Raw genomic sequence first — 54836 nt, 5'->3', positions numbered from 1 at the left:
GCACTTCATCCACCCGTGCGCGCCATGCCGGCAGGACCGGATCGCTCCAGTCATCCTGGCACACCCGCTCGAACGCCGGATACAGGCGCTGCCAGCGGCTTTGCCAGTGCTCCGGGCCGCTGTCGTGCAGGCCCGGCGCCACCAGCACGCGGAATCGCGAAAGATTGCCCGGCATGCGCTCCCCCTGCTTACTTCTGGTAGATCTGGTCGAACACGCCGCCATCGGCGAAGTGCGTTTTCTGCGCCTTGGCCCAGTCGCCGGCCACGTCGCCGATCGTGAACAGTTTCACGGCCGGGAATTGCGCGGCATATTTCTTGGCTTCCTTTTCCACCGTCGGGCGGTAGTAATTCTTGGCGATCAGCTCCTGCGCCGCATCGGTGTACAGGAAGTTCAGGTAGGCCTCGGCCACCTTGCGGGTACCGCGCTTGTCGACGACCTTGTCGACCACGGCGACCGGCGGCTCGGCCAGGATCGAGACGGAAGGCGCGACGATCTGGAACTTGTCCGGGCCCAGTTCCTTGATCGCCAGCAGCGCTTCGTTTTCCCACGCCAGCAGCACGTCGCCGATACCGCGCTCGACGAAGGTGGTGGTGGCGCCGCGTGCGCCGGAATCCAGCACCGGCACGTTCTTGTACAGTTTTTTCAGGTAGTCGCGCGCGGTGGCGTCGGTGCCACCCGGCTGGCGCAGCGCGTAGCCGTAGGCGGCCAGGTGATTCCAGCGCGCGCCACCGGAAGTTTTCGGGTTCGGCGTGATCACCGCCACGCCCGGCTTGACGAGGTCGGCCCAGTCCTTGATGCCTTTCGGATTGCCCTTGCGGACCAGGAACACGATGGTCGAGCTGTACGGCGTGGCATTCTTGGCCAGGCGCTTCTGCCAGTTCGGGGCGACGATGCCTTTCTCGGCGATCGCATCGATATCGTAGGCCAGTGCCAGCGTGACGACGTCCGCCTGCAGGCCGTCGATGACGGAGCGGCCCTGCTTGCCCGAGCCGCCGTGCGATTGCTTGACCTTCACGTCGTCGCCCGTCTTGGCCTTCCACTCCTTGGCGAAGGCGGCGTTCACGTCCTGGTACAGCTCCCGCGTCGGGTCATACGAAACATTGAGCAGGGTAACTTCGGCCGCGTGTGCGGTCAGCGATACGGCGAGGGTCGTAACAACTGCGGCGGCCAGCGTGGAAAGTTTTTTGGACAGCATCTGATTCCCCTTTTTGTTGGAGGTTGCAGATTAGCTGCTGAGCTTATGAAAGAGAACGAAGTTTTCGTCCCTTCCTTATTCCAAAAACTTCTAAGGGCCTTCACCAGAAACGGTTGAACAGCACCACGCTCCAAGTCGCCGCCGCTAACAGGCAGGCCAGCAGCACGGCCGCGCTGCCCAGGTCCTTGGCGTTCTTCGACAAGGCATGGCGTTCCAGCGAGATACGATCGACCACGGCTTCGATCGCCGAGTTGATCAGCTCCACGATCAATACCAGGACCATCACGCCGATCAGGGCCAATTTCTGGAAAGCGGAGATGGGCAGCAACAGCGCGGCGATGCCGGCGACGATGAAGATCGTCAGCTCTTGCCGGAAGGCGTGTTCATGGCGCCACGCCGTCTTCAAACCGTCGAGCGAGTAAAAGAACGCCGACTGGATGCGCTTCAGGCCGCTCCGGCTCTTGAATTCGCTGGCAGGCTGGGTCATGGGGATAGGGGTCAAAAAAGGTGCGTCATTATAGCGACCCCTGGCACCGATGAACCCTTGCAATTCCCATTATTTTCACATCATGGTATAAAGAAGCGCATACATACTGCACCGCACCAACCACATCATGAAAATTGAATCCGTTCCAGAACAAAAAACGACCATCCAGGTCATCGAACGCATGGTGGGCCTGCTCGACGCACTGGCCAAGTACCCGGACCCGGTAAGCCTCAAGGAATTGTCGAAGGTCTCGGGGCTGCACCCCTCGACGGCACACCGGATCCTGAACGACCTGGTACTGACGCGCTTCGTCGACCGCATCGAACCGGGCACCTATCGCCTCGGCATGCGCCTGCTGGAATTGGGCAATGTCGTGAAGAGCCGGCTGTCGGTCCGCGAGGCCGCGCTGGATTTCATGCGCGCACTGCACAAGAAAACCCAGCAGACGATCAACCTGTCGGTCCGCCAGGGCGACGAGATCGTTTACATCGACCGCGCCTTCTCCGAGCGTTCCGGCATGCAGGTGGTGCGCGCGATCGGCGGGCGCGGGCCGCTGCACCTGACATCGACGGGCAAGCTGTTCCTGTCGGTGGATGAGCCGAAGGCGATCCGTGCCTACGCCACCCGCACCGGGCTGGCGGGCCACAACAAGAATTCGATCACGGACCTGGGGAAGCTGGAGCGCGAGCTGTCACTGGTGCGCTCGCGCGGCTATGCGCGCGACAACGAGGAACTGGAGCTGGGGGTGCGCTGCATGGCCGCCGGCATTCGCGACGACAGCGGCAAGCTGGTGGCCGGCCTGTCGATCTCGGCGCCGGCCGACCGCCTGCAGGACGATTGGCTGGAAGACCTGGTCACTACCGCCAACCAGATTTCCGCCACGCTGGGTTACATGCCGGCTGCGGAGTGAGTCATCGCGGCGGCGCCGGCGCTGAGTGCGCTGCCGGCGCCGCCGGAGCCGATGGTTTCCGCGAACGGCGCCGGTTTCAGCGCCGTCAGCCATTTCTTCATGCGCATCGCATCGGCGACGCGTGCCGCGGTGCCCTTCGCATCCAGCAACACCATGATGACCGAACGGCCTTCGATGACCGCCTGCATCATCACGCAGCGGCCCGCTTCGTTGATGAAGCCGGTCTTCTGCAGGCCGATCTGCCAGCCGGACGTCGGTACGACGAGACCGTTGGTGGTGCCGAATTGCACCGGGCGGCCATTACGCTCGATCACTGCCTTCGCGTCGGTGGAAAACTCGCGCAGGATCGGATGCTCGTAGGCGGCCATCGCCAGCTTGGCCAGGTCGCGCGCGCTGGCCACGTTCTGCTTGGACAGGCCGGTGGAATCGGCATAGCGCGTGTCCGTCATGCCCAGCGCCTGCGCCTTGGCATTCATCGCCGCCACGAAGGCCGCCAAGCCGCCCGGGTAGTTGCGGCCCAGCGCGGAAGCTGCGCGGTTTTCCGAGCTCATCAGGGCGATATGCAGCATGTTACGGCGCGTCAGCCGGTCGCCGACCCTCAGGCGCGAGCTGGAAAACTTGGCGCGGTCGACGTCGTCGTCGGTCACGGTCAGCATTTCATCCATGTCCTGGTTCGCTTCGACGACCACCAGGCCCGTCATCATCTTGGTGATGGATGCGATCGGCAACGCCACGCCGGCATTTTTCTCGAACAGCACTTCGGCATTGGCCTGGTCGACGACCAGCGCCACGTTCGATTTCAGGTCCAGCGGATCGCGTGTGAGGTTCAGGCCGGCCATGTCGCCCATGGTCGGACGTGCCGCCACGGCTGCGGGCACGGCGGCGGCAGCCACCAGCGCGCGCTGGTACACCACGCGCTTCTTGCCGCGCACGGTCACCACGCGGCGCACCACCTTGCCGCGCGGTTCGGCGGCAGCCTGGCGCCGCACGCCGGCACGCTTGACGAATTTCTTCTTGGCGGAGGTTTTCTTCACCACTGTCTTCTTGACGCCATTCGCCGCTTGCACCGTGGTGACCGGCACCGCGATGCACAGGGCAGAAATCAGGGCGGCAACGATTACTTTGTACATGAAATATCCCCGAATCCAGCAAATGAACGGTACATGGAAGATCCAATGACCGGGTCAATGAACGATACGTTGCAGTGTAGCAAAACACTGATCTCGCACAACAGAATTTCACATTGTCGAGCACAAAAAACAGGCGCTTAGATAGCGCAACCACCGAACTTGATGCGGCTAAGCAACGAAACCCGGTGAAACATTATTCTTTGAATAATCAAGCAGATGCGTCAGTTGATGCGTTAGTGGATACATCAATTGAACCATCAGTTGATGCATCGGTTGAGGCATCGGTTGAGGCATCGGTTGACGTCAGTATGCGTCATTCACGATACCTGGTGCATCGTCGACAAAGGTGGCAAACCGTTCCACCGGTTCACGCTCGGTCACCAGCGCGTTCTCGATCCTTGCCGGATCGGCAACGCCCAGCGCCATGCCGCACACCACCATTTCATTGTCGGGCAATGACAGCTGTTCCGCAATGATTGCATGGAATTGTGTGAAGGCCGCCTGCGGGCAGGTATCGAGGCCGCGCGCCCGCGCCGCGATCATGATGCCCTGCAAGAACATCCCATAGTCGAGCCACGATCCCTGCTCCATGACGCGGTCGATCGTGAAGATCATGCCGACCGGGGCATCGAAGAAGTTGAAGTTGCGGGCATGCTGGGCGGCCATCCCCTCCTTGTTGTCGCGTGTCAGCCCCAGCAGCGCATACAGGTCCCAGCCCACCTTGCGGCGCCGGTCGATATACGGCGACTTCCATTCCCTCGGATAGTACGCGTATTCCTCCTGGTGCCGGCGGTTCTGCTCCGGATCCCGATAGGCTTCGGTGATGCGGGCGCACAACGCATCGCGCGCGGCGCCCGTCAGTACATATACTTTCCACGGCTGCGTATTGGTACCGGATGGCGCCCGGCTGGCCACTTCGAGGATCGCCGCGATGTCCGCACGCTCGACCGGCGTGGAGAGAAAGGCGCGGATCGACCGGCGCGACGTGATGGCGGCATCCACCGCCTGCTGTTCGGGACTGGAAATCATGCCTGCTCCTCCACCTTGTTGGTCATTTGCGCACCACGAAGAACACCCCGGTGACCGCCAGCGCCATACCGGCCACGCCGAGGGGGCTGAACGCCTCGCCGAACATCAGCCATGCCATCAGCGCGGTGGTCGGCGGGGTCAGGTACAGCAGGCTGGTGACCCGGGTCGCATCGCTCCGGCGGATCAGGGCGAACAGCAGGAAGATCGCGCCGATCGACAAGCCAAATACCGACCACAGCAGTGCGGCGACGAAACGCGGCGTCCATTCGACCGCCGGCAACGCCGGGGTCAATCCTTCGAACATGAGGGCAAATGGCAGCGTTGCAACGAAGCACGCCGAAAACTGGATGGCCGTTCCCGTACGCAAATCGAATTGGGGGCACCAGTGCTTCTGGTAAAGCGTGCCCGCCGTGATCGACACCAGCGCGCCCAGGCACAGTGCGATGGCTTGCCACGACAGGCCTGTCAGGGTGATTTTCGCATACACCACGAGGGCTACGCCGCCCAGTCCGAAAAGCAGGCCCAGCCATTGCCGTGGCGTGACGCGCTCACCGATCAGTGGCGCCGCGAAAGCGGTCAGGATCGGCTGCATGCCGACGATCAGCGCGGACAGCCCGGCCGGCATGCCCAGCTTGATGGCGCACCATACGCCCGCCAGGTATCCGCCATGCAGCAGGAGGCCGGAGACGGCAATATGCCTGGCCTTGCCTGTCGGCCACGGCGCCTTCAGCAGCCAGACCAGTGGCGCGAGCACTGCCACCGCGCAGGCATAACGCATCAGCAAAAAGGTCAGCGGCGGGGCATAGGGCAGGCCGAACTTGGCCACGATGAACCCTGTACTCCACAGGAAAACAAAGAACAGGGGAACCGGCGAAAGGAACGGGGACATCGTTTCAGTCTAACACGGTCGAGTTGGCGGGACCGTATTGCTATAAGTGATGGATTGGTACTTTTGTGCAAGGCACCAAATATGCTTCACGCTAGCGTTATGAACTGTAACGAATCCGTTCTTCAGTGCAATACATGAATCCGCTTTACTCTGGTGTTGACTGAAGCAATCGGTCAGGATTCGGTGTAATGCACAAAGTCGCTTTACTCTGGTGTTTTGGGGAGCAAGCTATCACGCTTTGGTGCCATGCACAAAATTCGCTTCACTCTAGTGTTTTGGGGAGCAACCTCTCGTGCTTTGGTGCAATGCACAAAATTCGCTTCGCTCTAGCGGTTTGGGGAGCAATCTATCGTGCCTTGGTGCAATGCACAAATTTCGCTTGACTTAATCTTGCGCAACCGTAGAATTGAGCATGTTGCGTTGCACAATAGCTGTCCTAGACCACAGCAAGCTTTCATCAACGATATTTATTTCTGGAGAACTACATGTTTTCGATTCCTGAGCAATTTTCCAATGCGACCAAGGCGAATTTCGAAAGCCAATTCGCGATTTTCTCCTCCCTGACGAACAAGACGTTCGAAGGCGTTGAAAAGCTCGTCGACCTGAACCTGACCGCCGCCAAGGCTTCGCTGGAAGATACCTCCGCCGCCGCGAAGCAGCTGCTGGCCGCCAAGGATCCGCAGGAGTTCTTCTCGCTGAGCGCTGCCCAGGCTCAGCCGAGCGCCGAGAAAGCCATCGCGTACAGCCGCCACCTGGCATCGATCGCCCAGAGCACCGCTTCCGAGTTCTCGAAAGCCGTGGAAGCGCAAATCCTGGAAACGAACCGCAAGATCATCTCGCTGGTCGACGAAGTCAGCAAGAACGCACCGGCCGGCAGCGAAAACGCCGTGGCCCTGTTCAAATCCGCCCTGGGCAGCGCCAACGCCGGCTATGAACAGTTCACCCGCACCGCCAAGCAAGCTGCCGAAGCTTACGAAGCGAACGTGAACGCCGCCGTGAACCAGTTCACCGCCGCCGTCAAGTCCGCACCAGCCGCCGCCAACTCGGCCGCCGCTGCCGCGTAATACCCGCGCCGGCCGCGCCGGCGCACTGAAAGCATCGCTGTACCAGGTCTCCTCGGCATCCGTGGATCCTCTCAGCGGATGTCCTTCGCACGCCCCGACTTGTTCGGGGCTTTTTTTGTTCTGCCGAACGTGTTCCGGGATTTTTCTTCTGGATTTTCCCGGGGCTTTTTTTCGCCTTCATCTATACACTTTATCCAATATCAGATAATCTGTTTACACCCTGATTTGAAAGGACAGACGATGACAGAACCGAAGCTTCCAACCTATGACGACGTGGTGGCCGCCGCCGGCCGCATCGCGGGGCAGGCGCACCGCACGCCCGTGCTGACATCGCGCACGGTCGATGAACAGCTGGGCGCCCGGCTGTACTTCAAGGCCGAGAACTTGCAGCGCACCGGCGCCTTCAAGTTCCGCGGCGCCTTCAATGCCCTGTCGCAGTTCGACAGCGCGCAGCGCGAGGCGGGCGTGGTGGCCTTCTCTTCCGGCAATCATGCGCAGGCGGTCGCGCTGTCCGCCCAGCTGCTGGGCATTCCCGCCACGATCGTGATGCCCCTCGATGCCCCGGCAGCCAAGGTCGCTGCAACGCGCGGCTATGGCGCCACCGTCGTCACCTATGACCGCTATACCGAAGACCGCGAACAGATCGGCCGCGACCTGGCGGCCAGGCATGGCCTGACGCTGATTCCGCCTTACGACCATCCGCACGTGATCGCCGGACAAGGCACGGTGGCCAAGGAACTGTTCGAGGAAGTGGGCGAGCTGGACTACCTGTTCGTGCCGCTGGGCGGTGGCGGCCTGCTGTCCGGCACGGCGCTGGCGACCCGGGCGCTGTCGCCGAAGACCAGGCTGTATGGCGTCGAACCCGAAGCGGGCAATGACGGCCAGCAATCGTTCCGGAGTGGCGCCATCGTCCACATCGATACGCCGAAGACGATCGCCGACGGCGCCCAGACCCAGCACCTGGGAAAGCTGACCTTTCCGATCCTGCAGCGCGACGTGGACGACATCCTCACGGTGCCGGATGCCCGGCTGGTCGACGAAATGCGTTTCTTCGCCAGCCGCATGAAGATGATCACCGAACCCACCGGCTGCCTTGGCCTCGCCGCCGCCCGCGCGCTGGGCGACAGCCTGCATGGCAAGAAGGTCGGCATCATCGTCAGCGGCGGCAACGTCGACCTGCCCCGCTTCGCCGAACTGGCCGGCTGAACGTCGCCGGGAAACGGCGATAAAAGATGGGGAGACGAAAAATGGGGACGTACCCCATTTTCCAGGCAATGTTTCCCGAAAAACGGTGACAGGCTCCATTTTCCGGGCAATGTTTCCCTAAAAATGGTGACTGTGAACTGAACCCTAAAAGTTGGACACCAACTTTTGGGGTTTTTCATGGCGAAATACAGTGTGCAGTTCAAGCAAGAGGTGGTCGATCGATATCGGGCCGGCCCGTTAGGATGCGTTCGTCTGGGCAACGAGATGGGCGTGGATCCTAGCCTGGTCTATTTGTGGGTCAGGCTATACGACGCTCATGGCGTGGGGGGCCTGGAGAAGAAGCAACATAGGCACAGCGCTGAGGGCAAGCTGTCGATATTGCAGCACATGTGGAAACATGAGTTGTCATGTTTCGAGACGGCCGTGATTTTCAACGTGCGCCACACCGGCAGCATCGGCCAGTGGGAGCGCTGCTATCATAGCGGCGGTATAGATGCGCTCAGTCCCCGACCGCGCCAGAGACCGAAGAAAATGCCCACATCCCAGCCGCCCGCGCCGCAAACGCCTCTCGATGAAGAGGCCAAGACCCTTGAAGAGCTTCTCAAAGAAGTGAACTACTTGCGGATGGAGAACGCCTACCTAAAAAAGCTGGATGCCTTGGTTCAGGAAGAGAAGCAGCAGCGTGCGATAGCGCGCAAAAAGCGAAAGTAATCACTGAACTGAGGCAGCGTTTCCCTTTGGATGGCTTGCTGGAAGTAGCAGGCCTGGCGCGCAGCACTTACTACTATCAGCAGCAAGTGGCCAAGCTAGGCGATCGTGACGAGGCCTTAAAAAATCGTGTTCAGGGCGTCTTCGACGGCAACCACGGGCGCTATGGCTATCGCCGTGTGGCCGCTGAGATCCGCAAGGACGGGCATAAGGTTAACCACAAACGTGTACAGCGTTTGATGAGCGAGCTCGGCTTGAAATCGCTGGTGCGGCCGAAGAAGTATCGTTCTTACAAAGGCGAAGTGGGCGAAGCTGCAGATAACCTCTTGGACCGCGATTTTGAAGCTGCGGCCATGCACGAGAAGTGGGTAACTGATGTCACGGAGTTCAATGTCGCTGGCAAAAAACTGTATCTCTCGCCGGTGATGGATCTGTGCAACGGCGAGATCATCGCCTTCGAGACGAACACCCGGCCAGTGCTGAGCTTGGTTACCAACATGGTTAAAAAAGCCCTGCGAAAGCTCGGCAAAGACGACAAGCCAATCCTTCACTCAGACCAGGGATGGCACTATCGGAAGCCCGCTTACCGGAAGGCGCTGGAGGATAAAAATGTCGTGCAGAGCATGTCTCGCAAAGGAAATTGCCTCGATAACGCTGCCATGGAGAGCTTCTTCGCCGTACTCAAGACTGAGTACTTCCATCTGCAGAAATTTGCCAGTATCGAGGAGCTGAAGAAAGGCCTGGTGAAGTACATCCGCTACTACAATCACAAGCGCATCAAGCTTAGGTTGAACGGGCTGAGTCCTGTGCAGTACAGAACTCAGCTCCAAGTAGCATAGCTAACAAACCGTCCAACTTCCTGGGGTCACTTCACTGTCACCGATTTTCTGGTGAATCCGTGAGCTGAGCCAGCGGGAGCCATGCCGCACCGGTGTTGAGACCGGTAGGAAAATGGCGACTGTCACCGATTTCCTATAAATGGTGACTGTCACCGATTTTCCGGAAATCCGGGTGTCGAGCCTGCGGGAGCGCCGTGCCGCACCGGTGGATGGAATCGATATGCCGGCGCTTATTCGCCCAGGTAGGCGGCTTTCACGCGCGGGTCGTCCAGCATGGCGTCCGCATTGCCGGTCATCGTGATCGCGCCGGAATCCATCACGTAGCCGCGGTCGGCCGCCTGCAGCGCCAGCTTGGCGTTCTGCTCGACCAGCAGGATCGTGATGCCCTGCTTCGACACGTCGCGGATCACCTCGAAGATCTTCTCGACCATGATCGGCGACAGCCCCATCGATGGCTCGTCCAGCAGCAGCAGGTGCGGGTGGCACATCAGCGCGCGCGCCATCGCCAGCATCTGCTGCTCGCCGCCGGACAGCGTTCCGGCCAGCTGCCCGGCGCGTTCCTTCAGGCGCGGGAAGATGTCGAACCACTTGGCGATATCGGCGTCGATGCCTGCCTTGTCGTTGCGCGTATAGGCGCCCATCATCAGGTTTTCCAGGATCGTCATCCGCGTGAAGACGCCCCGCCCTTCCGGCACCATCGCCAGCTTTTTTTCCACCAGGTGGAAGCTCTGCACACCCTTCAGCGGCGCGCCCAGGTAGGAGATCGTGCCTTCCACCTTGCAGGCCGGCAGCGTGCCGGTGATGGCCTTCAGCGTGGTGGTCTTGCCGGCACCGTTGGCGCCGATCAGCGTGACCAGTTCACCCTCGTTTACTTCCAGGTCGATGCCCTTGACGGCCTTGATGCCGCCGTAGGCGACGTGCAGGCCGTCGATCTTCAGCACGTTCTTTTCAGTTGCCGCCATCAATGCGCCCCTCCCAGATAGGCGTCGATGACAGCCTGGTTGCTTTGGATTTCATGCGGCAAGCCTTCGGCGATCAGCTTGCCGTATTCGAGCACGCTGATGCGGTCGCACAGGCCCATCATCAATTTCACGTCGTGTTCGATCAGGAGCACGGTCTTGCCTTCCGCCTTGATCTTCACCAGCAGCTCGCGCAACGCCAGTTTTTCTGTGGCGTTCATGCCGGCGGCCGGTTCGTCCAGCGCCAGCAGTTGCGGATCGGTGGCCAGCGCGCGGGCGATTTCCAGCCGGCGCTGGTCGCCGTACGACAGGAACTTCGAGGTGCGGCTGGCGAACTGCCCGATGCCGACGAAATCCAGCAATTCCTGGGCCCGTGCGCGGATCGCCTTTTCCTCGTCGCGCGCGGCCTTGTGGCGGAAGATCGCGCCGAGCACGCCCTGGTGCGTGCGCACATGGCGCCCCACCATCACGTTTTCCAGCGCTGTCATTTCCCCGAACAGGCGGATGTTCTGGAACGTGCGCGCGATGCCCGCCTTCGCCACCGCATGGGGCGCCGACGGCGAATACGGCTTGCCGGCCAGTTCGAAGGTGCCGGTATCGGGCTGGTACAGGCCGGTGATCACGTTGAAGAACGTGGTCTTGCCGGCACCGTTCGGGCCGATCAGGCCATAGATCTGGCCGCGCTTGATGTTGATACGGACGTCGGTCAGCGCCTGCAGCCCGCCGAACCGTTTATTGACGCCCTGGATATTCAGGATGACTTCTTCGCTCATCTGTTTTCCTTACGCTGCCACGACGCCGGTCGCCTTGCCCTTGGTGTCGGAATCGCCGTCCGGGCGATCCTCGTGCTTCGGTGAAGGCCACAATCCCGCCGGCCGCACCAGCATGATCAGCACCAGCGCCAGGCCATACAGCAGCTGGCGCAGCACTTCGGCCTCGATCAGTACCTTGCCGAACAGCTGCATCTGCACCGGTTCGACCACGTGGCGCAGCACTTCCGGCAGCGCCGCCAGCAGCAGGCCGCCCAGCACGACGCCGGGAATGTGCCCGATACCGCCCAGCACCACCATGGCCAGCACGGCGATCGATTCGGTCAGCGAGAACGATTCCGGCGATACAAAGCCCTGGAACGCGGCAAACATGGCACCGGCCACGCCGCCGAACGAGGCGCCCATCGAGAACGCCAGCAGTTTCACGTTGCGGGTGTTGATGCCCATGGCCTTCGCGGCGATTTCATCTTCGCGGATCGCCACCCAGGCGCGGCCCAGGCGCGAATGCTGCAGGCGCGCGGTGATGAAGATCGTGGCAATGCACAGGAACAGGAACAGGAAATAGTAGGCATTGACGGAAGGGATCTGCCAGGCGCCGATCGACACCATCGCGCCGGAACCCTGTTCGCCGGCCAGGTCCACGCCGAACACCCGGATCGGATCGATCAGGTTGATGCCCTGCGGACCGTTGGTGAAGTTGATCGGATCGTTCAGGTTGTTCATGAAGATCCGGATGATCTCGCCGAAACCCAGCGTGACGATGGCCAGGTAGTCGCCGCGCAGCTTCAGCGTGGGCGCACCGAGGATGGCGCCGAACAGGCCGGCCAATGCCGCCGCGAACGGCACGATGAACCATACCGACAGGTGGATGCCGTTGGTGCGGATATCCTCGCCGAGGATCGCCACCAGCGTTTCACCGAACGCCGGGTGCAGCATGATGATCGATTCGAGCAGCGTGGCGAACTGGGGCGAAGCGAGCAGGCCCGTCAGGTAGGCGCCTACCGCGTAGAACGCGATATAGCCCAGGTCCAGCAGGCCGGCAAAGCCGACCACGATGTTCAGGCCCAGCGCCAGCATGATGTACAGCAGCGCCAGGTCGGCGATGCGCACCCACGAATTGCCATAGTGTTGCGCGAAGAACGGGAAGGCCACCATCACCGCCAGCAGCAACGCCATGCTGAGGTAGGCCTTTTTCGGATCGCGCGAAGTGTCGAAATTGAGCAGTGCCATGTCGGTCTCCTCAGGCGCGGTCGGCGACGCGTTCACCCATAATGCCGGACGGACGCACCGTCAGCACCAGGATCAGCACGATGAAGGCAAAGATGTCCTGGTAGTGGCTGCCGAGGAAGCCCCCGGTCAGGTCGCCGATGTAGCCGGCGCCCAGGCTTTCGATGATGCCCAGCACGATCCCGCCGATCATCGCGCCATAGATATTGCCGATACCGCCCAGCACCGCGGCGCAGAACGCCTTCAGGCCGGGGATCGTGCCCATGGCGAACTGGATCGACGCATAGTTCGCGCCCCACATCACGCCGGCCACGGCGGCCAGAGCGGCGCCGATCGCGAACGTGTAGACGATCACGCGGTTCGAATCGACCCCCATCAGGCCTGCCACGCGGGGGTTTTCCGCCACGGCGCGCATCGCCCGGCCCATCTTGGTTTTCTCGACGAGCAGCACCAGCGCGCACATCGACAGCGCGGCCAGGGCCAGCAGCAATACCTGCGTCACGCTGATCACGGCGCCGCCAATGGCGATCGGATCGGCCGGGAGCAGTTGCGGGAACGGCAGCGGGTTGCGGCCCCAGATCATCATGGCGAAGGTTTGCAGCAGGATCGACATGCCGATCGCCGTGATCAGCGGCGCCAGGCGCGGCGCGTTGCGCAGCCGACGGTAGGCGATGCGTTCGATCAGCACGTTGACGATGATGCAGCCGGGAATGGCGCCCAGGATCGCGATGCCCAGTTGCAGCCAGCCATTCATTTCAGGGAAATGGGCGCCGAGGATATTCATGATCGTCAGGCCGATCATGGCGCCGATCATCAGCACGTCGCCGTGGGCGAAGTTGATCAGGTTCAACACGCCGTACACCATCGTGTAGCCGAGCGCCACCAGCGCATACATGCTGCCCAGCACGAGGCCATTGATAATTTGTTGGATGAAGGTATCCATCGCTCCCCTTGTTCGACCTTGTTCGACCGTGTTATCGGCTCGATCTCATGCGCCGGCCGGCTGTGTATCGCCGGCCAACGCGTAACAAAAACGGCACCCGGAGGATAGCCCCGCAGTGCCGCCGCATGATGCTTGCCAGCATCGCTGTTCATTGCCGCTGTTTCATCCCGTGCAACCGGCTCGCATCCTACTACTTTCGCAGGGGTTCTGGAAGCCGGTGAAAAGAAGTCTGATCGGCAATAGTACTGATTTGCCCGCCATCATAGCGATTCCGGCTGAAAACTACGCGTGGAAAAATCGCTGCAATGGTGAACAATATTCAGTCTATAACATTTGTATCAGAGAAGGCCTTTCGGCAGCGGGAACGTGACGTTTTCCTCGACGCCTTCGAGAGGACGGACGCTCCTGGCGCCCAGTTCCTTGAGCCGGTCGATAACGGCCTGTACCAGCACCTCGGGCGCCGAGGCGCCGGCCGTGACGCCGATGCGCTGGTGGCCTTCGAGCCAGACGGGGTCGATCTGGTCGGCGCGGTCCACCATGTAGGCCGGCGTGCCCATCTTGCGGGCCACTTCGCGCAGCCGGTTCGAGTTCGAGCTGTTCGGGCTGCCCACGACGATGACCACTTCCACCTGCGGCGCCATGAACTTCACCGCTTCCTGGCGGTTCGTGGTGGCATAGCAGATGTCGCCCTTCTTCGGTTCCTGGATGGCCGGGAAACGCGCCTTCAGCGCTTCGATGATCTCGGCCGTGTCATCCACGGAGAGCGTGGTCTGGGAAACGTAGGCGAGATTGTTGGGGTTGCCGACCTGCAGCGTTGCCACGTCGTCGATGGTTTCCACCAGGTGCATGCCCTCTTCGGCCTGGCCCATGGTGCCTTCCACTTCCGGGTGGCCATCGTGGCCGATCATGATGATTTCGCAGCCGGACTTGCGCATCTTGGCCACTTCCACGTGCACCTTGGTCACCAGCGGGCAGGTGGCGTCGAAGATCGACAGGCCGCGCGCTTCCGCTTCGGCGCGCACCGCCTTCGATACGCCGTGGGCGGAAAATACCAGGGTATTGCCGGCCGGAACATCGTCCAGTTTTTCGATGAAGATCGCGCCCTTCGCGCGCAGGTCGGCCACCACATAGGCGTTGTGCACGATTTCGTGGCGCACATAGATCGGCGCGCCGAACTGCTGCAGCGCGCGCTCGACGATCTCGATCGCGCGGTCGACACCCGCGCAAAAGCCGCGCGGCTGGGCCAGGAGGATTTCTTTATTGGTTTGCATCGCGGTGTTCATCTGTTTTACAACACGGAAATCAGGTTCACTTCAAAGCGCACCGGCTGGCCTGCCAGCGGGTGGTTGAAGTCGAAGATGGCGGCATCGTCGTGCAGCTCGCGCAGGATGCCGGAAAAACGGCCGCCGCCCGGTGCCGCGAAATCGACCAGGTCGCCCACGCGGTATTCCGCGCCGGGTACCGAGTTCTCGTCCAGCGTGGCGCGCGTGACGGGCCGGATCAGCTCCGGATTGCGCGGGCCGAAGGCCACGCCCGGCTCCAGGTCGAAGGTTCGATGGGTACCTTCCGGCAAGCCGAGCAGCAACTCTTCCAGCACCGGTGCCAGCTGGCCGGAACCCAGCATCAGCGTGGCCGGATTGCCGTCGAAGGTGGAGACGATATCGGTACCGTCCAGCTTGGCCAGACGGTAATGCAGGGTGAGATACGCGGAAGGAGTGACGACGTTCGACATGATATGACCCGGGTTGAGGGCGATTGGCTGGGCAAACCGGTATTGTAAGCCAGCTTGGCGCCAGCCGGCGGATCGCGCTGCCCGGGCGCCGCCGGCGCCACGAGTCTTGCGCCTGTCTTCGCCATATCAGTATGGCCCGGCTCGCCCCCTCCGATAATGGCCTTCCGATCAAGGAGGCACACATGAGCATCTCGAACTGGCCGGCGCACCAGCGCCCGCGTGAACGGTTGATCCGCGAAGGCGCGCAAGCCCTGTCGGACGCGGAATTGCTGGCCGTGTTCCTGCGCGTGGGCATGCGCGGCAAGAACGCTGTCGAACTGGCCGGCGACATGGTCCGGCACTTCGGCTCGCTGCAAGCGCTGTTGCGCGCGAGCCTGAAGGATTTTACCGCGGTACCCGGCCTGGGTCCGGCCAAGTATGCCCAGCTCAACGCCGTCATCGAGCTGGCGCGCCGGGCCATCAGCGACGAAATGCTGTCCGGCGAATCGATCTGCTCGCCCCAGGCCGCCAAGCAGTACCTGCGCCTGGCAATGGCTGGCCGTCCCTACGAATCGTTCCACGTGCTGTTCCTGGATGTGCGCAACCGCCTGATCGCGGCGCGCGAACTGTTCCGGGGCACGCTCACCCATACCAGCGTCTATCCCAGGGAAGTCGTGCGCGAGGCACTGACACGCAACGCCGCCAGCGTGATGCTGGCGCATAACCATCCTTCCGGCACGCCGGAACCCAGCGAGGCCGACATGCTGCTCACGCGCGCGCTCGTACAGGCACTGGCGCTGGTCGATATCCGCATCCTCGACCATTTCGTTGTGGCGGGACATCGCGTGCATTCCTTCGCGGAAAACGGCCAGATGTAACAATTCTCTCCCTGCCCGCGTGGCGTTTACCGTTAGATATCAATGACTTCGGACAACCGGGCGGACTTGGCCGTTCACAGATCCGCTAAATGTTAAATTTTTCCTCGCGATCGTGACACAATTGTTTTTCACAAGTGATTGAAAAACCTCAGCTTTTTGGATAAACTCCTGTTTTTCCAATTTTGGAAGTTATCTAAGGAGTGCAACATGGCACGTGTTTGCCAAGTCACTGGGAAGAAGCCGATGGTCGGCAACAACGTTTCCCATGCAAACAACAAGACCAAGCGTCGTTTCCTGCCGAACCTGCAGAACCGCCGCATCTTCGTTGAATCTGAAAACCGCTGGGTCTCCCTGCGTCTGTCCAACGCCGGTCTGCGCGTGATCGACAAGGTCGGCATCGACGCCGTCCTGGCCGACATGCGCGCTCGCGGCGAAAAAGTCTAATAGGGAGCTATCATGGCAAAAACTGGCCGCGACAAAATCAAGCTGGAATCGACCGCTGGCACGGGTCACTTCTACACCACGACCAAGAACAAGCGCACGATGCCTGGCAAGATGGAGATCATGAAGTTCGATCCCAAAGCCCGCAAGCACGTGACGTACAAGGAAACCAAGATCAAGTAATCGATCTTGTTCCACGAAAAAAGCCGCTCTCGAGCGGCTTTTTTGCATCTGGAGTGTTGTAAAAAATCGGGGACAGCCGAAACGCCGAACCGCCCCGCTCTCAGAAACATTTCTTGGAACCGGGGTTAGACCCAAATGCCGCTAAGTTAAGCGTTACCCGATATGTCGGAAGCGCATGCATTCACCCCAACAGCGAAGGGCTGGGGTCAGACCCGCCGGGTCTGACCCCGGAATTTGCACTTGGGGTGGGCTTATCTAAGCGGCATTAAGGTCAGACCCCATTTTTAGGAAACATTTCCTGGAACCGGGGTCAGACCCCAGTTTTAGGAAATGTTTTACAAGGGCAAACAAAAACGGCCCCGAAGGGCCGTTGGTTAATGTGCTGCCAGGGATTACGCGTAGCTGCGCAGCCGCAGCGAGAAGTCTTGCAGTGCCTTGATGCCGGAGGCCTCGGCGCGCTGGCACCAGTCCTGAAGCTTGTGCACCAGTTCTTCGCGGGTGAAGTGCGAACGCTCCCAGATCACGCCCAGTTCGACGCGCATGGTGTGCATGGTTTCCAGCGCCTTGCTGTGCTGGAACAGCTCCGTCAGATGCGCCTTTTGCACCGCTTCCAGCTTCGCCGGTTCGCGCTGCATGGCCTTGCGGGCAGATTTCAGCACGCCCGATTCCAGCTGCGCCTTGTGCTTCAGGTGCTCCACTTCCTCGTCCCACGCATGCTTGACCGACTTGGCGTACTTGGCCATCACGTCGTAGCGGTTGGCGATCACGGCTTGCAGCGTTTCGATGTCGGCATGCAGTTTGGCAGCAGCGAACTTCGGCTTGGGCGGCAGCTTTTTCACCTTGGCCAGGCCGACCATTTCCATCATGCGGATATAGCCCCAGCCGATGTCGAACTCATACCACTTGGACGACAGCTTGGCCGACGTGGCATAGGTATGGTGATTGTTGTGCAGCTCTTCGCCGCCGATGATGATGCCCCAGGGAATGATGTTGGTGGCCGCATCCGAGCAATCGAAGTTGCGATAACCCCAGTAGTGGCCGATGCCGTTGATGATGCCGGCGGCCGTGATCGGGATCCACAGCATCTGTACGGCCCACACTGTCAGGCCCTTGGCACCGAACAGCATGACGTTCAGGATCAGCAGCAGCGCCACGCCCTGCCAGCTGTACTTGGTGTACAGGTTGCGCTCCATCCAGTCGTCCGGCGTGCCGTGGCCGTACTTGTCGAGCGTTTCCTTGTTTTTCGTTTCAGCGCGGTACAGCTCGGCGCCTTCCCAAAATACTTTCTTGATGCCGCGGGTCACGGGGCTGTGCGGATCTTCCTCGGTATCGCATTTGGCGTGGTGCTTGCGGTGGACCGCTGCCCATTCCTTCGTGACCTGGCCCGTGGTCAGCCACAGCCAGAAGCGGAAGAAGTGGCTCGGGATCGCGTGCAGTTCCAGCGCGCGGTGTGCCTGGTGGCGGTGCAGATAGATCGTGACGGCCGCGATCGTGATGTGCGTAACGATCAGCGTATAGATGACGGTTTGCCAGTTCGACAGACCGGTGATGCCATGCGTCAGGAAGTCCAAGACAGCGTTCAAACTAGTTCCATCCATTCAAATGATTTCCAGTCGCGCGGAAATCTTGCGCATCGCCAGCAGACGTTACCATCCATTGTACGCGTATTCGTCCGGGACAGGCAGGACGATTGGCCCGCGTCACACCGTTTCCTGTGGTATTTCCGGATCCTGCACGGCGGCCGTTGCCGCTCCGATAATGCGCATCTCGCGCGCCGGATACGGCACCATGACCTCATGCTCCTTCAACGCTTTCCAGATGGCACGGTTGACGTCGGAAGTGACGCCGCCACGGCCGTTCTCGGGGTCGCCGATCCAGAAGCCCACCTGCAATTCCAGGCCATCGGCGGCGAAACCCAGCAGCGTGGCGCCGGGCGGGCGCGATTGCAGCACCCGCGGCACCGTCGCCGCCGCCTTTTCCAGCAGCTTCAGCGCAAAATCCAGGTCGGTATCGTAGGAAACAAACACCTTGGTGCTCAGCCATACTTCCTTGTTCGTCAACGTGGTGTTCTGCACCGCGCTGGACACGAACATTTCGTTCGGCACGATCGATTCCACGCCATCGAGCCCCTGCAATACCGTGTAGCGCGTATTGATCCGCGCTACACGGCCGCTGTACTTGTCGACGGTGATCATGTCGCCGATCTGCAGGCTGCGGTCCAGCAGGATGATGAAGCCGGACACGTAATTGCTGGCGATCTTTTGCAGGCCCAGGCCGAGGCCGACGCCCAGCGCGCCGCCGAACACGGACAGCACGGTCAGGTCGATGCCCACCAGGTTCAGGCTGAACAGCACGGCAACCACGATCAGCAGCGCCCGGCCGACCCGTGCCAGCACCACCCGGACATTGGAATTGAGCGTATCCACGCCCATCAGCCGCTCTTCCAGCGCCGTGCCGGCCCACATCGCCAGCACCAGCGTGACGACGACGGAGACGATGCCTTGCAGGATTTCCGCCACCGTCACCCTGCTCTTGCCGAGGTGCAGCTCGCTGCGATCCAGGTAACGGTAGATATCGTCCCAGTACCCGGTGATGTACAGCGCGAACGCCACCCACACCAGCAGCTGGAAGATCTTCTCGAATGTCAGCATTGCCGCGCCGATTTCGCCACGGCGCGCGAACACCCGCCGCAGCAGGTAGAACGTGAGACGGATCACCGCCAGCGAGCCCCAGATCGGCAGCGCCACCTTCAGCAGGTTGACGTGATACCAGCGCCCCAGCACGATCTGCGACAGCCACAGCAACAGCACGATCGCCAGCGGCGCGATCACGCGCGCAAAGCTTTCCACGCCAAATCGCGCCATGGCGGTACGATCGTCGCGCTGGCCGAGGCGGGCCAGCACCAGCCGCGACAACATCCATCCCAGCCCGACCGACAGGACCAGCGCTCCCAGCTGCCACATCAGGCCCGCATCGCGCAGGTCGCCCAGCAGGTCGTTCCACAATGCCGACAGCGGGATCTGTTTCATCAGTCAGCGGTCTCCGGTGCGGCCTCGTCGCCGGATTCGTCGGCCGGCACCGCCTTGGCCATCGGCTTGCGCTCGAACACGGCGGCAAAGAAGCCGTCGGTCTGGTGCTTGTGCGGCAGCAGCTTCAGGTAATCGCCCATGTCCAGGTCGATCTTTTGTTCCGCCAGCACCTGGCTCATCGGCACGAGGTGGAAGTCCGGGTGGGCCGCGATGAACTGTTCGGCCACCGCGTCGTTCTCCTCCTTCAGCAGGCTGCAGGTCGCATACACGAGCCGGCCACCGGCCTTGACCAGGCGGGCGGCGCCATCCAGGATCGATACCTGCTTCGCGTGCATCTCGGCGATCGCCTCGACCGGCTGGCGCCATTTCACGTCCGGGTTGCGGCGCAGCGTGCCCATACCGGAGCATGGCGCGTCGACCAGCACGCGGTCGATCTTGCCGGCCAGCCGCTTGATCTTCGCATCGCGTTCATGCGCGATGGCCACCGGATGCACGTTCGACAGGCCCGAGCGCGCCAGCCGCGGCTTCAGCTTGGCCAGGCGCTTTTCCGACACGTCGAATGCATACAGGCGACCGGTATTGCGCATCTGCGCGCCCAGCGCCAGCGTCTTGCCGCCGGCACCGGCGCAAAAGTCGACCACCATCTCGCCGCGGCGCGCGCCGAGGATCTGCGCCAGCACCTGGCTGCCCTCGTCCTGCACTTCGATCGCGCCTTCCTTGAACAGTGGCAGGTTCTGCAGCTGCGGCTTCTTCAGCACGCGCAGGCCCAGCGGCGCGAACGGCGTGGCCGTCGCGGCGATCGGCGCCTGGGCCAGCTGCTCGATGACCTTGTCGCGGTCCGCCTTCAGCGCGTTGACGCGCAAGTCCAGCGGCGCCGGCGTGTTCAGCGCATCGGCCAGCTGCAGCGCTTCGTCTTCGCCATATTGCTCGGCCAGCTTTTCCCACAGCCATTTCGGCATATTGGTACGCAGCGACTTGTGCAGCAGCGAGCGGTCGATGTCCCGCATCCGCTTCAGCCACTCCACTTCCTCGTCCGTCAGGCCGGGCAGCGCCTCGATGCCGACGGCGTCGGCCATGCCCAGCAACGTCAGCCGGCGCATCGTGGCACCGCCATTGGGCTCGGAAAACTCGGTGAAGAAGTTCTTGTTGCGCAGCACCGCATACACGCATTCGGCAATCGCGCCGCGTTCGCGGCCGCCGAGGCGGGGGTGGTCCTTGAAGTAGCGGGACAAGGTGGTGTCCGCCGGCGCGGTAAAGCGCAAGATCTCGCGCAGCACTTCTTCAGCGCTGGCGAGCACGACTGGAGGCAATCTCATGGGAATCCTGGTGATGAATTAATTCGCGGCCGGGGCCGGCGATGGGGGCGACGACATGGCCGACGGGGTGGCCGACGACAGGGCGCTGTCGTGCGGTCGATGCGGTCCGTAAACCTGGCCGTTCTCGACGGTCAGTTTATCTTCGATGAACCAGCGGATGGCGCGCGGATACAGGATGTGTTCCTGCACAAGCAGGCGCTGCGCCAGTGTTTCCGGGGTATCGCCGGGCAATACCGCCACGCGCGCCTGGTCCACCATCGGGCCATGATCCAGCTCCGCGGTCACGAAATGCACGGTGGCGCCATGCTCGGCATGGCCGGCGGCCAGCGCCGCCTCGTGCGTATGCAGGCCGGGGAACAGCGGCAGCAGCGACGGATGGATGTTCAGCATCCGGCCCGCGTAATGCTCGACGAAGCCGGGCGTGAGGATCCGCATGAAGCCCGCCAGCACGACGAGATCCGGCGCGAAACCGTCGATCACGGCCTGCAGCGCGGCATCGAATGCTTCGCGGGTCGGGTATTCCTTGTTCGGCACGACGGCGGTGGGAATGCCGCGCGCCGCGGCGAATTCCAGGCCTTTCGCATCGGCGCGGTTGCTGATGACGGCGGCGATCCGGGCCGGCCACTGCTCCGCTTCGGCGGCGCGGACCACGGCTTCCATATTGCTGCCGCGGCCCGAAATGAGGATGACGATGTTTTTCATGGCCGACATTGTACCCGCTGCGGAAGGGCAGACCAACGGCGGACCAGCGGCGGACCGCCGCCTGGCGCAGGTACGACAACGGCGGAGGAAGCTTCAGCCGGCCGCCCCGGCGCTATTCGAAGGAGTAGAAAACGCGGAAAGGCACCTTCTTCTCGGCCCACCAGTCGGCCGCGTCGCGGAACACGTCGAGCAGCGTTTCACGCGCTTCACGGTCGAATTTCTGGGTATTGGGCAGTTGTTCGAGCACGATCACGAAGCCGGGCTGGGCTCCGGCCTGGAACAGCGTTTCCGTCAACGTGGTACGCAGTGCATCGAAATTCTTGCCGCAGGGCTTGGGGAACCTGAAGGATTCGGCAATGATGCCCAGTACTTGCTGCTTGGTCAGGCCGGCATGGCAATACGCATATAAAAAATGCTGGCCCAGGCGGCCGGCCTCCTCTTGCAGTTCAGCGATCCTGAATGCCCTGATGGACTGAACGAGGTTGGGCGGCACGGTTAAGAACAAACTCATTTTTCCCTCAAAATCGACCTGTTGTACGGTATGTGTTTTATATTGAAGGCACCTATACAAGGCACGCTGCGGCACACTGCGAGGTAGGTGCATGTCAGCAAATGCGCAACAACGCGCAACAACGCGCAACAACGCACATCAATGCACATCAATGCGCCACACTGCGCAATATTGCCCAGCATCGCGCGACACTGCTTCCCCGTGGTGCGCGGCATGCCGCTGCACCGGCAGCGCTAGTCGCGTTTCTCTCCGTCAATTCGATCCCTAGAGTGTAAGGGTAACGTGTTGTACAGCATGAATCAACTTTAAAGTGGCAGCACGCGCAAGATTTGTTAAAAACCGGTCATTTTCAGCGCCATTTAAGATGCCCTGCCGACAATCATCCTCCCGCTTCATTTGCCACGGGCAAATGCGCTGCAAGCCGGAGGAACAGGGGTTACATTTTGTTGCCATGACCCCGGATTGGCCCGATACGCCGGCGTTACCATTGCACCGCGTAATACACACTTCCCTGTATTTCCACAATCGTCACTGACAATAAGACAATCACCAATAGAGGTACTTCAAATGAAACTGAAAACTCAGTTGCCATTGAAATGGATGTTGTCGGCCGTGCTGCTTGGCTCGCTGCCGGCCGTGCAGGCCGCCGATTTCGAGGATTACGGCCGCGTCGTGCGGGTCACGCCGCAGGTCGAGCGGGTCAACCGTCCACAGCAGGAATGCCGCACGGAGTATGTGCAGGTCCAGCAGCCGCAGCAGCGCAGCGTGGGTGGCTCCATCGTCGGCGGCATCGCCGGCGCGCTGCTGGGCAGCCAGGTCGGCAGCGGCAGCGGCCGCACGGCAGCGGCGGCGGCCGGTGCGATCGCCGGCGCGGTGGTCGGCGACCGCGTCGACAACCAGAACGCGGCGCCCGCGGGCGTGCAGGAACAGGCGGTGAAACAATGCCGTACCGTCGACAGCTGGGAATCGCGTACCACCGGCTACGAAGTCGTGTATGACTACCGCGGCCGCAACTACACCAGTTACATGTCGCAAGATCCGGGCGAACGCGTGCGCCTGCGGGTCTCGGTCGAACCGGTCCAGTAGCCGCCATGAAGTAGCTCCATGAAGCAGCTCCGTGACGGCATGGCCAGGCGGGCATGCCATCACGACACTGCCGGCCCGCGCGCCGGCAGTTTGCATTGGCGCACGCATCGGCACCCTTATCGGCACCCTTATCGGCACAGTCATCGGCGTATCAATGACACCATCGAGGCGCCCTCGCATCGGCACGCTTGCCATTGAAAGCTTGATCCAGGGCAAAGCGACGCGGGATAATGAAGGCCCCACCGGAATCCCTCCCATGCTGATCAAACGTAAATCCATCGAAAAAGAAGAATCGTCCCGTCCCGCGAAGCCGGCGGCGAAAACCGCCGCACGCAAGCTGGCGCCGTATAAACCGAAATTCGCGCCGGTCACGCTGTCCGAACAGGATGGCGTGCGCTACCTGCACTTCGGCACCGAATGGGTACAGGGCGCCATGCGTATCCGCAAGCCCGACTGGCCCGAACTGGAGTACGCCCAGCAGATGATGGCATGGATGCTGTGGATCGATACGCCGCGCAGCGTCGCCCAACTGGGCCTGGGTACCGCCACGCTGACGAAGTTCTGCTACCGCACCTTCCCCGAGGCGCAGGTGACGGCGGTGGAACTGAACCCGCACGTGATCGCCATCTGCCAGTCGATGTTCAAGCTGCCGCCGGACGATGCGCGGCTGCGCGTGCTGGAGATGGATGCGCTGGATTTCGTCAGCGATCCCGCCAACCACAACAGCCTCGATGCGCTGCAGGTGGACCTGTACGACGCCACCGCGCGCGGCCCGGTATTGGACTCGGCGGAATTCTATGCCGCCTGCGCCGCCTGCCTGCGCGAGGATGGCATCATGACCGTGAACCTGTTCGGCGACCATCCCAGCTATGCGAAGAACCTGAAGGCGATGAAGTACGCGTTCCCGCAAGTGGTCAGCCTGCCCGAAGTCCACGAGGGCAACGTGGTCGCGCTGGCATTCCGGCGCGCCCGCCCGCTCGACATCCCTGCCCTGGAAGAGCGTGCCAAGGCGATCCACGCGCAGACCAGGCTGCCGGCGAAATTATGGGTGAAGGGCCTCGCTTCGGCCGGGGCATAGCCATGACCAGGACACTCGACCTGCAACAGATCTTCACGTGGCTGCTGGCCGACGGCATGGTCGAGAAAGCCGGCGTCAAGGCCCATTACGCGCAGGCCCAGGGCATCCTCCGCAACACCGCCGGCTCGATGCATCCGCTGTGCGCGGTGGCGCATTGCAAGATCCTGTCCGCCCAGCCGCCGCACCGGCAACTGACGCTGGATGTGCTGACCGAATGGCTGGCCGGGCGCGCCCGGCTGCCGCTGTACCGCATCGATCCGCTGAAGGTCGACTTCACCCGCGTGGCGGACGTGATGTCGGCCAGCTATGCGGCGCGCTTCAACATCCTGCCGGTGGAAATCACGGCCGACACGCTGACCGTCGCCACCGCCGACCCGTTCGCGCTCGAATGGGAACCGGAGATCGCCAAGATCTCGCGCCGCTCGATCCGCCGCGTGATCGCCAATCCGCTCGACATCGCCCAGTACACCTCGCAATTCTTTTCCCTGGCCAAGTCGATCAGGGATGCCAACAAGTCCAACGGCCAGGACCTCGCCCTGCGCAACAACTTCGAGCAGCTGGTCGAGATGGGCAAGAGCAACCGGCAGGTCGACGCCAACGACCAGCATGTGATTAACATCGTCGACTGGCTGTGGCAATACGCGTTCGAGCAGCGCGCTTCCGACATCCACCTGGAACCGAAGCGCGACATCGGCAATATCCGCTTCCGCATCGACGGCATGCTGCACCAGGTATACCAGGTGCCCGCAGTGGTGATGATCGCGATGACCGCGCGCATCAAGCTGCTGGGGCGGATGGACGTGATCGAGAAGCGCCGCCCGCAGGATGGCCGGATCAAGACGCGGACCGCCGGCGGCCAGGAAATCGAGCTACGGCTGTCCACGCTGCCGACCGCGTTCGGCGAGAAGCTGGTGATGCGGATCTTCGACCCGGAAGTCGTCGTCAAGACGCTGCCCGAACTGGGCTTCCCGCCCGAGGATGCGGCACGCTGGGATGCGCTGACGAAGCGGCCGCACGGCATCATCCTCGTGACCGGCCCCACCGGTTCGGGCAAGACCACCACCCTGTACACCACGCTGAAGGCGCTGGCCACTTCCGAAGTGAACGTGTGTACCGTGGAAGACCCGATCGAGATGGTGGAAGCATCGTTCAACCAGATGCAGGTGCAGCCGGGCATCGACCTGTCCTTCGCGGACGGCGTGCGCGCGCTGATGCGGCAAGACCCGGACATCATCATGGTCGGCGAGATCCGCGACCTGGCCACGGCCGAAATGGCGATCCAGGCCGCGCTGACCGGCCACCTGGTGCTGTCGACGCTGCACACCAACGACGCGCCATCGGCCGTGATGCGGCTGCTGGAACTCGGCGTGCCGTATTACCTGCTGGAGGCAACCATCATCGGCATCATGGCGCAGCGCCTGGTGCGCACCCTGTGCGCCGACTGCAAGGCGCCGGACGGCACGCTGCCGGACGACATCTGGCAAGGCATCGGCGGGTCCTGGAACCTGCCGAAACCGCAGCAGGTTTACCGCCCGGTGGGCTGCCCCGAGTGCCGGCAAACGGGCTTTCGCGGCCGCACCGGCATCTATGAGCTGCTGACCGTCAGCGCCGCATTCAATGCCCTCGTCAAGGAAGACACCGATATCGCCGCGCTGCGCCGGCAAGCGATCGCCGACGGCATGAAACCGCTGCGCATCGCCGGCGCCGGAAAGATCAGCGAAGGCGCGACCACCGCCGAGGAAGTGCTGAAGGCCACGGCATCGCTTGCCTGACCTCGTTGGGCCAGGCGCAGTGTCGCGCCGAAGCGTATTTCCTGAAGATTCGCAGAGGCCGCATGCGTATCAACAGGAAATGCGCTTGGCAGAGCGCAACGACACGTATATAATACGGCCTCTTTCGGGTCGTTAGCTCAGCTGGTAGAGCAGCGGACTTTTAATCCGTTGGTCGCAGGTTCGAATCCCGCACGGCCTACCACGAATAGATCAGAGAAGCCAACCGTCCGCGGTTGGCTTTTTTGTTTGGTCTTCTTGTTGGCGATCCTGTCTTGCTTTTCCGCCGGCCCGTTCAGGTACAGGCACTTCGCCGCCCGCCGTCATATTTCCGCCCTTGCGATGTCATACATTCATGACAATTTCGCTTAACAATCCATTAGAAATAAAACAACGAGCTCGGCTACGATAGCGCTCGTTCGATTTCGCGGGATGCACTCCATGTCGCGCGAGCTGGCCCGGCGCCTGCGGCGCAAGCAGGAAGGAGCATCCGCGCGAGCGCGCTACGAAGCAGGCTTAACTAAGCAGGCTTAACTAAGCAGGCACAACTAAGCAGGCACAAGCAAGTAGGCGCACGGCAGTAAACACTGAGCAGCAAAGCATTACCCTCCCCCATTTCGGCCAACCTGCGCGGTTGGCCTTTTTTTTTGGCGCAGGCCACCTCACGAGCGCAGCGTTGCCTGCTCCCCTTCCACGCAGGCGCGGCAACCCGCGTGGCAGCGGAGCGCACCATGCGGCCGAGCGGCATCTCGACCCACCGGTAAAACGCGGCGCCGGCCGCCAGGCTCGCACCCCACGCGCCCAGCATGCCGAGCAGCTGCCATGCCGGCTCGGCCGGCACAAACCGCGTGAACGCCGCGTTGACCACCAGGCAGACGGGAAAGTGCACGAGGAAGATGGCGTAGGAAATGCGCCCGAGCCAGCTGGCAGCGGACGCCGCGGGCCCATTCGGCAGCGCGCGCAGGCGGCCGAACAGGAACAGCAGGCCGGCCACCGCCAGCGCCAGCGCGATCCGGTCGCGGAAGTCGAGCACCAGCGCGGCAAGCACCGGCAACACGGCAAGCGCCGCGAGCAACGCGACGGCGCCGCCCTTGCGGCTGCGGTCGCCTGCCCACCACGCCATGACGCCCAGGCCATAGCTGCCGAAGAAATAGGGAGCCCAGTCGTCCCAGCCGGCATCGAGGTTGAAATAGAACAGCGACGCGGCGATGCCCAGCGCGACAGCGCACGGCATCAACCACGGCAGCGGCCGCGTGCCGGCCACGCGGCCGCCCAGCCACAGCATCAGGGCCAGCGCCGCATACAGCTGGAAATCGATGGCGACATACCAGGCGCCCGCCGACAGCGATTCATACCCCAGCACGCCGTGCAGCAATACCGCGTGGGCGCACAGCTGCGCGAACGTGGCGGGTGCGGAAATCGAATCATGTGTCATCCACGCGGCGGCCCAGGCTGATGCCAGCGCGGCCAGCAGCGTCGCGGCCAGGAATGGCGGCGCCAGCTTGACGTAGCGCCGCCATAGCGCCGCGCGCGGACGGACCAGCCCGGCGCGGCCCTCGGGACTCAGCGACTTCGCGGCCAGGAACCCGCCGATCACCAGGAACACCTGCACGGCGAAGCGCGCCGGGTCGGCGAGCCAGTCCATCACTTCGGGCAACAGGGTGCGCGCATGGTCGGCCATCGGGCCATAGAACGCCAGGTGGTGCAGCACGATCAATTGCGCGGCCACCGCCTTCAGCCAGTTCACCAGCATGAATTCCGTCCCGGCCCGCCCGTTCGCTTCCGGAACCGACAGCTTGTTCGACGCCGTCGTCGCGGCCGTATCGCCGCTCTTGTTTGCTACCTTCATCCACTTCCCTTGTGCCACTCATCAGCCCGGCAAGGCGTGATGATTTTGTAAAGGACGGGAGGATAGCCGAGTTAGCCCATCCGTGGCGCCGAGAAGTGCCCGGCCGGGACCGCCAACACCCGGCAGCTGCCTCGGCCAACGACAGAACCTGTCCAGACAGCGACGGATCGATGCATCTGACGGACAAATTCACTTATAAATAACTTAAAAAACTACCAACTCTGCGGTTAAAATCATGTTTTTCCTCTAACACATGCCGGAGCCTGAATGAAATTGTCCGCTATTGCCGCTGCACTCGCGCTGTCTCTGCCATTGACCGCGTTCGCCGATGTCACCTCCACGGCGCAGATCAGCAATTTCCGCTTTGAAGTCATCGATCTCGACCTGAACGATGGCGTTACCGCGCAACTGACGCTGGATGAAGTCGGCAAAGTGCTGACCGCCGGCTACTACGACGACTTCGGCATCCCCGATCCGTTCGAATACCTCACGGAAGACGGCACCGTGGCCGCCACGGTCGGTGCCGGCAACTCCACGGGCACGCTGGACAACGGCGCAGCCAGTGTTTCGGCGAATTTCACAGGTTCCGAAGGTGAACTGTTCAGCACGGTCGCCGTTGGCCATTCGTTCACGCTCACCGCCAATACCCAGGTCATCCTGTATGCGGACGCCGGCGTCTCGGGTGGCGTCGGCGCCGACGCCACGTATGGCGGATCGAGCTACAGCACCCTGTTCGGCGGCACCTACGATGTGGTCACGGGCGAGCCGGCGCAGATCGAAGACTACCTGGTCAGCTACCTGGGCAATTCGGAACAGCGCCTGCTGTCGGTCACCTTCTCGAGCGGCAACGCGGCGCTCGAAGGTGAACTCGGCTATGCGGTCAGTGCCTATGCCGGCGTCAGCCCGGTACCGGAACCATCGCAAGTGGCATTGCTGACGCTGGGTCTCGCCGGCCTCGGCTGGCGTCTGCGCCGCGCAAATAAGCGCAAATAAGCAAAATCAGCATGAAAATATCAACATAAGCAGGCGCCAGCGAGCGCGCCCGTAGCACTGGAAAGCCAACCCGCGCGGTTGGCTTTTTCATGGGGCCGTGCATTCCCGGCAGCCACTGTCGTTGCGCACGCAAACCGCATGCAACGCGCCGCGGACGCGCTCACCGCTTGCAAACAGTAATGATTCTCATTTATAGTCGAGCCTTTTTTCGAAGGCTCCATGAACTCTTCCTCTCCGGCGACCAGTCTTGCTGCGCTGTGCATTCTCTCCACCACGCTTTCCGCCACCGCCGGCACGGAGGTATCGGAAGGCACGCCGATGCCGCAAGTGAACGTCGTTGCCGAGCGCGTTGGCGACGGGTGGAATGCGCAAGCGTCGCGCGGCGCCACGCGCACCGAGACGCCCCTGGAAGAAGTCCCGCAATCGGTGCGGGTGATCGGCAGCCAGCAGATCGACGACCTGGGCGCCACGCGCATGGCCGACACCGTGGACTTCGTCAGCGGCATTTCCCGCCTCAACGATTTCGGCGGCACCTGGGACAACTTCGCGATCCGCGGCTTCAGCAGCACGGACATGGGATATCTCGTCAATGGTTTCCCCGGTTCGCGTGGCTACAACCCGCCGCGCGATACCGCCACCGTGGAACGTTTCGAGTTCCTGAAAGGCCCGGCCGGCGCAGTCTATGGCGGCAGCGAACCGGGCGGCACGATCAATATCGTGACCAAGAAGCCGAAGTTCGCCGCCGACCACGTGGCCGAGATCAGCATCGGCAGCGCCGGCCTGCGGCGCGCCACGCTGGACAGCACGGGCGCGCTGGGTAATTCGGTGGCCTATCGCCTGAACGTGATGGCCGAAGAAGGCAATACGCGCTCCTCGCTGCTGCACAACAAGCGCCACCTGGTGGCACCCGCGCTGACCTGGGTGATCGACAGCCGTACCACGCTGAACCTGGAATCGGAATTCCTGCGCGCGAACACGCCGCTGGACCGCGGCGTGATCAATGTGCGCGGCGTGCTCGGCACGCTGCCGCGCGACCGTGTACTGAACGAGCCCGGCGACGAAAACCTGCGCCTCTCCAGCGACACGCACCAGGCCACGCTGGATCACCGTCTGTCGGACCACTGGCGCGTGCGCCTCGGCGCCAGCTACAAGGAAAGCAAATTCCAGGGCGAATACACGGAAGCGAACGGGCTGGCGGCCGACAACCGCACGCTGAACCGCCAGGCTACCTGGCGCACGCTGCCCTCGCGCGACAGCGCCTTGCAGGCCGAACTGGAAGGAAAATTCGCGACCGGTGCCGTGGGCCACACGCTGCTGGTCGGGGCCGAGGCCTCGCGCCTGTTCATGAATACGGAAATCCTCCGTTCGGCCAACTACCCGATCGACATCCACGCGCCGGTGTACGGCCAGCCCGTGCCGCCGCTGGCGAACCGCACCAGCAGTTCCGACGAACGCCAGCGCGTGAAGGCCGTGTTCGCGCAAGACCAGCTGAGCCTTTCCGAGCAGTGGAAGCTGCTGCTCGGCGTGCGCTGGGACGAGTACAGCCAGTCGCTGGAAAACCGCGTGGCGAAGACCTTCGTGGCGCGCGAGCAGAGCGCCGTCACGCCGCGCGCCGGCGTGACCTTCCTGCCCAACGCCTGGAGTTCGCTGTACCTCTCGGCCGGCAAATCGTTCCGCGGCAATAACGGCACCGACATCGCCGGCCTGCCCTTCGATCCGCAGCGTTCCACCGCCTACGAGGCGGGCTGGAAGCTGCAGACGCCGGACCGGCGACTGGGCGCCACGCTGGCCATCTACGACATCACCAAGACCAACGTGCTGACGGCCAGCGACATCCCCGGCTACTCGGTGGCCGCCGGCGAAATCAAGAGCACCGGCGTGGAGGCCGACGTCAACGGCCAGGCGGGCCGCCACTGGCGCGTGATGGGCAACTTCGCCTGGAACGATGCCCGCGTGACGAAGGACAAGACCCTGGCCGCCGGCACGCGCCTGGCCAATGTGCCCGAGTACAGCGCCGGCCTGCTGGCGATCCGCGAAGACCGCCTGCCCGGCGGCAGCCGCTACGGTGTCGGCGCCGGCGTGAACCACGTGGGCGAACGCTCCGGCAACAATGCCGACACGTATTCCCTGCCCGCCTACACGACGTTCAAGCTGGTCAGCTATTGGCAGGTCAACCGGCGCACCCGCCTGTCGGTCGACGTGCACAACCTGGCGAACCGCCTGTTCTACACCGCGTCGTGGGGCAACCTGTACGTCACGCCGGGCGCCGAACGCAGCGTGGTCGCGCGGCTGAAGGTCGACCTGTAAGCCGGCGGCCTCACTTGCCGTTCTTCAGCCGCCACAGCGAGGTGGGCAACGCGATCGGCGCGCCGGGCTTGAAGAAGGCCGAGTCCTGGATGCGCGAGGTGGTCACGTACACCACGCCGTCCGGGCCCTGGCTGAACGTATCCGGCCAGCGCAGCCGCTCGTCGCGGATCACCACGCGCGGCAGGCTCCCCGGCAGTTGCAGGTTGCGCACCTTGACCGAATCATCCTCGGGCGAAGTGATGTACATGTGCTTGCCGCCGCGGTCGATCAGAAGGCCATCGGCCACGCCGTTGCGCCCCACTGTCTCCACCCGGCCGCCGATATCGTCGCCGCGCCAGCCTTCCTCGACCAGCACGCGGGTGGCGATGCGGTACAGCGTATCGCCCTTGATGGCCTGCCAGTACAGGTACTGGCCATCCGGCGACAGGGCGATGCCGTCGGCGGCGAACTCGATGCCCTTGCCATCGGGCCGGCGCAGCGGCTTGCCGTCCGCCGTCACGACCAGTCCCTTCTTCGGCTGCGTGGACGGATCGCCGTCCAGCAGCCGCTTCGCCTCGCCGGTGGCCAGGTCCACCAGCACGATCGCGCCGCGCACGCCGGAATCGGTGATGTAGGCCCATTTGCCGTCCGGCGAAAAGCGCACGTCGTTCAGGTACGAGCCCTGCGTGGCGACGCTTTCGTCGAAGCGGATGTTCTGCAGCACCGCGCTGGACGCCAGGCTGATACGGACCAGCTTCGGTCCGCCCGGCACGATCGGCCCCTGCGCCGGCGCGGCGGGGTCCAGCACCCACACATTGCCCTGCTTGTCCGCCACCACGCTCTGCACGCAGACCCAGTGCTCGCCGGGCGACAGCTCATCCTTGCGGGCGTTGCGCCAGGCATTCCACTGCTCGTTCGGGAACGGCGTCGCGACGCCATCCTTCACCTCGGCCACGGACACCGGCGAATCCTCGGTCCAGCGCGGGAAATTGACGAAGACGCGGCCATCCTCGGCCACGGTGACGCCGGTGACCTGGTGGCCGAAGTCGGCCACCTTTTCCAGCGTAAATCCTTTTTCAACCGGCGCCACCTGGGCGATGGCGGGAGCGGCCGCGAGGCCCAGCAGGCAGGCAGCGACCGCGGTGGCGAGCGAAGTAGCAAGCGAGGTACTGAATGAAGTACTGAGGGTAGTCTGGGAGGCGGCGAACAGCGGGCGGGATGGCATCGGATTTCCTCTCTCGGCGTCGGGTCGGGGGCGGAAACAGCAGCGGCTTGGTGCGCGCGATGATGCCATATGACTTGCATGTTGCGGCAAAGTAGCGGAACAGGGTGCTACAGTGCGTCTTTCGCATCCAAGGAGTCCCAATGAACTGGCTGTACCTGGCGATCGCCATCGTGGCCGAAGTGATCGCCACCTCCGCGCTGAAGGCTTCGGAAGGCTTCACGCGCACCATTCCGTCGATCCTCGTGGTGATCGGCTACGGGGTGGCGTTCTACATGCTGTCGCTGACGCTGCGCACCATCCCGATGGGCGTCGTCTATGCGATCTGGTCGGGCGCCGGCATCGTGCTGATCACCCTGGTGGGCTATTTCCTGTTCCAGCAGCGGCTCGACCTGCCGGCACTCGTCGGCATCGGCCTGATCGTGGCCGGCGTGCTGGTCATGCAGCTGTTTTCGAAGTCGACGGCGCACTGATGGCGCGCCGTCCCGCCAGGCCATAGGCCAGCACCGCGCCCAGCACGCAGCCGGTGCCGGCCAGCTGCGCCGGCGTGACCGGCTCGTGCAGCACCACGGCGGCCAGGAACAGCGCCGCTACCGGCGCCACGGCCGTCATCAGCGAAGCCTCCGCGGCTCCGATCCGGGCGGCGCCCGCATACCACAGCAGGTAGCCGGCCACCGTGGGCACCAGCGCGTAATAGGCGATCGCCAGCAGCGCGGTCCGGCCATACGCCAGCGACCAGGGGGCCTCGGGCAGCGCCGCCGCCGCCGACAGCACCAGCCCGATCGCCGTCATCAAGACCGAAAGCGCCAGCGGCGGCACGCTGGTCTTCATCTTCCGGTTCAGCAGGATGAACACGCTCTCGCACACGACCGCGCCCAGCACCAGCAGGTTGCCGCGCCAGGAGCGCGCTGCCTCGCTTCCAGCGCCGGTGGCCAGCAGCACGCCGGCCAGCGCCACCGCGAGCGCCAGCCACAACGCGCCATGGGGCCGCTCGCCCAGCGCCAGCACGGCAAACAACGCCGACACGAGCGGCAGCAGGCCGACGATGATGGCGGCATCGCCGGCCGAGGCTTCGCGCAGGCCGGCCATCAGCAAGGCCGTGTAGCCGATCGCGCCGGCCGCCGACTGCAGCACGAGCAGCACCCAGTCCGAGCGGGGCATCTCCGGCAGGCGCGTCCCCTGCCAGCGCATCAGCACGAGGAAGAACGGCAGCGCCATCGCATACCGCAACAGCGTGGCCGTGAACGGCGGCAGCGTGGCGGCGACGATCTTGCTGGCGACGACGGCACTGCCGACGGTCACCATCGCCAGCGCCAGGTACAGGTAGCCCAGCGGCCGGGAGTTGGTTACGGACGTGGCGGTCTCGGACGAGGTGCTCACTCCAGCCACTCGCGCAGCTGCGCCGTGCGGCGTTCGGTGAGCCGGGTTTTCCACGCGGCGGCCGGCACCGCCGGATAGCGGGCTTGCGCGAAGGCGCTCCACGCGTCGCGGTAGGCGATCCAGCTGCGCTGCGTGGCGCGGATGTCCGGCTTCGTCACCGTGCTATGGGCCACCCGGCCCGAGTCATCGGCGGGCAGCGCCATCACCTTTCGATAGACGTCGTTCAAGGCCTTGTCGGCTGCCGCGAAAGCCGCGTCCGTGCCGGCTGGCAGCTTGCCCTGTTCGGCCGCGCGCACATCGGCCAGCAACTCATCCTGCACGGCGGCCGTGGCACCGATCGACATGGCGGCGCGGGCCGTGCCGGACAGGTCGGTCTCCTTGTCGCCCACGTTGCGCGCAAACGCGTCGGTGGCCTTGCGCAAGGCCGCGAAGCGGCTGCGCTGCGCTGCCTTGAACGACCGGTCGAGCCCGGCCAGCGCGGCGTTGCGCGCGGCACCGTCGGCGTCCTCGGCCACGCTGGCGCAAAAGCCCATCATCAAGCCGCTGGTGATGTCGTCGCACAGGTCGAACGGCTTGCGGTCCTGGCCCGCCTTGATCCGTTGCAGGTGTTCGAGGCGCCCTGCCAGTTCGGCCTGCGCGCTGTCGACCCTGCAGGCATGGCCGATGGCGCGGTCGACATCGCGCGGCACGCCACGGCCGTTCGCATACAGCATCATCAGCACCGCGTCGTTGCGGTCCTGCACGGCGCAGCGGTGCACGGCCTGCCAGTCCGGGCTCGCGCTGCGCACCGCTTCGTAGTATTTGCCCAGAGGGTTGCACCCCTTGTAGCCGTCGAAGATGATGGGCAATTGCGCGTCGGGCGCGCTCGCGGGGCAGGCAGCCGGCGCCGCTGCCGCGCATGCCGGGAGCAAGGCAGCCAGCATGCCGCTGCCCAGCACCCGGCCGGCCACGGCAAGCCATGGCCGGCGCATCAGGCGCCCTCCCCGATCAGCCGTGCCAGGCCGGACACGCGCACCGCGCCGCCCTGCCCCGGCAATGCCTGCGCATGCAGGTGGCAGGGCACGCCCATGTCCGCGCCCTGCACGATGTCGATCGCCGTTTCGGGCCAGCCGCTGTCGCGCAGGTAGCCCGCCAGCGCCGCGGCGGCGGCACCGGTCGCCGGGTCTTCGTAGACGCCGCCGGAAGCAAATGGATTGCGGGCGTGGAAAAGCCGCGGCGTCTCGGCGTGCACCAGCGCGATGGTGGCCCAGCCTTCGCGCCGCATCAGCGCGCGGCCGGCGTCCAGGTCGTAGCGCATGGCCGCCAGCACCCCGCGCGAGCGCAGTGCCAGGATCAGGTGGCCGGCGCCGCCATTCGCCACGGCCGGCGCGATCCGGTCATCGAGATCGGCGCGCGTATAGCCGAACAGCGCCAGCGCTTCCTCGACGAGTTCGGCCGGCGCGGCCTGGCCGGTGGCGGGCGGGGAAACCAGGCTGGCGGCGATTGCGGCGCCCTCCGCCTTGCCGTCGACGGTGACCCGCGCATGGCTGGTGCGCAGCGCGAAGGTGCCGGCGCCATGCTCCAGCGCCAGCACGGCGCCCAGCGCGATCGTGGCGTGGCCGCAGAACGGCACCTCGGATTCGGGCGAGAAGTAGCGCACCCGCCAGCCTTCGCCTTCAGCATCGCGCGCGGCGAACACGGTTTCCGAATAGCCCACTTCGGCGGCGACCTGCCGCATGGTGTCTTCCGGCGGCAGTTCCACTCCGCTCCACACACCGGCGGGGTTGCCGCCTTCGTTCCCGGCGCAGAACGCCGCCACCCGTTTCACTCCATCGATCATTGGCCATCCTCCTCGGCGGCCAGTATAGCCCGGCCTCGATCGAATGCCGTGGTCCACGCTCGCGGCGTTGCCGCCGTTCCCGGTCCCGTCAGGGAATGATTTTCCCGCCTTTCAGCCATTGCACGAAGTGTTCGTTCCAGTGGTCGGCACTGGTGCCCACGTTGCGCATGCTGAAGCCGTGTTCCCCCGCGGAGTAGACATGCAGTTCGGCGGACCGGCCGGCGGCGCGCCACGCCTCGAAGATCGGCACGCTCGCATACGCCATGATGCCATCGTCGGCGGCGACCGCGACGAACACGGGCGGTGCATCCTTCGGCACGGCCCGCTGCGGCGACGCACCGTAGATCACGCCGACGAAATCGGGCCGGCTGGCCGCATCGTAGGCGGTGGCCACGTTCATGGCCGTCATGCCGCCGGCGGAAAAACCCATGATGCCGATCCTGGCGGGATCGATGCCATAGTCGGCGGCATGGGCGCGCACCCAGCGCACCGCGGCCAGCCCGTCCTCCTGCGCCAGCGGAATCGCGCGGCTCTCGTCGGCATCGCGGTGCGTCCGGCGCGGATCGGCGCCACGCATGCGTTCACCCACCACCTTCAGGAACTGGCCGCTTTCGACCGGTGTCGTATCGAGCCGGTACTTCAGCACGAAGCTGGTCACGCCCTGTTCGGCGAGATATTTCGCCACCATCAGGCCTTCGTTGTCGAATGCGAGACTCAGGAAGGCGCCACCCGGAGCGATGATGACCGCCGCGCCATTCGCCTTGCCGGGTGCCGGGCGCACCGGATACAGCGCCGGCTGCGTCACGTTGCGCACCACGCGGTGGCCGAACATCTCGACCCACACTTCGGTGCCGGCCGATCCGGCGGACGACAGCGGGATCGAACTTTCGCTGGCGGGGCTGATGGGCCTGGGCGGATTGGCCGCCAGGTACGCCGTCATTTCCTGCATGGTCTTGGGCTTCTTCGGGGCGCTGTCCTGCGCGATGGCAGGGGCGGCCAGCAGCAGGCTGCCAGCCAGGGTGGCGATCAGTGCCAGGTTCATCGGGTGTCTCCGTCGTTGTTGGAATGACCAGCGAGCTTACCCAGGTCACGGCTGGCGACAAAGCCGTCAATTGCGATAGCTGGTATCGCGCAGCGCGGGCGCGCCGCCGCGCATTCAAAAAAAAGGCCCGCATCGCGCGGGCCAGACCGGAGAGACCGAAGTCTCGTTGAAGCTTATTTCTTGACCTGGATCGAGCTCTTCACGTCCGTCACGCCCTGCACGCCCTTGGCCAGTTCGACGGCGCGTTCGGCTTCCGCCTTCGACGGCACGAAGCCGCTCAGCATCACCACGCCCTTCTGGGTTTCCACGTGCACGTCCATCGCTTTCACGGTCTTGTCGGCGGCCATGTCGGCTTTCACCTTGGCCGTGATCATCGTGTCCGACATCGCAGCCTTGGCGGTGCCGGTCGCGTCAGCGGTCTTTTCCTTGGCATTGGCGGCCATATCGGAGGTTTTTTCCTTGGCATTGGCGGCCACGTCGGAAGCCTTTTCACGGGCATTCGCGGTGGCGGCGGCAGTGCGGTCGCCAGCACGGTCCAGGGCGGCGGCGGTACGGTCGCCCGCGCGGTCGGCGGCGGCAGCGGTGCGGTCGCGCACGTCGGCGGCGCTGCCGGCCACGGCGGCGCCGGTGCCGTTATCGACCAGCACGGCGGTGCGGCCATCGCCGGCCGTCGTGGTGGCCATGTTGGCCTTCATCGAACGGGCCTGGGCCTGGCAGGAATCCTTGGCGTCGCCGGACAGGTCGTCGCATTTTTCCTGGGCCAGCTCGAACTTGGCTTCGGCCAGCTTGCGGTCGGCGCGCTGCAGTTCGTTGCCGGTGTTCTTGTGCTTCGCCACGGCGTCGCGTTCAGCCTGGGCCTGGGCGACCTTGGCTTCCTCTTCGCACACGTCCTGGGCGTTATCCTTCAGCTTTTCGCAGCGCTCCTTGGCGGCCTTGTAGTTGGCTTCGGCCTTGTCGTGTGCCGCCTTGTAGGCCGAGTTGTTCGCGGTCTGGGCGGTGGCGAATGCGCTGACCAGTGCCAGCGTGATGAATGCGGCTTTTTTCATGATAGTCCCCTTAGGATGGTTGGCAGGGACGATTAAACGCTACCGCAAGCCTTCCTTCTGTGCGCGGGCGAACACAGGTCGGGGATTGTTGTCGATTTGTTACTCAGGTACGAGCAAACCCTTGCTCCACAGTGCGCTGGCCTGCTCGAATGGACCGGCCCCGGCGGCAAAGACACCGCCGTGCGGTGCCAGCTGCAGCCAGGCGCGGGTATCGTGCGACCCGTGCGCGGTCGGCTGGTCATCGCGGACCTTGCGCATCCAGCCGTACACATGCGCGTACTGTTCCGGATGGCGCTGCTGTGTCCACGCCAGCGCCACGAGGTCCGAGAACCCTTCCTCGCGGCGCGTTTCGCGCATCTGTTTCGACATTTCCAGCAAGGCCGGGTTGTCGGCCACTTCCTGGCCCACTTCGGTGAAGCCGGCCGGCAGCGCATGCCAGCTGCCTTGCGCATAACGCCAGCAATGGCCGACCTCGTGCGCCGCCATCGCTTCGATCAGCACGTCGCGCCGCTCGTCGGCCACGTCGTCCAGGATGGTTTCCGCGTGGGGATTGCCCCGCATCGACAGCACCAGCTTGCAGCGGCCATCGGCGAACCCCATCGCCAGCGGCACGTCGTTCGGGCCGGCCTTGGGCTGCACGATGATATCGATCGGCAGCCGCAGGGTTTTCGCATAGGTCAGGACCGGCGTGGCCGCAGCCAGCCAGCGCGTTTCCAGCGCGGTAAGTTGGGCGGCACCGGCGGTGGCGGTGGTCAGCAGCGCGGGGACTGCGGCAAGGGCGAGAAAGCGGAAGAGCGTCGGCATGAAGTACTCCATCGGGAAGAATTACTATACATGCCGCCCGGCAATTTGTAACAGCCGAAGGGCCGCTGTTACAAAATATTTCCTTACTGAAACTTACAAGTTTGCCGGATATTTAATGGCCATTGCAGGCTTGCAGCACCACTGGCGACTGCCGCCTGGTTATTTACTGGGGGCAATGCGTCGACGGTAGCACCGGCCCCGGCAAAAAATTGCATCGGGATGAGTGAACTTGCGGAAGCGCAAATGCCCTGTGGGGCCGCGCCAACACGGAGGAAGGGAAATCCGTGGCGGGCAGGCCTGCCCGCCACGGTGCTGCTGCGCTATTTACCGGTCTTGCCGGTCTTTCCGGTCATTGCGCCATCAGCGCGGCGGCGGTGGGAAACGACGGGCGGATATCGTTCGGGATCGACTTCATCCGGTCCAGCGCGCGCTGTATCTCGGGCCGGATCACCACGTATTTCGCCATCATCTCCTTCGCCCGGGCGTAGTCGCCGGTGGCTTCGATGGTCAGGAATTCCCGGTCGAGGCTCGTCACGGCCTGGCGGATCTTCCGGAAGTCGACCGAGAACGTGCCGTCGGCATGCGCCACGAAACCGCCCTGGTCGAGCAGGTAGTTGACCTGGATCGCCATGCCGCGCGCGTGCGAACTGGCCAGGCCGAAGTGCAGCGTGCGGAAGGCCGAGGCCAGGAACGTGGTGTACAGCTTGCGCTCGGCCGCCTCGCCCTGCCCCAGCGTGTCCTTCAGCTGGCCCTTTTCCATCATCGTCGCCAGCGCATACAGGCCCGTCACGTCGGCCTTGGCTTCCTCGATGGTCGAATAGGCATCCTTCAGGTCCTGGCGCGGCGTCGACTTGCCGCCCTGCGTGCTGTGCGGGCCCAGGCCGTGCGTGATCTCGTGCGCCAGGATGTGCGTGAAGAACGAATTGAAGTCGAGGTCCTGCTGGTCTTGCGGGCGCAGCACCAGCTTCGCGATCGGGGTCAGGGTGGCCTTGAACTTGGCTTCCTGCACGTTCTTCAGCATCACGCGCTTGGAGCCGCGCTGGCTGATGATGCGCTCGTCGTTCGGCAGGTTGTAGGCGGCCGTCTGCACGCCCATGTTGCCGTCGCCGGCGCCGAACACCTGGTTGACGACCACCATCGGCGCCACCGCCCCCACCTTGGGATTGCGGTATTTCGCATCGAGCGGCAGGCTGTCCTCGATCTCCTGCATATGCCTGGCGAAGAAGTCCAGCTTGGCGGTTTCCACGTCGTCGCGGATGCTGACATACGCTTCGAACGCGGCCTTGTAGCCGAACAGTTCGTCGTTGTAGGTCTCGTACGGGCCGATCGTCACGTCCACCGCCGAATCGAGATCCATCCACGCGAAATCGGACGGCAGGTAATCGTTCGACAGGAACGCGTCGGCGCGCAGCGTGAGGAACTTCTTCAGCGACGCGTTGCCGGTGGCGGCCGCCGCTTCCCGCAGCAGCGCCGCCAGCCGGGTCAATTCAGGCTTGTATTCGTCGGAATATTTCACCGTGGCGAACTTGCCGTCCTTGCCGGCGCGGATGGTGGTGAAGAACCACTGGGCCTGCTGCCTGTCGGCCGGCGGCAAGCCGTTCATCCAGCTCTCGAGCGCCGCCTTGCTGGCGCCGGCCGGGTAGAAATTGGCGCCTTCCGGCTTCTTCGGCGGAATGGCGATACCGGCCACCTGCGCCGGCAGGAACGAGGTGTTGCCATCCAGGGTCGACCACGGCCCCTTGTTCAGCCAGAAGTAATCGGCGCGCGCCTTGCCGAGGGGCGTGCGGTCCTGTTTCAGCGCCGCCCACAGCGCTTCGTTGCGCGCCCAGCGCTGGCGCAGCTGCAGCGTGTCGATGACCTGCGCCGCCTCGATCAGCCTGGCGATGGCCTTGCGGTCGCCCGGTGTCAGCTTCGAGGTATCGGCTTTCAGCTCGACCGGCGCGAACCGCGCCGTCATCCTGGTCAATTCGGCGACATCGGCCGGCGCCGCCATTGCCGTCGCAGCCGGGACAGCCGACACGGCCAGCACCATCGGGAGCAGGAGATTTTTCATGGGACCTTGGCTTGGGTTGGAGAAGGTCCCATTGTAGGGCCGTCAATAGACGCGGTATACCTTGCCGGTCTCCGGGCCGTCCACGCTGCGCTGGTAAGCCAGCGCGACCCGCTTGCCGTCGGCCGATTCGAAACCGGGGAACAGGTGGCCGTACAGCGGCACGGATTCGGTCAGCACGGTCGGTGCCACGAGGTTGATGCGCACGCCCCGCTTCAGGTCCAGCGCGGCGCCGGCGACAAAGCCTTCCAGCCCCAGGTTGACGGCCATCGCGTTGGCGCCGTGCCGGATCGCGTGGTAGGCGTCGATGCCCGAGGTCAGCGTGATCGAACCGCCATCGTTCAGCGCATGCTGCGCGGCCAGCGCCACGTGCACCTGGCCCATCAGCTTGCTGTCCAGGCCGATGCGGAACTGCTCCGGCGTCATTTCCGCGAACGGCCCCAGGTGCAGCCCGCCGGCCGCCACCACCACGCCATCGACCGGCCCCGTGCGGGCGAACAAGGCCTGCACGCTGGCGTAATCGTCGATGGCGACCTGCTGCTCGCCGCTGCCGCGCCCGGCGGTGACGATGTCGTGCCGCTGCCCCAGCCGTTCGACGATGGCCTTGCCGATGGTACCCGCGGCACCGATGACGATGATCTTCATGTCCACTCCTTCAGTTGTTGGAGCAGCCAGTATGTTCTCCGTCACCGGAAGAATAAATGCGCTAGCATGACGGACATTACGAACTCAAGGTTTGCAATGGACAAATTGCGCAGCATGGAAGTGTTCATCGCCGCCGTCGATGCGGGCAGCTTCGCCGGCGCCGCGCAGCGCTGCGCGATGTCGGCGGTCATGGTAGGGAAGCACATCCGGGCGCTCGAGCAGATGCTGGGCGCGGCACTGCTGACGCGCACCACGCGCCGCCAGGCACTGACGGAAATCGGCCGCCGCTATGCCGAGCAATGCCGCGCCATCCTGGCCCAGATCGGCGCCGCCGAATCGGTGGCCGAAGCGATGCGCGCCGCGCCGCGCGGCCTGGTCAAGGCCACCGCGCCGGTATCGTTCGGCGCGCAGTGGCTGAGCCCCGCGATCGCGGAGTACCTGGCGCGCTATCCGGACGTGACGGTGGACCTGAGCCTGAACGACCGCACGGTGGACCTGGTGGAGGAAGGATTCGATATCGCCGTGCGCATCGGGCCGCTGCCCGATTCGACGCTGGTGGCGCGCCCCCTGAAGCCGTACGGGATGGCGATCTGCGCGTCGCCGGCATACCTGGAACGCCATGGCACGCCGCGCACGCCGGCGGATCTGCAAGGGCATGAATGCCTGGAGTTCACCGGGTGGCTGCCGCAGGCAAGGTGGAAACTGAAGGGAGAACAGGATGGCCGCCTGGTGCGGCCAGGGCGCTTTCGCGCCAACAGCACGGCCGCATTGCGGATGGCCGCGCTGAACGGCTTCGGCATCGTGATGCAGGCCGAACTGATCCTGGCCGACGATATCGCCGCCGGCCGGCTCGTTCCGCTGCTGCGGGACTGGCTGCCCGCGCCGCGCCCGATGCACCTGGTGTACTCGCGCGACCGGCGGGCCACGCCCAAGCTGACGACCTTCGTCGACTTCCTGCTGGAGCGCTTCGGCCCCTGAGCGCCGGCTTCGGCGACGGTGCGCCGGAAGGCGGCGTTCCGCTTACGCGACTTCGGTGACGAACTGCTCGCGGGGACGGCGCACCTTCGGCAGGTCCACCAGCCAGTCGCCCGCGTCGGCGCGGTAGCCCAGCGGCAGCATCGCCACGCTCTTCAGGCCGCGCGCATGCAGGCCGAGGATATCGTCCACGGCGGCCGGGTCGAAGCCTTCCATCGGCACGCTGTCGACTTCCTCGAACGCGGCCGCGATCAGCGCGGCGCCCAGGCCCAGGAAGGCCTGGCGCGCCGTGTGGCTGAAGTTCACGGCGGCGCCGCGCTGCGGGTAGCTGGCCAGCAGCTGCTGGCGGTAGGCTTCCCAGCCTTCGTTCCTGAAGCCGCGCACCTCATTGGTGTAGTCGAACATCTGGTTGATCCGCTCGGGCGTGTAGTCGTCCCAGGCGGCGAACACCAGCAGGTGCGAGCCGTCGACAACCTGCTGCTGGTTCCACGCCACTTCGGCGATGCGCTGGCGGATCGCCGGATTCGTCACCAGCAGGATTTCATAGGGCTGCAGGCCGCTGGAAGTGGGCGCCAGGCGTGCCGCTTCGATGATGCGTTCCACCTTGTCCGCCGGCACGGCGCGGCTCGGGTCCATTTTCTTGGTGGCGTAGCGCCACTGCAGTTTTTCCAGTAAAGGCATGGTCGTTCCTTGAAGTGAGGTGTCAAATTGATTTGACGGAGTGAAGGCATTGTATTTTTCGCTGAAGCACAGATAAACTGGCTCTTCAACAAATCATTTGTTCTTGAAAGGCAAAAATGGCCCGCCGTTTCGATCATCTGGCCGACGTGGAAGCCCTGCTCAGCGTTGTCGAGCATGGTTCGCTGACGAATGCCGCCGTGGTGCTGGCCACCACGCCCTCGGTGCTGAGCCGCGCCATCGCCCGCCTGGAAGCGCGGCTGGGCACGCAGCTGCTGCGCCGTACCACGCGCAGCCAGAGCCTCACGGATGCGGGCCGGCTGTACGTGGACGAGACGCGCCGCGCCTTCGGCCTGGTCGAACAGGCCGAGCGGACCATCGCCTGCTGCGCCGGGCAGGAAGAAAGCCTGGTGGGCCGGGTGCGCCTCAGCGTTCCCACCAGCTATGGCCACCACCGGCTGCCGCCGCTGCTGGCCGCTTTCGCGCGCCGGCACCCGCAGGTGCAGGTCGAACTGAACATCACGAACCGCAACGTGGACCTGGCCGCCGAAGGCTACGACATGGCGATCCGTTCCGGCCCGCTGCCCGACAGCAGCATGGTCGCCCGCCCGCTGGAAGCGGGAGCGATGATCCTGGTGGCCGCGCCGGACTACGTGCGCACGGCCGGCCCCCTGGCCACCTTCGACGACCTGCAGCGCCAGCGCTGCATCGGCTTCGTGCGGCCCAGCACCGGCCGCGTGATTCCCTGGCTGCTGCGCGTCGACGGCAGGGACGTGGACTGGGTGCCGCCGCCCGGCATCACGGTGTCGGACGACGTGGTGGGCGTCGTCACGCTGGCCGCGCAGGGCCTCGGCATCGCGATCTGCGCCGACTTCATGGCCGCCGCCGATATCGCGGCGGGCCGGCTGGTGCAGGTGCTGCCGGCGCTGTGCGGCCGCATGCGCGCCTTCTCGCTGGTGTATGCGCCGCACCGCGGCCTGTCGCTGGCCGCGCGGGCCCTGATCGATGTGCTGGTGGAACACGCTTCGGAACGCCCCGGGCCGGCGGCCCAGCGGCCACCGGCCTCGCCAGCGTAAGCTTACTTGCCTGCCTGGGCCAGCCGGGCAAGCCCGCCTTCCGGCTGCCAGCCCGCGCCCAGCGCGCGCGCTACCGACACGGCGGCCAGCAGCCGCTGCGTATCGATCTGCGCCGCGGCACGGTCGGCGGCCAGCGCGCTGCGCTGCGCGTCCGTCACGTCCAGGTAGGTCGACAGGCCGCGCTCGTAGCGGGCGCGCGCCACCTCGTAGGCGCGCGCCGCCGCTTCGCGCGACACCGCCTGCGCCTTGCCCTGGCGATCGCGCTGCTGCACGTCGGACAGCGCATCCTCCACTTCGCGCAGCGCGGTGAGCAGCGTGCCCTGGTGGTTGGCCACCGCTTCGTCGTAGCGCGCCTGCGCCGCGGCCAGGTTGGCCTTGTTGCGGCCGCCGTCCAGCACCGGCAGCGACAGGGCCAGCGGGCCGAAGCTGAACTGGCGCGAACCGCCCTTGGCGATCTCGGACAGGCTCTCGGAAGCGAAGCCGAAATTGCCCGTCAGGCTCAGTGCCGGGTACAGCGCGCCCTCGGCGACGCCGATATCGGCGTTGGCCGCCTTCAGCGTGGCCACGCTTTGCGCCAGGTCGGGCCGCTGCGCCAGCAGGCTGGCCGGCAGGCCGACAGGAATCGCCGGCGGCTGCGGCAGGGTGGCTCCCGGCGTCGCGGCCAGCACGGTCGACGACGGCGAGGCGCCCAGCAGCACGGCCAGGCCGTGTTCCAGCGTGTTGCGCTGGCGCTGCGCTTCTTCCAGGTCGGCTTCGGCATTGGCGCGCTCGATCTTCGCGCGCGACGTATCGAGTTCGTTGGACAGCCCGGCATCGAAGCGCGCATTGACCAGTGCCTCGGTTTCGCGGCGCGTCTCGAGCGCGCCGCGCAGGATGCCGATTTCCGCGTCCAGGCCGCGCAGTTGCCAGTACGTCGTGGCGACCTGCGACGTCAGCAGCACCATCACGCCATCGCGGTCGGCCTGTGCGGCCAGGGCCTGCGCATCGGCCGCTTCCACGGCGCGGCGCACGCGGCCGAGCAGGTCGAGCTCATACGAGAACGACGAACCGATCGCATAGTTGTTGCCGGCCACGGCACGGCGGCCCAGCGCGATCCCCTGCGCGGTATTTTCCGAGGTGCGCGTATTCGACACGCCGGCGCTCACGTTCAGCTGCGGGCGTTCGCTGGCCCGCGTGACGCCCAGTTGCGCCTCGGCCTGCAGCAGCCGCTGCGCGGCGGCCTTCACGGTCGGGCTGTCGGCCAGTGCCTGCTGTTCCAGCCGGTCCAGCGTGGCGTCGCCGAACACGCTCCACCACTGCCGCGGCAGGCTTGCCGCGGCATCCACCACTTGCGGCAGGCTTGCCGCGGCATCCACCACTTGCGGCAAGTGTGCGGTGGCGCCGGTGGCCTGCGGCGCATGGCGGAAGGCGGCATCGGCCACGTTGGCCGGCGCCTTGAAGTCGCTGCCGACGGTGGCGCAGCCGGACAGGAACAGGACGGCGGATGCGACCGCCACGGAGATGCTTTGCTTGATGAACATGGTGTTACCTCTTGTATTCAATGTCCGCCGGCGCCACCGCCGGAGGGCGACTTGACCGGGTCCGACAGCCACAGGATGGCGATGCAGGACAGCAGGATGCCGCCGACGATGAAGAAGCCGTCGTTGTAGGCCATAACATAGGCCTCGCGCCGCACGATGCCGTCGATCGCCTTCAGCGCCTTGCCGGCCGCGTTGGCGGGATCGAAGCCCTGGCCGATGAAGGCCTGCGTCATCTGGTCGAGCCGCTGCTGCGTGGCCAGCGAATAGCTGGTGATCGCCTCGCCCAGGCGTGCCGAGTGGAAGTGTTCGCGCGTCGACAGCGCGGTGGCCAGCAGGGCGATGCCGATCGAGCCGCCCAGGTTGCGCGTCATGTTGAACAGGCTCGATGCCGACGGCATGTCCTTGGGCGCGATGCCGTTCATGGCGAAGTTCGACAGGGTCAGCATCACGAACGGCTGGCCCAGCGCGCGCACGATCTGCGACAGCATCAGCTGGTCGTAGCCGGTGCTGGCATCCATGTAGGCGTTCATCAGGCAAGAGCCGCCGAACAGCAGCAGGCCGAACGAACACAGGATCCGGTTGTCGATCTTCGACGACAGCTTGGCCACGAAGGGCATGATGAACAGCTGCGGCAGGCCGACCCACATGATCACTTCGCCGATCTGCATCGGCGAATAGCCGGCGATCTGGCCCAGGAACAGCGGCAGCAGGAACGACGAGCCGTACAGGCCCATGCCCATCACCGCCGACAGCATGGTGGCGACCAGGAAGTTGCGCTGCCCATACAGGCCCAGGTTGACGAACGGCTGTTCGCGCATCGCGCTGGTGATGACCCAGCCCAGCAGCCCGACCAGCGCCATCGCGGCGAAGGCGATGATGAAAGCGGAATCGAACCAGTCCTTGCTGTTGCCTTCTTCCAGGAAGATGGTCAGGCAGCCCAGGCCCATGGCCATGAAGCCCATGCCCAGCCAGTCGGCGTTCCACAACTGGTCGAGGTGCCATTTTTCCTTGTCCAGGCCATACGCGATGCCCGCCATCAGCAGCACGCCCGGTACCCAGTTGATGTAGAAGATCGACGGCCAGCCATACAGCTCGGACAGGTAGCCGCCCAGCGTGGGGCCCATGGCCGGCGCCAGCGTCGCCGTCAGGCCGAACAGGGCCATGCCGGCCGCGCGCTTCGACGGCGGCAGCTTGGTCATCACCAGCGTCATCGCCATCGGGATCAGCGCGCCGCCCGTGAAGCCCTGCGCCATGCGGAAGGCGATCATGCTTTCCAGGTTCCAGGCAAAGCCGCACAGCGTGGAAAACACCAGGAACAGCCCGGTGGTACCCAGCATGTAGCCGCGCAGCGAGAAGACCCGCGTCAGCAGCGCCGTCAGCGGGATGACGATGATCTCGGCCACCAGATAGGCGGTGGAGATCCACGAGCCTTCTTCCTGGGTGGCCGACAGCGAGCCGAGGATATCCTTCAGCGACGAGTTGGTGATCTGGATATCCAGCACCGCCATGAAGGCGCCCAGCATGCCGGCGGCGACCGCGATCCAGGTACGGGCGGACACCGCTTCGCCGGCCTGGCCGTAGGCCGGGGCGCCGGGCAGGCCGCCGGCAATGGTCTGCGTACTCATTGGGCTTTTCGCTTAGTGGACTTGCGGCTGGCCCCGCGACGCGGTCTGCGCGTGCGCCGGAGCGGTTTCGCCGATCGCCACTTCGGCGATCACGGACATGCCGGGCACCAGGCGGCCGGCCAGCGCCTTGCGGTCTTTCTCGTCGAGTGTGATCTTGACGGGTACGCGCTGCACGATCTTGGTGAAGTTGCCGGTGGCGTTATCGGCCGGCAGCAGCGCGAACTGGTTGCCGGAGGCCGGCGAGAAGCTGTCCACCCGGCCCGTCAGTTCCCTGCCCGGCAGCGCGTCGACGCTGATGTGCACCGGCTGCCCCGCGTGCATCTGCGCCAGCTGCGTTTCCTTGAAGTTGGCGGTCACCCACACGTCATCCTGCACCAGCGCCGTCAGCTGCTGGCCCGGCGATACGCGCTGGCCCACTTCGACGCTGCGCTTGCCGACCCGGCCGCTCACGGGGGCCACGATGCGGTTGTAGGCCAGCTGCTGCTCGGCCTCCTTCAGCTGTACCTGCAGCACGCCGATCTGCGCCTTCAGCACGTCGCGCGCGGATGCGGCGGCGGCGATCTGCGCCTGGGCCGCGGCGGCGCTGTCCTTGCGGGCCGCCAGGTCGGCGACGGCGCTGGCACGGCCGGCGTTGGCGGCGTCGAGCTCGGCCTTGGACACGGCCTTCATCTGGCTCGTGTACAGCTGGCCATAGCGTTCCGCATCCTGGTTGGCGCGCACCAGCAGCGCCTGCGACTGCTTCACCTGCGCGGCGCTGGCGCTGGCCTGGGCCTTCACCTGGGCCACCTGGGCGTCGGCCTGCAGCACCTGGGTCTCGGCGCTGGCGATCTGGGCGCGGATCTGTTCGACCTTCACGCGCTGGTCGAACGGATCGAGTTCGGCGATCACGTCGCCCGCCTTGACGTACTGGTTATCGTCGATCAGCACCTTCGTCACCGTGCCGGCGATGCGCGACGATACCGGGTGCACGTGCCCGGCCACGTAGGCGTTTTCCGTTTCCACGAAATGCGCGCTGCGATACCACATGCGGGCGCCGCCCGCGATGGCTGCCACGGCGATCAGGCCGGCAACGACCAGCACGCGGCGGTTCGGCTTCTTCGCCGGCGCGGCTCCCTGTGGTTCGGCCGGCGAAGCGGTGGCCAGCACTTTTTGTTCTGCCTGGTTGGACATGGAAAACGCTCCGAGAAATGAAATGGACTGTGCGCATTATTCGCCAACGGATGCCTGAAGTCAAGAAATGAAACGGTTGCATTTCATTTCTAGCTGGAATAAAGTGACGGCCTCTGATAGCCTTTGGCGTCCCCGCCTCCTGGAAGATGTCCCGCCTTATGTCTGACGAGCAAATCACCGCCGATTCCCCCTGCCCGATCGGGGCCCGCAGCGCCGGGCGCCCGCGCGCCTGCGAAGCGGAAGCGCGCACGCAGGAACTGTTGAGTTCCGCCGCCGAGCTGTTCCTGGAAAAAGGCTATTCGAAGGTGAGCCTGGAAATGATCGCGCGGCGCGCCCGCGTGGCCGTGCGCACCATCTACGTGAAGTTCGGCGGCAAGAGCGGCCTGTTCCGTGAAATCCTGGCCTCGGGCCGCGATGTGTATTTCGACACGATGGAAGACCTGGAAACCAACCAGCGTCCCATGCGCGAGGTTCTGCTCGACTTCGGCATGCGTTTCCACAAGCTGGTCTCGTCCGGCGCGGTGATCAAGCTGTACCGCATGGTGATCGCCGAGGCGCACCATGACCCGGAACTGGCCGAGGCCTTTTTCGAATCCGGACCGCGGCAAACCCGGCTGGCGCTGGAACGCTATTTCAACCGGCCCGACGTGCGCACGCAGCTGCACGACATCCCCGCCGACCAGCTGGTCGTGCACCTGATGAACTGCCTGATGGGCGACCACCTGAAGCGCTATCTGTTCGCCATGCCGCCGAGCAATCCGCAAGACGATGCCCTGCTGGTCGAACAGCGCGTGGACCTGTTCCTGCACGGTGCCAAGGCTTGACACATCGGCGCGGCTAACTCATCCTTTGTGACCAGCGCAATTGTGCGCTGCCGCACTGAACACGTGCTGCCGCTGGGGGAAAATGGTTTCCTCAAGAATATATTTTTGCAGGGAGGCTCTATGAGCAAGTTCGACAGGCTGGAATGGACGCAGAAAGTTGCTGCGTTGAATGAACGCATTCGTGGTTTCCAAGCCAATCCCAGCCAGGAACAACTCGAATTGGCGATCAATGAATTGCGTGCGTATGCCGATGCGGCTTCCGCCGGCATGGAAATTCCGCCACGGTTCATTGCGAGCTGAAACACAGTGCCTGGCACTGGACAGTACGAATAAGCAAGCGCGAAGCAGCGCGAAGCCAACATGACATGCGAAACCCGGGACTTCCCGGGTTTTTTTTCGCTGGTGAAAAACGCAGCGAGAGACTGGATTTTTTGTAATTGACAGGGGAATCGGCTTGCGGTCTAATGTTCCGCAGTGCATGAAATCGTTTTCAAGCATTTGCGTGCACGCCCTCTTTTCTCTTCCAGCCGACTAAGACAATGACCGACACACTGCAATTTCCGCCTTCGTTCACGTGGGGCGTGGCCACCAGCTCGTTCCAGATCGAAGGTGCCGCCACTGCCGATGGCAAGGGCCCATCCATCTGGGATACGTTCAGCCATACGCCCGGCAAGGTGATCGATGGCAGCAACGGCGACGTGGCCTGCGACCACTACCACCGTTACGCGGAAGACGTCGGCATCATGGCGGACCTGCACGTGGATGCCTACCGCTTCTCGATGGCCTGGGCACGCGTGCAGCCGGCCGGCAAGGGCGCCTGGAACGAAGCCGGCTTTGCCTTCTATGAACGCCTGCTGGACGAGCTGGACAAGAAAAACATCGGCGCCCACGTCACGCTGTACCACTGGGACCTGCCGCAAGCCTTGCAGGATGAAGGCGGCTGGCTGAACCGCGATACCGCCTACCACTTCGCCGAGTACGCGGCGGAAGTGGCGCGCCGCTTCGGTAATCGCGTGAAAACGATTGCAACGCACAATGAGCCATGGTGCACGGCCAACCTGGGCTACGGCAATGCCCAATTCGCGCCCGGCGTGGCGGACAACAAGCAGTCGGTGCAAGTGTCGCACCACCTGCTGCTGTCGCACGGGCTGGCGATGAAGGCGATGCGCGGCGTGGGCAGCTCGGCGCAGCTGGGCATCGTGCTGAACCAGTGGACCGCCGACGCGGCCACCGACAGCCAGGCCGACCGCGATCTCGCCACCTGGGAATACGCCCGCTCGGTACAGTGGTTCATGGACCCGATCTTCAAGGGCCACTACCCGGAATACGCGCTGCGCGGCCACGGTGCCGACGCGCCCGACGTGAAGGCAGGCGACTTCGACATCATCCGCGGGCCGATCGATTTCCTCGGCGTGAACTATTACTTCCGTTCGTTCTGCAGCGCGGAAACGCCGCCGCGCCAGGCGCCGGCCGCCCTGGGCACCACCGACATGGGCTGGGAGATCTATCCGCAGGGCCTGACCGAACTGCTGGTGAAGCTGAAGGGCGAATACGACCTGCCGCCGATCTACATCACCGAGAACGGCATGGCCAATCCGGATCACGAACTGGTCGACGGCCGCATCGCCGACACCAAGCGCATCGACTACGTGGAACGCCACCTGGCCGCCCTGAAGGCGGCAATGGACCAGGGCGTGGACGTGCGCGGCTACTTCCTGTGGAGCCTGCTGGACAACTTCGAATGGAATTCCGGCTACGCCAAGCGCTTCGGCATCATCCACGTCGATTACGCGACCCAGAAACGCACGCCGAAGGACAGCGCGCTGTGGTACCGCGAATTCATCGACATGCAGCGCCGCTGATCGACAAAAGCGCCATTGTTGGCGCTATCATGACAAGCACGGCGGCAGCATAGCCGCCTGCAATCGATGACGACCGAGACAGGAGACAACATGAACACGAAAGCCGCCGTGCCAGGCACGGTGCCCCCGGCGGGCACCGCCGTGCCGGCATCCACGGTGAGCCCGCTGCTGTGGGTACCCACCGGGTACTTCACGATGGCGCTGGCCTACGTCATGCTGACCAGCGTGACGGCGATCATGTTCAAGAACCTGGGCATGGACAACGGCCGGGCCGCCGAATATGCCAGTTACCTGATCTTCGCCTACACGGTCAAGCCGCTGTTCGCGCCGTTCGTCGAAATGTACCGCACCAAGAAATTCTTCGTGCTGTGCGCCCAGCTGGCGATCGGCGTGGGCTTCGGCTGCGTGGCACTGGCCATGTCGCTGCCCGGCTACATGGCGATCATGGTCGGCCTGTTCATCGTGCTGTCGTTCGTCGGCGCCACGCAGGACATCGCCTCGGACGGCGTGTATGTCACGGCGCTCGATTCCCGCAAGCAGTCGCTGTATTGCGGCATCCAGAGCCTGTCGTGGAATGTCGGCCCGATCGTCGCCTCGGGCGGCCTGGTCTACCTGTCCGGCTGGCTGCACACCAACGTGTTCGGCCACGATGCCAATACCTTCGGCCCGGAATGGATCGACAGCTGGCGCATCGTGTTCTTCATCGTCGCCGGCATCACGCTGGTGATGGCGGTGTGGCACATGCGCACCATGCCCGACGGCGCCAAGGCCGAGAACGCGCCGACCTCGCCGCGCGAGGCGCTGCATATCCTGTGGGATTCGTTCGTCACCTTCTTCCAGAAGCGCGACGTGTGGCTGATGGTGGGCTTTGCCTTCCTGTTCCGGCTCTCCATCGGCCTGCTGGAAAAGATCGGCCCGTTCTTCATGGTCGACCCGGTGGCCAAGGGCGGCCTGGGCCTGTCGAACGAACTGCTGGGCATCGTCTACGGCACCTATGGCCTGGTGGCCGTGCTGGTCGGCTCGCTGCTGGGCGGCCTGTTCGTCGCCAAGCGGGGCCTGAAGCCCACGCTGTTCCTGCTGTGCTGCGCCGTCAACATCCCGAACGCGACGTTCCTGCTGATGGCGATGTACCAGCCGACCGACCTGGTGGTGATCAGCGCCGGCGTGGCGATCGAAAAATTCTTCTACGGCTTCGGCTCGGTGGGCTTCATGATCTACCTGATGCAGCAGCTCGCGCCGGGCAAGTACAGCACCACCCACTATGCGTTCGGTACCGGCCTGATGGGCCTGTGCATGCTGGTGACGGGCACCGTGTCCGGCCACCTGCAGCAGTGGATGGGCTACGTGGATTATTTCTGGTTCGTGATGGCGGCCACCATTCCCTCGTTCCTGGTGACCTGGTTCGCGCCGTTCCACCACAAGGAAGGCTGACGTCCCGCCCGGCACTGCCGGGCTTCAAGGTCTGGGCTCGAGACTTGAGACTTGAGACTTCAGGCTTCAGGCTTCACCTGGTAATCCTCGGGTGCCGCGAACAATGCCGGATCCGGCTCGCCGCGCTCGAGGTCACTGATGGCGATGACGGATTCGCCTTTCGGGTCGCTGTTCCTGACATGCAGCGTCAGACCCAGTTCCTTCGACGTCCAGCTTTCGGTGACGATCTCGAAGCTGCCCGCAGCGGTCCTGATCCGCTGCCGGGTGCTCTCCCCGGTCGCCGTCACGCCTTCGATATCGCGTTCTCCCAATGACTCCACCGGCGGCCTGGCTTCAGCCTTGCGCAGCGCGGGTGCCGACATGTCGATGACCGGCGCGACCCGCCTTGCCGCCCGCCTCGTGACCAGCCGGTTGCGGTGATCCAGCACGATCACCGCGCCATCGGTGTCGATGATGAACGAGTGGGTCGGGTTGCCCTCGCCGTCCAGCAGGTCGCGGCGCGCCCTGCCGGCGCTGTCGCGGTACAGCTTCGTCACGGTCCGGTGGGTCGCTTCGGCGCCGCCGCGCTGCTGGCGGCGCATCGTCAACGTGTGCGTGGCGCTGTAGGGCTGGTCGACGACGAGCGGGCGTCCCGCTGGCGCGGCCGGCCGGTCGGCGGACACGCCGGCGCCGGCATCCGCCGACCACGCGCTGGCCGACAGCAGGCCGGCCAGCAGGATTGCGATGAAACGCTTGTTCATGGGGCCTTTCCGGGTAAAGAATGACAATACGGCGAAACTTGCCATCTTAGCATCTTGCCAGGCCCTTAAAATGCGCGGATCGTCACACCCACCGGATCATCCATCGGCACGTTCCCTGGTGTGGAACCTGCCTTCCGGCACCGCCTCCGGCGTTGCGGAGCGGCGATGCTACAGTGGCGGACGGGCCCGGCTCACCCAGGCCTGCACCGATTCGCGGGCCCACTGGCGCGCGGCATAGTCGCGCAGTGCCGGCGGCACGTCATCGCCGTTCAGCACCAGCCGGTTCAGCATCAGGGCCAGGTCCACGTCCGCGATGGTCCAGGCGCCGAACAGATGGTCGCCGCCGTGGTCCAGCAGCGCCTGCGCAGCCTTGAACAACTTGTCCGCGGCTGCCTCGGCGGCGGCGGACAGGGGTGCATCGGCCGGGCCGTAGAACACCACGTTGGTCGAGCGCTCCTGCCGTATCGGCAGCAGGTCGCTCCTGATCCAGGCCTGTACCTGGCGCGCGCGGGCACGGGTCTTCAGGTCCGCCGGATACAGGGCGGGCTCGGGCTGCAGCTCTTCCAGGTATTCCGTGATGGCGGACGACTCCGACAGCGCGAAGTCGCCATCGACCAGCGTGGGAACGCGCTGCGTCAGCGACTGTGCGGCATATTCCTCGCCACGATTGGCGCCGGTCTCCAGGTCGACTGTCTTCAACGCGAACGGAATGCGCTTTTCCGTCAGCGCGACGAAGACGGACATGGCATAGGGACTGGTGAACCGGGCATCGGCGAACAGCAGCATGGGTTTCCTTGGTGTCGATGGTTGAACGGACATCGACAATAGCATCGCATTGGGCGCCCGCGCAATGAACGTGACCGGCGTAGCCAGGAGCGGGACGGATTGCCGATACAGCGCATTCACTTCCCGCGCACGCCCGCACCGCTTACCGCTCCTGCGGCGGAATGGCGACGATCGCGGCGGCGAATGCCGCATGCGCGGCGGGATCGACAGGCCGGTATTTCGGCGCCGTGCGCGCCGGATCCTTGCCGAGGTAATTGTCGCCCTTCCAGTTGCGCGCCGGCCGCACGGGCCGCGGCATGAAGCCGCCGCCGCAGTTCGGACAGACGTTCCGCAGCAAGCCGTCCACGCAGTCGGCACAGAAGGTGCATTCATAGCTGCAGATGCGTGCGTCCGTCGCGTGCGGGGGCAGGGCCTTGTCGCAGTGTTCGCAGCTGGGCCTGAGTTCGAGCATGGCATCTCCTTTCATCGAGGAGCCGATGATAGGCCGGCCGCGATTGACAGGAATGACAGCGATGGTTGAATATCTGCCACATGCCGCGCTCTCCTGCCCTGCCCGCCCCACCGGCCGCATTCATCACAGCGCCCGCACCCGTCGCTCCGGTGGCACCCATTGCACCGACCGCACCGACCGCACCGGTCGTACCTGTCAATGTCTGGCTGCTGGTGTTTCCCGGCTTCCTGCTGCTCGATGCCACCGGGCCGGTCCAGGTCTTCGCCAGCGCCAACGACGAGGCGCGCGATGCCGGCCAGCCCGAGCCCTACCGCATCCACCTGGTCGCACGGGGCGGTGGCGCCGTTGCCTCGTCGGCCGGCGTGAGCGTGTTGGCGGCGCCGTTGCCGCGGCGGGGACTCGCGGGCGGTACGCTGGTGGTCTCCGGGGGGGCGGCGTGTCCTTGCCCTCGTCCGCGACGCCGGAAGGACGCGCGCTGTTGCGCTGGGTGGCCCGCGCGGG

At 64.4% G+C, this 54836-nt stretch carries 54 protein-coding genes and 1 tRNA gene (2 of these 55 only partly in view); 21 read left to right on the top strand and 34 right to left on the bottom strand.

The annotated features are described in order from the left end of the window. The 3 genes from EYF70_RS04105 to EYF70_RS04095 all read right to left on the bottom strand — a co-directional run. Window positions 1–175, bottom strand: the 5' end (the start) of a protein-coding gene (locus tag EYF70_RS04105; RefSeq protein WP_131144265.1) for an RBBP9/YdeN family alpha/beta hydrolase. The gene continues 383 nt to the left of window position 1, outside the view; only the first 175 of its 558 coding nucleotides appear in the window; its start codon is at window positions 173–175; its stop codon lies beyond the left edge, outside the window. Window positions 176–188: 13 nt separating this feature from the next. Beyond that, the gene (locus EYF70_RS04100) at window positions 189–1196 is read right to left on the bottom strand and encodes a sulfate ABC transporter substrate-binding protein (RefSeq protein WP_131144264.1); all 1008 of its coding nucleotides are present in this window, start codon (window positions 1194–1196) and stop codon (window positions 189–191) included. A gap of 100 nt (window positions 1197–1296) precedes the next feature. Next, window positions 1297–1683 (bottom strand): diacylglycerol kinase, encoded by a 387-nt coding sequence (locus tag EYF70_RS04095; RefSeq protein ID WP_131144263.1) that lies wholly within the window; start codon window positions 1681–1683, stop codon window positions 1297–1299. Window positions 1684–1810: 127 nt separating this feature from the next. Here EYF70_RS04095 and EYF70_RS04090 point away from each other — a divergent pair, with 127 nt between their 5' ends. After that, window positions 1811–2593: an IclR family transcriptional regulator gene (locus EYF70_RS04090; RefSeq protein ID WP_131144262.1), complete on the top strand. Its 783-nt coding sequence runs from the start codon at window positions 1811–1813 to the stop codon at window positions 2591–2593. Here EYF70_RS04090 and EYF70_RS04085 read toward each other — a convergent pair. The 3 genes from EYF70_RS04085 to EYF70_RS04075 form a co-directional block, all read right to left on the bottom strand. Continuing rightward, entirely contained in the window at window positions 2572–3723 is a 1152-nt protein-coding gene (locus EYF70_RS04085; protein ID WP_131144261.1) for a serine hydrolase, read from the bottom strand. The genes EYF70_RS04090 and EYF70_RS04085 overlap by 22 nt on opposite strands. Before the next feature lie 303 nt (window positions 3724–4026). After that, entirely contained in the window at window positions 4027–4752 is a 726-nt protein-coding gene (locus tag EYF70_RS04080; protein ID WP_131144260.1) for a nitroreductase, read from the bottom strand. A 22-nt stretch (window positions 4753–4774) separates the two neighbouring features. Further along, window positions 4775–5641 carry a DMT family transporter gene (locus EYF70_RS04075; protein ID WP_131144259.1) on the bottom strand — a complete coding sequence of 289 codons (867 nt, stop codon included), beginning with the start codon at window positions 5639–5641 and terminating at the stop codon, window positions 4775–4777. Window positions 5642–6126: 485 nt separating this feature from the next. Here EYF70_RS04075 and phaP point away from each other — a divergent pair, with 485 nt between their 5' ends. From phaP to EYF70_RS04060, 3 genes are all read left to right on the top strand, one after another. Then, complete coding sequence (gene phaP / locus EYF70_RS04070) at window positions 6127–6705, top strand: TIGR01841 family phasin (RefSeq protein ID WP_131144258.1); 579 nt, start codon at window positions 6127–6129, stop codon at window positions 6703–6705. Window positions 6706–6945: 240 nt separating this feature from the next. Beyond that, entirely contained in the window at window positions 6946–7911 is a 966-nt protein-coding gene (locus EYF70_RS04065; RefSeq protein ID WP_131144257.1) for a threo-3-hydroxy-L-aspartate ammonia-lyase, read from the top strand. 177 nt (window positions 7912–8088) lie between these two features. After that, window positions 8089–9458 (top strand): IS3 family transposase gene (locus EYF70_RS04060; RefSeq protein ID WP_131144256.1). Its coding sequence is split into 2 segments (ribosomal slippage): window positions 8089–8560 and window positions 8560–9458, totalling 1371 coding nucleotides; the frame shifts between segments, so codons are not numbered across the junction. A gap of 230 nt (window positions 9459–9688) precedes the next feature. Here EYF70_RS04060 and EYF70_RS04055 read toward each other — a convergent pair. The 6 genes from EYF70_RS04055 to EYF70_RS04030 all read right to left on the bottom strand — a co-directional run bounded on the left by EYF70_RS04055 (window position 9689) and on the right by EYF70_RS04030 (window position 15089). Further along, window positions 9689–10420, bottom strand: coding sequence for an ABC transporter ATP-binding protein (locus EYF70_RS04055; RefSeq protein WP_131144255.1), 732 nt, complete (start codon window positions 10418–10420; stop codon window positions 9689–9691). Beyond that, window positions 10420–11190 carry an ABC transporter ATP-binding protein gene (locus tag EYF70_RS04050; RefSeq protein ID WP_131144254.1) on the bottom strand — a complete coding sequence of 257 codons (771 nt, stop codon included), beginning with the start codon at window positions 11188–11190 and terminating at the stop codon, window positions 10420–10422. Before EYF70_RS04050 ends, EYF70_RS04055 begins: the two co-directional genes overlap by 1 nt. A gap of 9 nt (window positions 11191–11199) precedes the next feature. Beyond that, a complete protein-coding gene (locus EYF70_RS04045; protein WP_131144253.1) occupies window positions 11200–12417 on the bottom strand; it encodes an ABC transporter permease subunit in 1218 nt (405 codons plus the stop codon). Between the two features lie 10 nt (window positions 12418–12427). Continuing rightward, a complete protein-coding gene (locus EYF70_RS04040; protein ID WP_131144252.1) occupies window positions 12428–13357 on the bottom strand; it encodes a branched-chain amino acid ABC transporter permease in 930 nt (309 codons plus the stop codon). 338 nt (window positions 13358–13695) lie between these two features. Then, the gene (gene ispH, locus EYF70_RS04035; protein ID WP_131144251.1) at window positions 13696–14628 is read right to left on the bottom strand and encodes a 4-hydroxy-3-methylbut-2-enyl diphosphate reductase; all 933 of its coding nucleotides are present in this window, start codon (window positions 14626–14628) and stop codon (window positions 13696–13698) included. A gap of 17 nt (window positions 14629–14645) precedes the next feature. Beyond that, window positions 14646–15089 carry an FKBP-type peptidyl-prolyl cis-trans isomerase gene (locus tag EYF70_RS04030; protein WP_131144250.1) on the bottom strand — a complete coding sequence of 148 codons (444 nt, stop codon included), beginning with the start codon at window positions 15087–15089 and terminating at the stop codon, window positions 14646–14648. A 182-nt stretch (window positions 15090–15271) separates the two neighbouring features. On the opposite strand from EYF70_RS04030, the gene radC reads away from it, so the two are divergent. The 3 genes from radC (at window position 15272) to rpmG (ending at window position 16570) form a co-directional block, all read left to right on the top strand. Beyond that, on the top strand, window positions 15272–15946 hold the full coding sequence (gene radC / locus EYF70_RS04025) for a RadC family protein (protein ID WP_131144249.1): 675 nt from the start codon (window positions 15272–15274) through the stop codon (window positions 15944–15946). 207 nt (window positions 15947–16153) lie between these two features. Further along, window positions 16154–16390, top strand: coding sequence for a 50S ribosomal protein L28 (rpmB, locus tag EYF70_RS04020; RefSeq protein WP_008451488.1), 237 nt, complete (start codon window positions 16154–16156; stop codon window positions 16388–16390). Window positions 16391–16402: 12 nt separating this feature from the next. Further along, window positions 16403–16570 carry a 50S ribosomal protein L33 gene (gene rpmG / locus EYF70_RS04015; protein ID WP_050411857.1) on the top strand — a complete coding sequence of 56 codons (168 nt, stop codon included), beginning with the start codon at window positions 16403–16405 and terminating at the stop codon, window positions 16568–16570. Between the two features lie 392 nt (window positions 16571–16962). On the opposite strand, the gene EYF70_RS04010 is transcribed toward rpmG, so the two are convergent. From EYF70_RS04010 to EYF70_RS03990, 5 genes are all read right to left on the bottom strand, one after another. Next, the gene (locus tag EYF70_RS04010; protein WP_131144248.1) at window positions 16963–18168 is read right to left on the bottom strand and encodes a DesA family fatty acid desaturase; all 1206 of its coding nucleotides are present in this window, start codon (window positions 18166–18168) and stop codon (window positions 16963–16965) included. A 102-nt stretch (window positions 18169–18270) separates the two neighbouring features. Next, window positions 18271–19599, bottom strand: coding sequence for a mechanosensitive ion channel family protein (locus tag EYF70_RS04005; protein ID WP_131144247.1), 1329 nt, complete (start codon window positions 19597–19599; stop codon window positions 18271–18273). After that, window positions 19599–20915 carry an RsmB/NOP family class I SAM-dependent RNA methyltransferase gene (locus EYF70_RS04000; RefSeq protein ID WP_131144246.1) on the bottom strand — a complete coding sequence of 439 codons (1317 nt, stop codon included), beginning with the start codon at window positions 20913–20915 and terminating at the stop codon, window positions 19599–19601. Before EYF70_RS04000 ends, EYF70_RS04005 begins: the two co-directional genes overlap by 1 nt. Window positions 20916–20933: 18 nt before the next feature. Continuing rightward, on the bottom strand, window positions 20934–21617 hold the full coding sequence (gene purN / locus EYF70_RS03995) for a phosphoribosylglycinamide formyltransferase (protein WP_131144245.1): 684 nt from the start codon (window positions 21615–21617) through the stop codon (window positions 20934–20936). Between the two features lie 112 nt (window positions 21618–21729). Next, the gene (locus EYF70_RS03990) at window positions 21730–22128 is read right to left on the bottom strand and encodes a barstar family protein (protein WP_131144244.1); all 399 of its coding nucleotides are present in this window, start codon (window positions 22126–22128) and stop codon (window positions 21730–21732) included. Window positions 22129–22695: 567 nt separating this feature from the next. On the opposite strand from EYF70_RS03990, the gene EYF70_RS03985 reads away from it, so the two are divergent. From EYF70_RS03985 to EYF70_RS03970, 4 genes are all read left to right on the top strand, one after another. Then, window positions 22696–23214 carry a glycine zipper 2TM domain-containing protein gene (locus tag EYF70_RS03985; RefSeq protein ID WP_131144243.1) on the top strand — a complete coding sequence of 173 codons (519 nt, stop codon included), beginning with the start codon at window positions 22696–22698 and terminating at the stop codon, window positions 23212–23214. A 256-nt stretch (window positions 23215–23470) separates the two neighbouring features. Next, window positions 23471–24292: a spermine/spermidine synthase domain-containing protein gene (locus EYF70_RS03980; protein WP_131144242.1), complete on the top strand. Its 822-nt coding sequence runs from the start codon at window positions 23471–23473 to the stop codon at window positions 24290–24292. A gap of 2 nt (window positions 24293–24294) precedes the next feature. Continuing rightward, complete coding sequence (gene tfpB, locus EYF70_RS03975) at window positions 24295–26064, top strand: type IV pilus assembly ATPase TfpB (protein ID WP_131144241.1); 1770 nt, start codon at window positions 24295–24297, stop codon at window positions 26062–26064. A 126-nt stretch (window positions 26065–26190) separates the two neighbouring features. Continuing rightward, window positions 26191–26266: transfer RNA gene (locus EYF70_RS03970), tRNA-Lys, on the top strand. A gap of 315 nt (window positions 26267–26581) precedes the next feature. On the opposite strand, the gene EYF70_RS03965 is transcribed toward EYF70_RS03970, so the two are convergent. Next, window positions 26582–27910, bottom strand: coding sequence for an acyltransferase family protein (locus EYF70_RS03965; protein WP_131144240.1), 1329 nt, complete (start codon window positions 27908–27910; stop codon window positions 26582–26584). Window positions 27911–28177: 267 nt separating this feature from the next. Here EYF70_RS03965 and EYF70_RS03960 point away from each other — a divergent pair, with 267 nt between their 5' ends. Then, complete coding sequence (locus tag EYF70_RS03960) at window positions 28178–28903, top strand: PEP-CTERM sorting domain-containing protein (protein WP_131144239.1); 726 nt, start codon at window positions 28178–28180, stop codon at window positions 28901–28903. Between the two features lie 219 nt (window positions 28904–29122). Continuing rightward, the gene (locus EYF70_RS03955; RefSeq protein ID WP_131144238.1) at window positions 29123–31210 is read left to right on the top strand and encodes a TonB-dependent siderophore receptor; all 2088 of its coding nucleotides are present in this window, start codon (window positions 29123–29125) and stop codon (window positions 31208–31210) included. 10 nt (window positions 31211–31220) lie between these two features. On the opposite strand, the gene EYF70_RS03950 is transcribed toward EYF70_RS03955, so the two are convergent. After that, window positions 31221–32414 (bottom strand): L-dopachrome tautomerase-related protein, encoded by a 1194-nt coding sequence (locus tag EYF70_RS03950; RefSeq protein ID WP_131144237.1) that lies wholly within the window; start codon window positions 32412–32414, stop codon window positions 31221–31223. 140 nt (window positions 32415–32554) lie between these two features. Here EYF70_RS03950 and EYF70_RS03945 point away from each other — a divergent pair, with 140 nt between their 5' ends. Next, window positions 32555–32884 carry a DMT family transporter gene (locus EYF70_RS03945; RefSeq protein ID WP_131144236.1) on the top strand — a complete coding sequence of 110 codons (330 nt, stop codon included), beginning with the start codon at window positions 32555–32557 and terminating at the stop codon, window positions 32882–32884. Here EYF70_RS03945 and EYF70_RS03940 read toward each other — a convergent pair. The 8 genes from EYF70_RS03940 to EYF70_RS03905 form a co-directional block, all read right to left on the bottom strand. Next, on the bottom strand, window positions 32850–33716 hold the full coding sequence (locus tag EYF70_RS03940) for a DMT family transporter (protein WP_131148883.1): 867 nt from the start codon (window positions 33714–33716) through the stop codon (window positions 32850–32852). The two genes, EYF70_RS03945 and EYF70_RS03940, sit on opposite strands and share 35 nt — an antisense overlap. 71 nt (window positions 33717–33787) lie before the next feature. Further along, window positions 33788–34762, bottom strand: coding sequence for a lysozyme inhibitor LprI family protein (locus EYF70_RS03935; protein ID WP_131144235.1), 975 nt, complete (start codon window positions 34760–34762; stop codon window positions 33788–33790). Continuing rightward, a complete protein-coding gene (locus EYF70_RS03930) occupies window positions 34762–35610 on the bottom strand; it encodes a PhzF family phenazine biosynthesis protein (RefSeq protein ID WP_131144234.1) in 849 nt (282 codons plus the stop codon). The genes EYF70_RS03935 and EYF70_RS03930 overlap by 1 nt, the downstream gene beginning before the upstream one ends. Window positions 35611–35698: 88 nt before the next feature. Further along, a complete protein-coding gene (locus tag EYF70_RS03925) occupies window positions 35699–36652 on the bottom strand; it encodes an alpha/beta hydrolase (protein ID WP_131144233.1) in 954 nt (317 codons plus the stop codon). 173 nt (window positions 36653–36825) lie between these two features. After that, the gene (locus EYF70_RS31520) at window positions 36826–37698 is read right to left on the bottom strand and encodes a BON domain-containing protein (RefSeq protein WP_131144232.1); all 873 of its coding nucleotides are present in this window, start codon (window positions 37696–37698) and stop codon (window positions 36826–36828) included. A 99-nt stretch (window positions 37699–37797) separates the two neighbouring features. Continuing rightward, a complete protein-coding gene (locus EYF70_RS03915) occupies window positions 37798–38502 on the bottom strand; it encodes a hypothetical protein (RefSeq protein ID WP_131144231.1) in 705 nt (234 codons plus the stop codon). Window positions 38503–38851: 349 nt separating this feature from the next. Then, window positions 38852–40555: a DUF8614 domain-containing protein gene (locus EYF70_RS03910; protein ID WP_131144230.1), complete on the bottom strand. Its 1704-nt coding sequence runs from the start codon at window positions 40553–40555 to the stop codon at window positions 38852–38854. 42 nt (window positions 40556–40597) lie between these two features. After that, window positions 40598–41197 carry a short chain dehydrogenase gene (locus EYF70_RS03905; protein ID WP_131144229.1) on the bottom strand — a complete coding sequence of 200 codons (600 nt, stop codon included), beginning with the start codon at window positions 41195–41197 and terminating at the stop codon, window positions 40598–40600. Between the two features lie 96 nt (window positions 41198–41293). Here EYF70_RS03905 and EYF70_RS03900 point away from each other — a divergent pair, with 96 nt between their 5' ends. Further along, the gene (locus EYF70_RS03900; protein WP_131144228.1) at window positions 41294–42175 is read left to right on the top strand and encodes a LysR family transcriptional regulator; all 882 of its coding nucleotides are present in this window, start codon (window positions 41294–41296) and stop codon (window positions 42173–42175) included. 42 nt (window positions 42176–42217) lie between these two features. On the opposite strand, the gene EYF70_RS03895 is transcribed toward EYF70_RS03900, so the two are convergent. Further along, window positions 42218–42853, bottom strand: a complete 636-nt coding sequence (locus tag EYF70_RS03895) for a nitroreductase family protein (protein WP_131144227.1) — start codon at window positions 42851–42853, stop codon at window positions 42218–42220. A 116-nt stretch (window positions 42854–42969) separates the two neighbouring features. Here EYF70_RS03895 and EYF70_RS03890 point away from each other — a divergent pair, with 116 nt between their 5' ends. After that, window positions 42970–43926: a LysR family transcriptional regulator gene (locus EYF70_RS03890; RefSeq protein ID WP_131144226.1), complete on the top strand. Its 957-nt coding sequence runs from the start codon at window positions 42970–42972 to the stop codon at window positions 43924–43926. 2 nt (window positions 43927–43928) lie between these two features. Here EYF70_RS03890 and EYF70_RS03885 read toward each other — a convergent pair whose 3' ends face one another. The 3 genes from EYF70_RS03885 to EYF70_RS03875 are packed head-to-tail and all read right to left on the bottom strand — an operon-like array spanning window position 43929 to window position 48241. Then, complete coding sequence (locus EYF70_RS03885; protein ID WP_131144225.1) at window positions 43929–45446, bottom strand: efflux transporter outer membrane subunit; 1518 nt, start codon at window positions 45444–45446, stop codon at window positions 43929–43931. Window positions 45447–45463: 17 nt separating this feature from the next. Then, window positions 45464–47071 carry a DHA2 family efflux MFS transporter permease subunit gene (locus tag EYF70_RS03880; RefSeq protein WP_131144224.1) on the bottom strand — a complete coding sequence of 536 codons (1608 nt, stop codon included), beginning with the start codon at window positions 47069–47071 and terminating at the stop codon, window positions 45464–45466. A gap of 12 nt (window positions 47072–47083) precedes the next feature. After that, window positions 47084–48241, bottom strand: a complete 1158-nt coding sequence (locus tag EYF70_RS03875; RefSeq protein WP_131144223.1) for an HlyD family secretion protein — start codon at window positions 48239–48241, stop codon at window positions 47084–47086. Window positions 48242–48399: 158 nt separating this feature from the next. Between EYF70_RS03875 and EYF70_RS03870 the strand changes: the two genes are divergently transcribed. The 4 genes from EYF70_RS03870 (at window position 48400) to EYF70_RS03855 (ending at window position 52358) form a co-directional block, all read left to right on the top strand. Next, window positions 48400–49065, top strand: a complete 666-nt coding sequence (locus tag EYF70_RS03870) for a TetR/AcrR family transcriptional regulator (RefSeq protein ID WP_165497570.1) — start codon at window positions 48400–48402, stop codon at window positions 49063–49065. 120 nt (window positions 49066–49185) lie between these two features. Then, the gene (locus EYF70_RS03865) at window positions 49186–49365 is read left to right on the top strand and encodes a hypothetical protein (protein WP_131144221.1); all 180 of its coding nucleotides are present in this window, start codon (window positions 49186–49188) and stop codon (window positions 49363–49365) included. Window positions 49366–49604: 239 nt separating this feature from the next. Further along, the gene (locus tag EYF70_RS03860) at window positions 49605–50927 is read left to right on the top strand and encodes a GH1 family beta-glucosidase (RefSeq protein ID WP_131144220.1); all 1323 of its coding nucleotides are present in this window, start codon (window positions 49605–49607) and stop codon (window positions 50925–50927) included. A gap of 195 nt (window positions 50928–51122) precedes the next feature. Continuing rightward, window positions 51123–52358 (top strand): MFS transporter, encoded by a 1236-nt coding sequence (locus tag EYF70_RS03855; protein ID WP_229420877.1) that lies wholly within the window; start codon window positions 51123–51125, stop codon window positions 52356–52358. Between the two features lie 59 nt (window positions 52359–52417). Here the strand turns inward: EYF70_RS03855 and EYF70_RS03850 are convergent, their stop codons facing one another. From EYF70_RS03850 to EYF70_RS03840, 3 genes are all read right to left on the bottom strand, one after another. Next, complete coding sequence (locus EYF70_RS03850) at window positions 52418–53098, bottom strand: hypothetical protein (protein ID WP_131144218.1); 681 nt, start codon at window positions 53096–53098, stop codon at window positions 52418–52420. Between the two features lie 168 nt (window positions 53099–53266). After that, window positions 53267–53884, bottom strand: a complete 618-nt coding sequence (gene yfcF / locus EYF70_RS03845; protein WP_229420697.1) for a glutathione transferase — start codon at window positions 53882–53884, stop codon at window positions 53267–53269. A gap of 142 nt (window positions 53885–54026) precedes the next feature. Then, the gene (locus tag EYF70_RS03840) at window positions 54027–54335 is read right to left on the bottom strand and encodes a DUF1272 domain-containing protein (RefSeq protein WP_131144216.1); all 309 of its coding nucleotides are present in this window, start codon (window positions 54333–54335) and stop codon (window positions 54027–54029) included. A gap of 442 nt (window positions 54336–54777) precedes the next feature. On the opposite strand from EYF70_RS03840, the gene EYF70_RS03835 reads away from it, so the two are divergent. Beyond that, window positions 54778–54836, top strand: partial view of a GlxA family transcriptional regulator gene (locus EYF70_RS03835; protein ID WP_229420696.1) — the beginning only. Its footprint extends 661 nt past the window's final position; 59 of the gene's 720 nt are visible here — the first part of the coding sequence; it begins with the start codon at window positions 54778–54780; the stop codon falls past the right edge of the window.

The organism is Pseudoduganella albidiflava (assembly GCF_004322755.1).
In the GTDB taxonomy this organism is placed as follows: domain Bacteria; phylum Pseudomonadota; class Gammaproteobacteria; order Burkholderiales; family Burkholderiaceae_D; genus Rugamonas; species Rugamonas albidiflava.
Note: the sequence above shows the minus strand (reverse complement) of the source record. Positions and strands in the feature narration are given on the sequence as shown.

Excerpts from the sequence above, each read along its gene's own strand:
- EYF70_RS04100 (WP_131144264.1), bottom strand. The coding sequence starts at position 1,196 with ATGCTGTCCAAAAAACTTTCCACGCTGGCCGCCGCAGTTGTTACGACC.
- EYF70_RS04095 (WP_131144263.1), bottom strand. The coding sequence starts at position 1,683 with ATGACCCAGCCTGCCAGCGAATTCAAGAGCCGGAGCGGCCTGAAGCGC.
- EYF70_RS04090 (WP_131144262.1), top strand. The coding sequence starts at position 1,811 with ATGAAAATTGAATCCGTTCCAGAACAAAAAACGACCATCCAGGTCATC.
- EYF70_RS04085 (WP_131144261.1), bottom strand. The coding sequence starts at position 3,723 with ATGTACAAAGTAATCGTTGCCGCCCTGATTTCTGCCCTGTGCATCGCG.
- EYF70_RS04080 (WP_131144260.1), bottom strand. The coding sequence starts at position 4,752 with ATGATTTCCAGTCCCGAACAGCAGGCGGTGGATGCCGCCATCACGTCG.
- EYF70_RS04075 (WP_131144259.1), bottom strand. The coding sequence starts at position 5,641 with ATGTCCCCGTTCCTTTCGCCGGTTCCCCTGTTCTTTGTTTTCCTGTGG.
- phaP (WP_131144258.1), top strand. The coding sequence starts at position 6,127 with ATGTTTTCGATTCCTGAGCAATTTTCCAATGCGACCAAGGCGAATTTC.
- EYF70_RS04065 (WP_131144257.1), top strand. The coding sequence starts at position 6,946 with ATGACAGAACCGAAGCTTCCAACCTATGACGACGTGGTGGCCGCCGCC.
- EYF70_RS04055 (WP_131144255.1), bottom strand. The coding sequence starts at position 10,420 with ATGGCGGCAACTGAAAAGAACGTGCTGAAGATCGACGGCCTGCACGTC.
- EYF70_RS04050 (WP_131144254.1), bottom strand. The coding sequence starts at position 11,190 with ATGAGCGAAGAAGTCATCCTGAATATCCAGGGCGTCAATAAACGGTTC.
- EYF70_RS04045 (WP_131144253.1), bottom strand. The coding sequence starts at position 12,417 with ATGGCACTGCTCAATTTCGACACTTCGCGCGATCCGAAAAAGGCCTAC.
- EYF70_RS04040 (WP_131144252.1), bottom strand. The coding sequence starts at position 13,357 with ATGGATACCTTCATCCAACAAATTATCAATGGCCTCGTGCTGGGCAGC.
- ispH (WP_131144251.1), bottom strand. The coding sequence starts at position 14,628 with ATGCAAACCAATAAAGAAATCCTCCTGGCCCAGCCGCGCGGCTTTTGC.
- EYF70_RS04030 (WP_131144250.1), bottom strand. The coding sequence starts at position 15,089 with ATGTCGAACGTCGTCACTCCTTCCGCGTATCTCACCCTGCATTACCGT.
- radC (WP_131144249.1), top strand. The coding sequence starts at position 15,272 with ATGAGCATCTCGAACTGGCCGGCGCACCAGCGCCCGCGTGAACGGTTG.
- rpmB (WP_008451488.1), top strand. The coding sequence starts at position 16,154 with ATGGCACGTGTTTGCCAAGTCACTGGGAAGAAGCCGATGGTCGGCAAC.
- rpmG (WP_050411857.1), top strand. The coding sequence starts at position 16,403 with ATGGCAAAAACTGGCCGCGACAAAATCAAGCTGGAATCGACCGCTGGC.
- EYF70_RS04010 (WP_131144248.1), bottom strand. The coding sequence starts at position 18,168 with ATGGATGGAACTAGTTTGAACGCTGTCTTGGACTTCCTGACGCATGGC.
- EYF70_RS04005 (WP_131144247.1), bottom strand. The coding sequence starts at position 19,599 with ATGAAACAGATCCCGCTGTCGGCATTGTGGAACGACCTGCTGGGCGAC.
- EYF70_RS04000 (WP_131144246.1), bottom strand. The coding sequence starts at position 20,915 with ATGAGATTGCCTCCAGTCGTGCTCGCCAGCGCTGAAGAAGTGCTGCGC.
- purN (WP_131144245.1), bottom strand. The coding sequence starts at position 21,617 with ATGAAAAACATCGTCATCCTCATTTCGGGCCGCGGCAGCAATATGGAA.
- EYF70_RS03990 (WP_131144244.1), bottom strand. The coding sequence starts at position 22,128 with ATGAGTTTGTTCTTAACCGTGCCGCCCAACCTCGTTCAGTCCATCAGG.
- EYF70_RS03985 (WP_131144243.1), top strand. The coding sequence starts at position 22,696 with ATGAAACTGAAAACTCAGTTGCCATTGAAATGGATGTTGTCGGCCGTG.
- EYF70_RS03980 (WP_131144242.1), top strand. The coding sequence starts at position 23,471 with ATGCTGATCAAACGTAAATCCATCGAAAAAGAAGAATCGTCCCGTCCC.
- tfpB (WP_131144241.1), top strand. The coding sequence starts at position 24,295 with ATGACCAGGACACTCGACCTGCAACAGATCTTCACGTGGCTGCTGGCC.
- EYF70_RS03965 (WP_131144240.1), bottom strand. The coding sequence starts at position 27,910 with ATGAAGGTAGCAAACAAGAGCGGCGATACGGCCGCGACGACGGCGTCG.
- EYF70_RS03960 (WP_131144239.1), top strand. The coding sequence starts at position 28,178 with ATGAAATTGTCCGCTATTGCCGCTGCACTCGCGCTGTCTCTGCCATTG.
- EYF70_RS03955 (WP_131144238.1), top strand. The coding sequence starts at position 29,123 with ATGAACTCTTCCTCTCCGGCGACCAGTCTTGCTGCGCTGTGCATTCTC.
- EYF70_RS03950 (WP_131144237.1), bottom strand. The coding sequence starts at position 32,414 with ATGCCATCCCGCCCGCTGTTCGCCGCCTCCCAGACTACCCTCAGTACT.
- EYF70_RS03945 (WP_131144236.1), top strand. The coding sequence starts at position 32,555 with ATGAACTGGCTGTACCTGGCGATCGCCATCGTGGCCGAAGTGATCGCC.
- EYF70_RS03940 (WP_131148883.1), bottom strand. The coding sequence starts at position 33,716 with ATGGTGACCGTCGGCAGTGCCGTCGTCGCCAGCAAGATCGTCGCCGCC.
- EYF70_RS03935 (WP_131144235.1), bottom strand. The coding sequence starts at position 34,762 with ATGCGCCGGCCATGGCTTGCCGTGGCCGGCCGGGTGCTGGGCAGCGGC.
- EYF70_RS03930 (WP_131144234.1), bottom strand. The coding sequence starts at position 35,610 with ATGATCGATGGAGTGAAACGGGTGGCGGCGTTCTGCGCCGGGAACGAA.
- EYF70_RS03925 (WP_131144233.1), bottom strand. The coding sequence starts at position 36,652 with ATGAACCTGGCACTGATCGCCACCCTGGCTGGCAGCCTGCTGCTGGCC.
- EYF70_RS31520 (WP_131144232.1), bottom strand. The coding sequence starts at position 37,698 with ATGAAAAAAGCCGCATTCATCACGCTGGCACTGGTCAGCGCATTCGCC.
- EYF70_RS03915 (WP_131144231.1), bottom strand. The coding sequence starts at position 38,502 with ATGCCGACGCTCTTCCGCTTTCTCGCCCTTGCCGCAGTCCCCGCGCTG.
- EYF70_RS03910 (WP_131144230.1), bottom strand. The coding sequence starts at position 40,555 with ATGAAAAATCTCCTGCTCCCGATGGTGCTGGCCGTGTCGGCTGTCCCG.
- EYF70_RS03905 (WP_131144229.1), bottom strand. The coding sequence starts at position 41,197 with ATGAAGATCATCGTCATCGGTGCCGCGGGTACCATCGGCAAGGCCATC.
- EYF70_RS03900 (WP_131144228.1), top strand. The coding sequence starts at position 41,294 with ATGGACAAATTGCGCAGCATGGAAGTGTTCATCGCCGCCGTCGATGCG.
- EYF70_RS03895 (WP_131144227.1), bottom strand. The coding sequence starts at position 42,853 with ATGCCTTTACTGGAAAAACTGCAGTGGCGCTACGCCACCAAGAAAATG.
- EYF70_RS03890 (WP_131144226.1), top strand. The coding sequence starts at position 42,970 with ATGGCCCGCCGTTTCGATCATCTGGCCGACGTGGAAGCCCTGCTCAGC.
- EYF70_RS03885 (WP_131144225.1), bottom strand. The coding sequence starts at position 45,446 with ATGTTCATCAAGCAAAGCATCTCCGTGGCGGTCGCATCCGCCGTCCTG.
- EYF70_RS03880 (WP_131144224.1), bottom strand. The coding sequence starts at position 47,071 with ATGAGTACGCAGACCATTGCCGGCGGCCTGCCCGGCGCCCCGGCCTAC.
- EYF70_RS03875 (WP_131144223.1), bottom strand. The coding sequence starts at position 48,241 with ATGTCCAACCAGGCAGAACAAAAAGTGCTGGCCACCGCTTCGCCGGCC.
- EYF70_RS03870 (WP_165497570.1), top strand. The coding sequence starts at position 48,400 with ATGTCTGACGAGCAAATCACCGCCGATTCCCCCTGCCCGATCGGGGCC.
- EYF70_RS03865 (WP_131144221.1), top strand. The coding sequence starts at position 49,186 with ATGAGCAAGTTCGACAGGCTGGAATGGACGCAGAAAGTTGCTGCGTTG.
- EYF70_RS03860 (WP_131144220.1), top strand. The coding sequence starts at position 49,605 with ATGACCGACACACTGCAATTTCCGCCTTCGTTCACGTGGGGCGTGGCC.
- EYF70_RS03855 (WP_229420877.1), top strand. The coding sequence starts at position 51,123 with ATGGCGCTGGCCTACGTCATGCTGACCAGCGTGACGGCGATCATGTTC.
- EYF70_RS03850 (WP_131144218.1), bottom strand. The coding sequence starts at position 53,098 with ATGAACAAGCGTTTCATCGCAATCCTGCTGGCCGGCCTGCTGTCGGCC.
- yfcF (WP_229420697.1), bottom strand. The coding sequence starts at position 53,884 with ATGCTGCTGTTCGCCGATGCCCGGTTCACCAGTCCCTATGCCATGTCC.
- EYF70_RS03840 (WP_131144216.1), bottom strand. The coding sequence starts at position 54,335 with ATGCTCGAACTCAGGCCCAGCTGCGAACACTGCGACAAGGCCCTGCCC.